Source organism: Flavihumibacter rivuli, from assembly GCF_018595685.2.
Taxonomy (GTDB): Bacteria; Bacteroidota; Bacteroidia; order Chitinophagales; family Chitinophagaceae; genus Flavihumibacter; species Flavihumibacter rivuli.
Genome location: NZ_CP092334.1, coordinates 3,492,619 through 3,550,289, shown reverse-complemented (window position 1 = coordinate 3,550,289; position 57,671 = coordinate 3,492,619). Strand labels below are relative to the sequence as shown.

Annotated in this window: 45 protein-coding genes (1 of these 45 running past the window's edge); 30 read left to right on the top strand and 15 right to left on the bottom strand. The window is 48.1% G+C overall.

The window, feature by feature from the left end; translation table 11 throughout:
- Window positions 1-47: 47 nt before the first annotated feature.
- Entirely contained in the window at window positions 48-404 is a 357-nt protein-coding gene (locus tag KJS94_RS15065) for a hypothetical protein (protein WP_214449546.1), read from the bottom strand.
- A gap of 428 nt (window positions 405-832) precedes the next feature.
- Between KJS94_RS15065 and KJS94_RS15060 the strand changes: the two genes are divergently transcribed.
- From KJS94_RS15060 to KJS94_RS15020, 9 genes are all read left to right on the top strand, one after another.
- Window positions 833-1,216: a DUF7674 family protein gene (locus KJS94_RS15060; RefSeq protein ID WP_214449545.1), complete on the top strand. Its 384-nt coding sequence runs from the start codon at window positions 833-835 to the stop codon at window positions 1,214-1,216.
- Window positions 1,217-1,393: 177 nt separating this feature from the next.
- The gene (locus KJS94_RS15055; protein WP_214449544.1) at window positions 1,394-1,888 is read left to right on the top strand and encodes a hypothetical protein; all 495 of its coding nucleotides are present in this window, start codon (window positions 1,394-1,396) and stop codon (window positions 1,886-1,888) included.
- A 189-nt stretch (window positions 1,889-2,077) separates the two neighbouring features.
- Window positions 2,078-2,602 (top strand): hypothetical protein, encoded by a 525-nt coding sequence (locus tag KJS94_RS15050; RefSeq protein ID WP_214449543.1) that lies wholly within the window; start codon window positions 2,078-2,080, stop codon window positions 2,600-2,602.
- Window positions 2,603-2,828: 226 nt separating this feature from the next.
- Window positions 2,829-3,341 (top strand): hypothetical protein, encoded by a 513-nt coding sequence (locus KJS94_RS15045; protein WP_214449542.1) that lies wholly within the window; start codon window positions 2,829-2,831, stop codon window positions 3,339-3,341.
- A gap of 291 nt (window positions 3,342-3,632) precedes the next feature.
- On the top strand, window positions 3,633-4,067 hold the full coding sequence (locus tag KJS94_RS15040; protein WP_214449541.1) for a hypothetical protein: 435 nt from the start codon (window positions 3,633-3,635) through the stop codon (window positions 4,065-4,067).
- 315 nt (window positions 4,068-4,382) lie between these two features.
- A complete protein-coding gene (locus tag KJS94_RS15035; protein ID WP_214449540.1) occupies window positions 4,383-4,667 on the top strand; it encodes a hypothetical protein in 285 nt (94 codons plus the stop codon).
- Window positions 4,668-4,938: 271 nt separating this feature from the next.
- Window positions 4,939-5,409 (top strand): hypothetical protein, encoded by a 471-nt coding sequence (locus tag KJS94_RS15030; RefSeq protein WP_214449539.1) that lies wholly within the window; start codon window positions 4,939-4,941, stop codon window positions 5,407-5,409.
- 135 nt (window positions 5,410-5,544) lie between these two features.
- Entirely contained in the window at window positions 5,545-5,880 is a 336-nt protein-coding gene (locus KJS94_RS15025) for a hypothetical protein (RefSeq protein ID WP_214449538.1), read from the top strand.
- A 469-nt stretch (window positions 5,881-6,349) separates the two neighbouring features.
- Complete coding sequence (locus KJS94_RS15020) at window positions 6,350-7,552, top strand: NHL repeat-containing protein (protein WP_214449537.1); 1,203 nt, start codon at window positions 6,350-6,352, stop codon at window positions 7,550-7,552.
- A 142-nt stretch (window positions 7,553-7,694) separates the two neighbouring features.
- Here the strand turns inward: KJS94_RS15020 and KJS94_RS15015 are convergent, their stop codons facing one another.
- The 8 genes from KJS94_RS15015 to KJS94_RS14980 form a co-directional block, all read right to left on the bottom strand.
- Window positions 7,695-10,175: a mechanosensitive ion channel family protein gene (locus tag KJS94_RS15015; RefSeq protein ID WP_214449536.1), complete on the bottom strand. Its 2,481-nt coding sequence runs from the start codon at window positions 10,173-10,175 to the stop codon at window positions 7,695-7,697.
- Window positions 10,176-10,312: 137 nt separating this feature from the next.
- Entirely contained in the window at window positions 10,313-11,173 is an 861-nt protein-coding gene (locus tag KJS94_RS15010) for a sterol desaturase family protein (RefSeq protein WP_214449535.1), read from the bottom strand.
- A gap of 718 nt (window positions 11,174-11,891) precedes the next feature.
- A complete protein-coding gene (locus tag KJS94_RS15005; protein ID WP_239804181.1) occupies window positions 11,892-13,037 on the bottom strand; it encodes a PQQ-dependent sugar dehydrogenase in 1,146 nt (381 codons plus the stop codon).
- A gap of 141 nt (window positions 13,038-13,178) precedes the next feature.
- Window positions 13,179-13,964, bottom strand: a complete 786-nt coding sequence (locus tag KJS94_RS15000) for an MIP/aquaporin family protein (protein ID WP_214449533.1) — start codon at window positions 13,962-13,964, stop codon at window positions 13,179-13,181.
- A 54-nt stretch (window positions 13,965-14,018) separates the two neighbouring features.
- Window positions 14,019-15,068 (bottom strand): glucose 1-dehydrogenase, encoded by a 1,050-nt coding sequence (locus KJS94_RS14995; RefSeq protein WP_214449532.1) that lies wholly within the window; start codon window positions 15,066-15,068, stop codon window positions 14,019-14,021.
- A 73-nt stretch (window positions 15,069-15,141) separates the two neighbouring features.
- Window positions 15,142-16,638, bottom strand: a complete 1,497-nt coding sequence (locus tag KJS94_RS14990) for an alpha-amylase family glycosyl hydrolase (protein WP_214449531.1) — start codon at window positions 16,636-16,638, stop codon at window positions 15,142-15,144.
- 63 nt (window positions 16,639-16,701) lie between these two features.
- Window positions 16,702-19,446, bottom strand: a complete 2,745-nt coding sequence (locus tag KJS94_RS14985) for an MGH1-like glycoside hydrolase domain-containing protein (protein WP_214449530.1) — start codon at window positions 19,444-19,446, stop codon at window positions 16,702-16,704.
- A 378-nt stretch (window positions 19,447-19,824) separates the two neighbouring features.
- Window positions 19,825-20,481, bottom strand: coding sequence for an ROK family protein (locus KJS94_RS14980; RefSeq protein WP_214449529.1), 657 nt, complete (start codon window positions 20,479-20,481; stop codon window positions 19,825-19,827).
- Between the two features lie 370 nt (window positions 20,482-20,851).
- Between KJS94_RS14980 and KJS94_RS14975 the strand changes: the two genes are divergently transcribed.
- The 13 genes from KJS94_RS14975 to KJS94_RS14915 all read left to right on the top strand — a co-directional run bounded on the left by KJS94_RS14975 (window position 20,852) and on the right by KJS94_RS14915 (window position 37,445).
- Window positions 20,852-21,769, top strand: coding sequence for a sugar phosphate isomerase/epimerase family protein (locus KJS94_RS14975; protein ID WP_214449528.1), 918 nt, complete (start codon window positions 20,852-20,854; stop codon window positions 21,767-21,769).
- 21 nt (window positions 21,770-21,790) lie between these two features.
- The gene (locus KJS94_RS14970; protein ID WP_214449527.1) at window positions 21,791-23,491 is read left to right on the top strand and encodes a GMC oxidoreductase; all 1,701 of its coding nucleotides are present in this window, start codon (window positions 21,791-21,793) and stop codon (window positions 23,489-23,491) included.
- Between the two features lie 196 nt (window positions 23,492-23,687).
- Entirely contained in the window at window positions 23,688-24,335 is a 648-nt protein-coding gene (locus tag KJS94_RS14965; protein ID WP_214449526.1) for an outer membrane beta-barrel protein, read from the top strand.
- 106 nt (window positions 24,336-24,441) lie between these two features.
- Window positions 24,442-25,713, top strand: a complete 1,272-nt coding sequence (locus KJS94_RS14960; protein WP_214449525.1) for a hypothetical protein — start codon at window positions 24,442-24,444, stop codon at window positions 25,711-25,713.
- Between the two features lie 282 nt (window positions 25,714-25,995).
- Window positions 25,996-28,407, top strand: coding sequence for a TonB-dependent receptor (locus KJS94_RS14955; RefSeq protein WP_214449524.1), 2,412 nt, complete (start codon window positions 25,996-25,998; stop codon window positions 28,405-28,407).
- 359 nt (window positions 28,408-28,766) lie between these two features.
- A complete protein-coding gene (locus KJS94_RS14950) occupies window positions 28,767-29,615 on the top strand; it encodes a hypothetical protein (RefSeq protein WP_214449523.1) in 849 nt (282 codons plus the stop codon).
- 67 nt (window positions 29,616-29,682) lie between these two features.
- The gene (locus KJS94_RS14945; protein WP_214449522.1) at window positions 29,683-30,774 is read left to right on the top strand and encodes a sensor histidine kinase; all 1,092 of its coding nucleotides are present in this window, start codon (window positions 29,683-29,685) and stop codon (window positions 30,772-30,774) included.
- The gene (locus tag KJS94_RS14940; RefSeq protein WP_214449521.1) at window positions 30,771-31,541 is read left to right on the top strand and encodes a LytR/AlgR family response regulator transcription factor; all 771 of its coding nucleotides are present in this window, start codon (window positions 30,771-30,773) and stop codon (window positions 31,539-31,541) included. The genes KJS94_RS14945 and KJS94_RS14940 overlap by 4 nt, the downstream gene beginning before the upstream one ends.
- A 129-nt stretch (window positions 31,542-31,670) precedes the next feature.
- Entirely contained in the window at window positions 31,671-32,186 is a 516-nt protein-coding gene (locus KJS94_RS14935; RefSeq protein ID WP_214449520.1) for a hypothetical protein, read from the top strand.
- A 102-nt stretch (window positions 32,187-32,288) separates the two neighbouring features.
- Entirely contained in the window at window positions 32,289-34,703 is a 2,415-nt protein-coding gene (locus KJS94_RS14930; protein WP_214449519.1) for a TonB-dependent receptor, read from the top strand.
- Window positions 34,704-34,749: 46 nt separating this feature from the next.
- Entirely contained in the window at window positions 34,750-35,637 is an 888-nt protein-coding gene (locus KJS94_RS14925; RefSeq protein WP_214449518.1) for a heme/hemin ABC transporter substrate-binding protein, read from the top strand.
- Window positions 35,627-36,676, top strand: a complete 1,050-nt coding sequence (locus KJS94_RS14920) for a FecCD family ABC transporter permease (RefSeq protein ID WP_214449517.1) — start codon at window positions 35,627-35,629, stop codon at window positions 36,674-36,676. The genes KJS94_RS14925 and KJS94_RS14920 overlap by 11 nt, the downstream gene beginning before the upstream one ends.
- Window positions 36,669-37,445: a heme ABC transporter ATP-binding protein gene (locus tag KJS94_RS14915; protein WP_214449516.1), complete on the top strand. Its 777-nt coding sequence runs from the start codon at window positions 36,669-36,671 to the stop codon at window positions 37,443-37,445. The genes KJS94_RS14920 and KJS94_RS14915 overlap by 8 nt, the downstream gene beginning before the upstream one ends.
- A gap of 48 nt (window positions 37,446-37,493) precedes the next feature.
- On the opposite strand, the gene KJS94_RS14910 is transcribed toward KJS94_RS14915, so the two are convergent.
- Complete coding sequence (locus tag KJS94_RS14910) at window positions 37,494-37,883, bottom strand: VOC family protein (protein WP_214449515.1); 390 nt, start codon at window positions 37,881-37,883, stop codon at window positions 37,494-37,496.
- Between the two features lie 107 nt (window positions 37,884-37,990).
- Between KJS94_RS14910 and KJS94_RS14905 the strand changes: the two genes are divergently transcribed.
- Window positions 37,991-39,115, top strand: coding sequence for an acyl-CoA dehydrogenase family protein (locus tag KJS94_RS14905; protein ID WP_214449514.1), 1,125 nt, complete (start codon window positions 37,991-37,993; stop codon window positions 39,113-39,115).
- A gap of 53 nt (window positions 39,116-39,168) precedes the next feature.
- Here the strand turns inward: KJS94_RS14905 and KJS94_RS14900 are convergent, their stop codons facing one another.
- Complete coding sequence (locus KJS94_RS14900; protein ID WP_214449513.1) at window positions 39,169-39,969, bottom strand: M57 family metalloprotease; 801 nt, start codon at window positions 39,967-39,969, stop codon at window positions 39,169-39,171.
- 183 nt (window positions 39,970-40,152) lie between these two features.
- Between KJS94_RS14900 and KJS94_RS14895 the strand changes: the two genes are divergently transcribed.
- A complete protein-coding gene (locus tag KJS94_RS14895; protein ID WP_239804371.1) occupies window positions 40,153-43,005 on the top strand; it encodes a S8 family peptidase in 2,853 nt (950 codons plus the stop codon).
- 23 nt (window positions 43,006-43,028) lie between these two features.
- Here KJS94_RS14895 and KJS94_RS14890 read toward each other — a convergent pair whose 3' ends face one another.
- From KJS94_RS14890 to KJS94_RS14880, 3 genes are all read right to left on the bottom strand, one after another.
- A complete protein-coding gene (locus KJS94_RS14890; RefSeq protein ID WP_214449511.1) occupies window positions 43,029-43,502 on the bottom strand; it encodes a hypothetical protein in 474 nt (157 codons plus the stop codon).
- A gap of 99 nt (window positions 43,503-43,601) precedes the next feature.
- Window positions 43,602-44,099 carry a DinB family protein gene (locus KJS94_RS14885; protein ID WP_214449510.1) on the bottom strand — a complete coding sequence of 166 codons (498 nt, stop codon included), beginning with the start codon at window positions 44,097-44,099 and terminating at the stop codon, window positions 43,602-43,604.
- A 224-nt stretch (window positions 44,100-44,323) separates the two neighbouring features.
- Entirely contained in the window at window positions 44,324-45,013 is a 690-nt protein-coding gene (locus tag KJS94_RS14880) for a helix-turn-helix transcriptional regulator (protein WP_214449509.1), read from the bottom strand.
- Between the two features lie 192 nt (window positions 45,014-45,205).
- Here KJS94_RS14880 and KJS94_RS14875 point away from each other — a divergent pair, with 192 nt between their 5' ends.
- From KJS94_RS14875 to KJS94_RS14855, 5 genes are all read left to right on the top strand, one after another.
- On the top strand, window positions 45,206-45,772 hold the full coding sequence (locus KJS94_RS14875; protein ID WP_214449508.1) for an outer membrane beta-barrel protein: 567 nt from the start codon (window positions 45,206-45,208) through the stop codon (window positions 45,770-45,772).
- 10 nt (window positions 45,773-45,782) lie between these two features.
- Window positions 45,783-46,628 carry an alpha/beta fold hydrolase gene (locus KJS94_RS14870; protein WP_214449507.1) on the top strand — a complete coding sequence of 282 codons (846 nt, stop codon included), beginning with the start codon at window positions 45,783-45,785 and terminating at the stop codon, window positions 46,626-46,628.
- A 52-nt stretch (window positions 46,629-46,680) separates the two neighbouring features.
- Window positions 46,681-47,718 carry a sensor histidine kinase gene (locus KJS94_RS14865; protein ID WP_214449506.1) on the top strand — a complete coding sequence of 346 codons (1,038 nt, stop codon included), beginning with the start codon at window positions 46,681-46,683 and terminating at the stop codon, window positions 47,716-47,718.
- A gap of 28 nt (window positions 47,719-47,746) precedes the next feature.
- On the top strand, window positions 47,747-48,505 hold the full coding sequence (locus KJS94_RS14860; RefSeq protein ID WP_214449505.1) for a LytR/AlgR family response regulator transcription factor: 759 nt from the start codon (window positions 47,747-47,749) through the stop codon (window positions 48,503-48,505).
- 1,616 nt (window positions 48,506-50,121) lie between these two features.
- On the top strand, window positions 50,122-51,441 hold the full coding sequence (locus KJS94_RS14855) for a DEAD/DEAH box helicase (RefSeq protein WP_214448271.1): 1,320 nt from the start codon (window positions 50,122-50,124) through the stop codon (window positions 51,439-51,441).
- A 116-nt stretch (window positions 51,442-51,557) separates the two neighbouring features.
- Here the strand turns inward: KJS94_RS14855 and pbpC are convergent, their stop codons facing one another.
- A complete protein-coding gene (gene pbpC / locus KJS94_RS14850; protein WP_214448270.1) occupies window positions 51,558-53,906 on the bottom strand; it encodes a penicillin-binding protein 1C in 2,349 nt (782 codons plus the stop codon).
- A 194-nt stretch (window positions 53,907-54,100) separates the two neighbouring features.
- Here pbpC and KJS94_RS14845 point away from each other — a divergent pair, with 194 nt between their 5' ends.
- Window positions 54,101-57,671 carry the 5' portion of an alpha-2-macroglobulin family protein gene (locus tag KJS94_RS14845; RefSeq protein WP_214448269.1) on the top strand. The gene runs 1,820 nt beyond the window's last position, so the window shows 3,571 of its 5,391 coding nt (coding positions 1-3,571); it begins with the start codon at window positions 54,101-54,103; its stop codon lies off the right edge, out of view.

Sequence of the window (57,671 nt, the reverse complement as noted above, 5' to 3'; positions counted from 1 at the left end):
TAGGCAGAACGTCCTTGATAGTACTGCAATAAAAAACAGCTGGAAAATTAAACCGTAAGCGTGTTAGGGCCAATGAGAAAGCCAAATACTGACAAATTATATCCCTTAAGAGTATGGGTACTAGATATATTTCTTATTGCACCGTTGGTAATTTTGATAGGCGCAACAATAATGGATAAAAATTTCTTTCGTGAAGGTGACAATTGGTTCCTCCTTATTCTATTTGTGGTTTTTGGGATGTATTTTTCATTGCCGACATTAGCTGTGACATATTTTGCATTTAACTTATTTACCAAATATGAATATTCCAAGGTAGCAGTAAGAGTATTGTGCTGCGCAATTTCAATTATTGGAATTGTTGTGACTTTTTTTCTAATTAATGGTTCTGAGATGTATAAGCTCATATTTGTTTATTCTGTTTCGACAATTGCATCATTTGCAATTCAAAAACTGGAGCATTGCTGAATGTACTGCATACAACATGGGAATTAGAAAAAGCGGGCTGCCAACACCCAAGCGAAATTCATATTTATAATGCGCTCGCCTTCGCCAATACCTCACCGTTGATGATATTGGTACGACAGACCTCACACAAAAATGAAAACCTTAACACCTAAAATACTAACTTCTTTTCTGCCAATTGTGACAACAATATTTGGTTGGACATTCTATAGTCGTTTAACAATGGACTATAATTCCGAAGGGTTATATATATAAAATCAGCTTTTGTTTATCATGTACAATCTGTATTTATTTATGATGCCAATACTTTTGTACTTTTCTGTTTGAAATTATTGAAAATTTTAAAAATGAAAAACAAGATAAGACAAGTATGAGCGTTTGGAGAAAAAAAGCGATAGAATGTGCACCTGAATTAAGAGCAGTATTTCAAGCCTCAGATCTAACACCTTATACTGTTTTTATGGAGCTTTTGCCTATAACACGCCAAGCACATTTAGACAACGACAATGATAAGCTGACTAAAATTTACTCATTTGCTGAATGGTGTCACCGACAAAAGGATGAAAAACTATGGAACTCAGTCGGAGTTTGTTTTTATGAACATTTGGTTGACACAGACGAAACATATTTACAGTTTACAAATTGGATATCGAAAAAAATTTATTTTGACATAAGAGATCTATTAAACCACAGAGCGGACGAAAATCAAATGAAACGACTTGATCAATACTATGGATATAAGACAAAGAAATAAAACCACTACCACCAACATAGTATTGGTACTAGTGGGGCTGACAGTTGCAAACTCAACACTTATATTTTTTTTGACCATTTGTGCAATTATTGGGCTGACGTTTTTTAAATGTACCACCATCGCCAATACGTAAAACGTAAGCGGATACTATGAAAACCCGACAAGCAATTTTCAAATATGAAAATAGAAATGAAACCATTGAGAATCTTGTTGCGATTCGCCGTATTTATTACAGTTGCTTTTTTTGTGTTTAATTATTTTTTTTCAACTCTAAATAAGGTTGAGGAAGAAAACGAAATTTATTTAAATAATGATGTTCAATTTGGCGGTATTGTTAAAAGTTTAAAGGTTTCCAATAACCATCGTTTCGGAATAATAACTCTCAGCGTCGTAGAAAATCAATCGACTATTTTTAATCAAAACTCGTCCGATGATAGAAGTATGTTATTCCCATACAGTTTAGAAAATGATTTCGCTGAAATTTATGAATATGTTCCCTCAGGATTGTCTGTAGGTGACAGTATATATTTAAATTCGAAAGAAAGGTTAATCAAATATTTTTATACAAAAGAAAATAAACAATTCAAAGGGCGATTGAAAATGATAACAGATGGCTTTGACATTGATTTTGTTAATCAAAACTCACAGCTCAAATTACTTATCAAAAAGTAAAAAACATTTCAGCCGCCAACAAAGGCATAGGCGACAAGCGGGCGGGACGGCCATGCCATCAACATTATTTATAAATCAGCTGTGGAATAGTGCTGCGGTAGGAAAGAAATTCGCCGCAACCAGGCGGATGGTATACTAAATCCGCCTGACCGACTATTCCCGTCCGTTGTGAACAACTAACCATATTGTATGAGTAAAGAAAACGTGGATCCTCAACTTAAGCATATTGAAGAATTGAGAGAATTGTTCGATAAACTTCAAAAGCATTTCAACGTTCAAGAATCTGAAATCTTAGATGCTTTGTATTTGAGGCTGGATCATAAATATAATTTTGAGTGGGCGGGCGACATATGGAATTTAAATCTTTCGTTTGACGATGCGAAACATATTCTCGAAGATTTCGACTTTGCCATCCTACGCGACGTGATTGAGACGGACATTTCCCTACTACCATCAGACTTGAGAATCAATCGTAAAGCCAGAGTCAAATTTAAAGGGGACATTTGGGTAATACATAAGTATGACCAAGATCCATTTCCGTCATGTCCACATGCACACAATATCTACAACGGTATCAAGTTGGATCTAAGTAATGGGAAATGTTATCGAGTCAGAAAGCATATCTATACTCTAAATCGAAAAGACTTTCTAGAATTTCGTAAGAATGCTGTCCAAGTTTTTAAAGGTGTTTTGCCTACGCTTACTTTAGAGTAACCCACTGCACACAACATTCAGTTTGGCAATATGGCAGGACGACGTACCTATATTCAGCATTTTGTTCGCTATTCAGCTTCGGCTTAAGTAGACGAATAACGCCAAACAACAGATTAAACAATAAAATTTCAGTTATAGACTTAGCTGCGCTAATGGAAAAATATCATTACACTCCGCCACATTGCCAAACCGTGTCCGTTGTGTTATACTGAATACGACCCTCTCAATGGCATTACTACTAATGATTGCAGTGCTTTTACTTTCCTTGTGGACATGGATTTGTTACCTCTTAATAAAATTCATAGCAGGAATTATAGGCAACCTCCTAAATCCAAACTTAACAGTAAATAATACTGCTGTATTTGCTGTTTCGTTTTTTGTTGCAGGAATTTCTTTATACTTTATACTCTTTTCGACTCCAGCAAAAAATTATAAGACAGCATATATTGAGAATCAACAAGGAGTGCTTAAAGTGACAGTTAAAGGCAAAAGAGTTTTAATGGCTCATGACCCTATTTCAGCATTCCTTCGACAGACTTATGAAGACAGTCTTACCTTCTTATTACCAAGAAATAAAGGGGTTATTCAAAGCAATGAAATCAAAGAATTGCAGGGCCGATACAAGCCGACAGGAACCATCTCGATAGACAAGGATGAAATGTCCATCAAATTATATTATGACAACGAACAGACAGACCCTTATAGCTGGAACGGAAAATACAATTTACAATTCAGGTGATATTTTCTTTACGACGAAAAGCAGCACCCAACAAAGGGTTTGGCGGCAGTCGGGGGAACACAGAACAGGATATTGGCCAGTAGTCGGTTATTCAGCGGTGGCTTCAAAGGGACGCTCATCGCTCAAATTTTGCAGCTGAGCCTTAAACTAATTATCTCTATCGGGCAGTGGTATGGTAGGCAGACACAGCTATGAATGTCCTCCCGACCGACAAGTGCTGAACGTAATATGCCATTTTGAAACCTGATTGCCAGTGGAAATATGCCTAAACATAAATTAGCGTAAACTTTTATGGTCTTATCAAAACCCAAGGCTTATTTACTATTAATTAGTGCTTTCATTGCACTTGCCCTATTCTATCAAACTGTTTGGCTATTTAGCAGTACGGTCAATGGTAAAATTGTTCAATATTCCAGGGGAGTTGGAAAATCAAAGAGCCTATCATTTGTAGAGGCCAATTATGAAGTAAACAATGAGCTATTCAATAGTGTCTATCTAAGGAATGGATATCTAAATAATGATGGCAATATACCAATTAGATATCTCATATTTTGCCCTGGTGTATCGAGAATGGATACCGTTAGTGGAAATTGGGGGTTAGTATTTTCCACTGGACTTTCATACTTCCTAATTACAACTATCTGTTTTTTGCATAGAGATATAATTCCGAAGGATAAAAAAGTGAAAATTCAAGTTAAACCACCTTTCATTTCGGTTTATCCGTAAAATTAATCTTGAGTTTGTATTTTGAATTTTTGTGTAAACACTAAACAACCCGCATATAAGAAGAGCATTTGGCTTACCAGGGCGGGTCGTTGGAACTTCAACGATAAATCATTGATGTATACAGGCTAAGGATTGTCCGGTTTCATTTTGTCTTTTGAATATAAACAAAGACTTTCGCAAATAACAAATCAGCAGACCCCTTCGGGACGTTAGTAATGGTCCTGTCGAACCAAATCCCTAGACGTTGTGCGCAATCGTAAATTGAAAACCTGCGATTAACTATTAACCTCCAAGCAGGAGATTTAATCTCAAAAAATGAAAATACTTGACTGGCTTTATATTTTTTTCTTATTAGCCTTTATAACAATTTTCATAGCCAAAATCATCATTCAAATTATTTTAGATAGAAGAAACGGCTACCCAATTGTATATGGCAGTGCGTGGGGACATGTAAGCTTTCTTCCCTATAATAAAGAAGTAGCAGAAGAAGATAAAAAATTAAAGACTATATGTAATAAGTTGCAAAAGCTGACTATATTCTCGTTGTCAATATTCTTATTTGTATTTTCTATTAGAATTCTCTCATCTAAAGGCCAATAGATACCTGCGCATAACAAAAGTAATTGCAAAGGTATGGCTGGTGAAAACCGTTCTGCATCATTCTCATTCTACCTGGCAGTGGTTATTTGAATGTCCTGCTTAGACCGACAATCAAGGATTACCAACATCATCCAACAACTTATATTTTAATTTCTAAAACTTCAGGATCAAAAATCCAACAAATCGAAAATACCCGGCTGCTGCTTGATACATATTACCCCCCTGAATTCCATTTAAAACACCTTTAAACATTTTTTGACAAGCCAAATACATGATTGAACGGGACTTTCAAGAAACAGAGAACACGGGATTGAAAACCCATCTCGACTGCCTCCACCAATACTTCAATTTCCTACTAACCGACTACGGGTTCCATTTAAAAAGCAATGGATTCCATGGTAGAGAGTTTTGGACCATTTATACAAACATGATAATCGACATTAAAATCATGTTTGAAAGCAGTTCCGAACTACCCTGGGTCTATATAGAGCAATGCAATAAACAGGATAACTATCTGGTCATTTCAGCATATAGCAACATAATGAAATCCATCCTTCAAACCCAAAAAGACCGGATCGAGCCGCTTTTATCAAAGTATCTAAGCAACAACTACGATTCTACTGAACTCGAAAAGGATTACATAAGCTTCGGGCAATACGAGCACAGGGAGTACATGAAAGAGGCTGCAATAACCCTAAAAGATATCCTTGAAAATAAAAGCACAGCTATTAAATTACTATAGATTTCAGTTCACTATATTGTCGGAGGAGCAAACAAACCCTCTGTTATTGAAAATAGGGGGAAACCAAAAAATTGACAAATATTAAAGGCCCTAATCCTGATCATCATATCATTTTCATTGAAAGCAGCCCAACACATGAAAAACAAAAGACTGGTTGTGATCATCACCAACCTCATCATAGCTGGTCATTTTATTGTCGGCGCCGATGGGGCTAGTGACAACATCCATCGCTTCTTTAAGAGTTACTTTGCCGACATTGTTATCCCATTTAGCTTTTATTTCCTCCTGGTGCTAGTAGAGGACAAATATGAGCCTTTCCGCAAATGGTATATAAAAGCGATGGCCATCTTTGCACTATGCTCCCTAGCTGAGACTTTGCAGTATGTCGGCATTTACGCCCTGGCAACTGTATTTGACCCGGTGGATTATATGATGTATGCATTGGGGGGTGCTTCTGGCATCAATTGCTGATAGGATGATTTTTAAAAGATAATTCGCCTTCTGGGAATAAAAAGACTGAAAGTTACTTCTGCTCGCAGACTATCCTTAACAACCTCCATAATACAGCCTCCAGGCCTAAAAACTACCCAAATAAATAAAATTATAACCGCCAAAATTCAATGATAAACGCTCAAGTCTACTAGGAGTTTTGTACAAAATTTTCCATTTTTGTTCATCTATGAAGCACCCTTTTATCCTATTAATGACAATACTTACCCTATTTGGTTGCAAAAAGTCAACACCCGAACCAGAGGAGATCAAGCCAACCCTATAAGCACCAATAAACTTCTCCGCTAGTGATGGTGAATTTGTAGACCGGATTGCTTTATCCTGGAGCCCTGCACCTAATGCAAGAAATTATCTGATCTACAGGTATGATAGCGCTTCTTCGTCATATAAGCTTCTGGCAACAACAGAAAAAACCCTGTTTGAGGACACCTTGAACATATCACCAGGTAAAATCCAATATTACAAGGTGAGGGTTGAGAATACGGCTGAGGAGTTTAGCGATTTTACGCCCTACAATGACGGATATGCCGATTTCTTCAGAGCCCCCACCAACTTACATGCTACTGATGGAACAGAGGATAACCAGGTTGTTGTTAATTGGAAGGGTACAAAAGGGGCATTAGAGTATGTAGTATACAGGGGAACAACTGAATCAGGAAGCTTTAATGAAGTACACAGAACTACTGATAGTATATATAGAGACACATCAGTGACTAATGAACTGCGCTACTATTACAAGGTCAAAGCTTTCAACAACCGACTGGGACTAAGCGCATATTCAAATATTGACAGCGGATACAAACAAGGCTCTTATAAACTTGTGAAAATAATTGGAAGTCCCGGTAGTTTACCCGGACAATTCAATCGGCCATATGGATTAGCATTCAATAATAATAATGGATTATTGTATGTGTCTGATTATGGCAACAATAGAATCCAGGTACTTAGCCCAGAAGGGGTATTTCAACGTCAATTTGGCAATGAATTATATTACCCTAGGGGTATTGCATTTGACAATAATGGCAATCTATTTATTGCCAATTCGGCAGTAAACAATATTCAGAAGTACTCACCAAATGAAATACTTATATCAAGTTGGGGAACGACGGGAACCGGACCTGGGCAATTCAATTACATGAGGGCAATAGCATGTGATCGCAACGGCAATGTATATGTAGTAGACCATAATAACCATCGCGTTCAGAAGTTCACCAATGATGGCAATTTCCTTTTGACATGGGGAGGCGGACCCAGTACAAATCCCGGCAGTTTTGAATACCCTTTCGGTCTTGTGATCAACAATAGTGGAAATGTTCTTGTAACTGATGCTACTGAAAGCGTTAACAGGAGAATTCAAACCTTCTCGCCTTCAGGAAACCTCCTGAGTTCTTATCCCTTAAGCCTTTTCCAGGGATCATTTGTTGGTCTTGGCATTGCAAAAGACGCCGAAGACAATCTCTATGTTTCAATACAAACAGAGGTAGTCAAGTTAGGGCCCGATGGAAGCGTAAAAGCCAGATTTGGCAAAGGCATGTTATCTCTTGCCACCGGAATAACCGTAGATGGACAAGGAAACGTTTATGTAGCTGACGACAACGATGAGCGCATCCTAAAGTTTTCAAAAGGCAAATAATTTTCCTAAACAGAAAAATACAAAGACCCCATAAAATTCTACTAACGAAGCAATAAACAGCATACCCAGGAAGAATAATCTACTAATGATCCCATAAAAGAAAAGGGTAAGGGCAAGTCAAATTTATCTAACTAGTGTAAAATTATGAATCCCCCTTCCCTTCCTCTCCCTTCAATCCATGCACAATAACCTCTTGCTGGGGAAAGGGAATCACAATTCCCGCATTGGCAAAGGCCTTATCGATCCCACTGATCACCTGGCTCCTCGCCTGGGCCGCATCCTTCAGGTGCCGTACCCAGAAATGCAGTTCCAGGTCAATGGAACTGCTGGCGAAATCCTTGACCACTACCTGCGGTGGCGGGTGATGGATCACCAGTTCTTCTTCCGCTAACACCTGCTCCACCAATTGCCTGGCTTGTGCAAGGTCGGTGCCATAAGCAAGCCCCACCAAAAGGGTCTGCCTTTTCATGTTCTTGCCCAGGGTCCAGTTGGTCAGGTGGTTGTTCAGGAGGTCGCCATTCGGCATCACCACATGAGCGCCATCTGCCATGGCAATGACACTGCTCCTGAAGCCGATGGATTTCATCACGCCGGTCTTGCCATTCAACTCAATGATATCCCCCACATTTACCGGCTTCTCAAAGGCAATGATCAGGCCGCTCACGAGGTTGCTCACCAGGCCCTGCAAGCCCAGGCCAATACCCACACTCAGCGCCCCCAATACTATCGTTACCTTATCAAGCGGGAAGCCCGAAGCGGCAAAGGCCAGGAAGAGTCCCAGGCTGATGATCATGATCCTCACCAGCAATATCCAGCTGCCCAATCCCACCTTATGCCTGTTCGTTGTACCATGAGCGTTATCATTGGCATCTGAGGCAAAGAAGGAAACGATCCTAGAGGTCAGCAAGGCGCCGGCGAATACGAGCAGGAATAGGAGCACCTTATTTATGCTGAAGGAATAATCGCCGATGGACCATTCTTCATTCAGGAAAGCATTGAACGGCGCGGCCATCTGGCGGAAGCTGTAAAAATTCCGGCCTACCAGTATACACCAGCCGATCACCAGCAATACATAAAAGATAGATGGGACCTTTTCCCCGATCCGGGCAAAATCAATATATAAGAGCTTCTTGTCGGGTTGCCGGTAGATCATGGAAATCAGCCGCAGGGTCTCATTGATCAAGCGCACTGTCCAAAGGAAAAGGATGGCGATGATCAACCCGCTATACCCTGTCACCATTAAGATCTTACCCAGGTTATACCGACCCATCACATTCAATAAAACAGATGCCGCCTCCATGATGGTCATGAAAGCAATGAAGTAGAGGATACCCCTCTCCTTTAATTCATGCTTGTGCTTTCCCCACAACAGGGAAGCCCCATAAACAAGTCCAATGATGGCAAGGAACAACATGAACCATCGCTCCGTACGAGAAGCCTGGAGTACCATATTATCGAGGCCGGCCAATACAAATAAGCCAATGAACACCCACCAGAATCTTTTCCAATAGGGCGTGATGAAGTTCCTGAAAAGCAAACCAAGGCTAACGGCAGCCACCAGCCAACCCAGCCAGGCAAAGACAAAGGGTGGTTCCCAAAAGATGAACTGCAGCAAACTGGGCACGATCACTAAGGAAGTCAGCAAAGGAGCATGCAAGACCAGTTGACTTCGGCTATTGGTCTCCAGCCTTCCTTCCCCTTCCATTCTTTCCCTGATGGTCCGGTAGAGATAGTAACTGGCCAGCATTGCCAGCAAGAGCATCAACAACTTGAACTTATTATCGGCCAGGTAAAAATTCAATGCCATCCTTTCCTTGGCCCTGGAAAAATTGATGATCTCCCCCAGTGGGCGGTCATAGGTAGAAGGCTCCCAGATATTGACAAAATCACGGTCCGCCAGGTGATCCGCCAGTTCATTCTCGTAGAGGTCAATATCCACGAGGGTTGACCGCAACTCATAGACCAAAAGGTCTACCTCGGTCTGCAGGTCACGAACACTATTGAAGGATTTGTCGAGTGCGGTATCTATTGGCGCGATCTCCTTAACCACCACACCCATTCGCTTCACCAGTTTCAGGATCTGCGCAGAATCGGAGGGGAAAGCATATAATGAAGGATCGCTATTGAGCGAATCGATCCTGTCCTTGAAACGGACCAGGTCTTCCACATGCTCATCTACACGTTCTTTGTCCTGGACCGTAAGGGAGATCAGGTCCTTCAGCACACTCGATGATACGGCCAGGTTCCGCTGGGTTTGGGCCGAACCCTTATTGACGAATATGCCATCCCTGACCACTGCCAGTGCATTCCGCACAAAGTCCATTTCCTGCTTCACCCTCGCGGTATCGATACCTTTCTTGAGGTAAGCCTGCACCTGTTGCTCTGTCCGCTTGATCTCATTCATCACTTGCTGCTGGCGGATGGCTACCCTGCCGGCATTGTAACGCTCTACACTCCTGGCCTTTTCCTGCTCGGCAAGTTCCTGGACTTTACCAACGAAATTGGTCTTCACCTTGTCTTTTGGCAATGGGGTAGCAGAACTATCCTGTTGGGACAAAGCTTTATAACTGCCGCAAAGGAGGAGCAAGAGCAGGAATGTCTTGGCGAGGAAATGATGATGCATGCATTAGGGGGTTAGAATGGAGGGCACTTCACCTTCAAAATTTACATAATATATTGCTGATCCCGCGAAAAATCCCAAATAACCTGATGCCATCTGGCGCTTCAATTGATCACCGCTTACCTGCAAAGGGAGAAATTTTACACGGCTTCCATCACCTCCTGTCCTATGGTAGCCCCTGCAGTTTCCGGCTTCGGGGAAGTTCCCGGTGGACTGAATAGATAGCTCAGTTTGTCCCTCCATCCCTTTACCTGTTTCAATTCACGGAATAGCGCCTTGTACTCATGTAACAATATCTCGCGTGGGTCATGGGTATGGATATTCTTCGTGATGCCATAGTCCACCTTGCCGGTTTCAGGCACGTAGGTACCGAAGAGATGATCATAAATTATGAGAATACCACCCAGGTTCTTGTCGATGTATTCAGGATTACTGGCATGGTGCACGCGGTGATTGGAGAGCGTGTTGAAGATCCAATCGAGCGGGCCAAGCTTACCCACCCGCTCGGTATGGATAAAGACATTCCACATAGCGGTGGCCGATTCAAAGAAGAGGATCATCCAGGGCGGTATACCCAACCAACAGAGGGGCGACCAAAACAGGAAGCGATAGAAAGAATGGATACAATTGACCCTCAAGCCAACAGAGAGATTGAAATGCAGGGAAGAATGGTGCGTGACATGCGCGGCCCAGAACAACCTTGTTTGATGCCCCAACCGATGGTACCAGTACAGGACCAGGTCGCAGGAAAGCAAGCCGGCCACCCAAAGTCCCGCGGAAAGTGCAGGTTGGAAGAGCGCTTTGGAATAGATGGTGGAGTATAACGCAAATGCCACCCCCTTCATCAGCAGGCCGGTCACCAGCACACCCAGACCCAGGGCAAAATTCGCCAGCATATCCTTGGGCAGGTCTTCGTTCATGCCTGACCGTAAGGCAATGACATATTCCACCAGGAAGGCGATGATAATGATCGGGGCCCCTATGCTGTCGATGGAAAACAAGGCGATCTGGTTTGTTAGCCGTGGAATGTGTTAAGGCTACGATAAGTTAGCGATTTTTCGGCAAGAAACGGGGCCTTTATCTCTTGTATTAAGCTGTGGTTGGCATTTGGAGACCCAGAGGGTCTCCTTATTTGTAGCATGATGGCGGATCTGATAAGGCTCCCCGAGCCCCGTAGGGTCTGGGTAGCATCACCAACCCGATGTTTATGCCTCAGCGGGGTCTCCCGAAGGGGACCCCGATGTACAAAAGGCGAAATATTTATGCATCCAACTGATAATCTCATCTTCCAACTACCCGTTGGTCATCAAACACAACGGGGGCGACGGGGGTAATCTTTTCAGGCCATAGTGGTACGCTTCAAGAGGCCCGTTGAATATCTATCCTACTATTCATCAGGGTCCCCTGCGGGAGACCCTGCTGGGGTAGAAATATTTATGCATCCAACTGATAATCTCATCTTCCAACTACCCGTTGGTCATCAAACACAACGGGGGCGTCGGGGGTAATCTTTTCAGGCCATAGTGGTACGCTTCAAGAGGCCCGTTGAATATCTATCCTACTATTCATCAGGGTCCCCTGCGGGAGACCCTGCTGAGGTGAAGATGTGGATACATGGCAGCCCCTTCGGGAGACCCTGATGAGGTGAAGATGTGGGAACACGGCAGCCCCTTCGGGAGCCCCTGATGGGGTAGAGAGAGGCCCTGCTGAATATCTATCCTACTTCACGGTGATGGCAAGGATCCTGCCCGGACCTTCCATGGATACATAGATCGATCCATCGGGTGCCTGCACCACATTGCGGGTCCTGCCTTTGATGCCCGGCATCTCATGAACAGATTCCACCTGGTTGCCCTTCAGCTTTACCCGGTAGAGCTTGCCGCTGGCGAGACCGCTTACCAAGAGGTCGCCTTTCCAATCCTTGAAACTGGCGCTGGTGATGAAGGCCATGCCACAGGTACCTACAGAAGGCGTCCAGGTATGGATGGGCGGGGTAATGCCCGGTGCATCGTGACCGGAAGAAATGGTGGTGCCATCATAATTGACACCTATCGAGTAATTGGGCCAGCCGTAATTGGCAGCCTTGTTGATGATATTGATCTCATCACCGCCCCTGGGGCCATGCTCGGTTTCCCAGAGTTCACCGGTGGTGGGATGGATGGCCAGTCCCTGAGGGTTCCTTACCCCGTAAGCATACAAGGTGGAAGGGGCAGTCGCTCCTGGCATCACCGGGTTATCTGTTGGCACTTTACCATCATCGGTCATCCGGTGGATCTTGCCCCAGGGCGAAGCCAGATCCTGCGCATTGCGGTTGCGAGCCTGCGGACCGGCATAACTGGTGGTGCCGCCTTCGCCCACACTTAGGAAAAGGTGGCCCTTCCCATCGAAAGCGATCCTGCTGCCCCAGTGGTTGGCCCAGGTATTGCCCCCATTGGTAGAGAATAACTGCTGCACCTCCTGGATGGCATTACCATTCAACTTGAAACGGACCAATCGCAGTTCGCCGCTGCCATTGGCGGCATTGGCGGAATAGCTCGCATAGATCCAGCCATTCTGGGCATAGTTGGGATGCACCCTGATATCCAAGAGTCCACCCTGTCCACCTGTACGTACTGCAGGGAAGCCGGTCAGTTCCGTAACCTGGCCATTGCTTCTCCTGTAGAGCTTTCCCCTTTTCTCCGTAAAGAGAAGGTCGCCATTGGGCAGGAAGTCCATTCCCCAGATGACCTCATAGCCGGTTACGACCACATTTGTCTCGGTCTCCGGCTCACCGGCAACCGGAACTTCCGGGGTGGCAGTATCGGAGCTGCCCCCACAGGAAGAAAACAAAAACGCGAATAGCATTAAACGAATCGGTATAAGCATGGAGCAGGCTAACATATTGCAGGATTTCACGACGATGAACAATAAGAAACTACCGGCTTGAACCACCTTCACTTAGGTGAATGGTGGCCTCAACCCCTCATCGTAAAGATACAAATCCCTATGCGGTAAATAGTGTAATGTTCAGGCCGATTCCTTGTTGCCCATTCTACGGAACAATCCATCGCGGTCACTGTCGAAATGATAGAGTTTGGCCACGGTAATTTTCCTGGCAAGAAAACTGGTGAGCAGTGCTGCCAACAATGCACCTATCAGCGGGCCTGCCAGGTAGATCCACCAGCTTTGCCACACCCCTGAGATCACGGCAGGACCTAAGCTGCGTGCAGGATTGGTACTGGTACCGGATATGGCCGCTTCAAGGGGAACCATGATCGAATATAAGACTGGGAAAATAGCAGGGGTATAAGGACGGGTACTCCTGAATCCCAGGAATACGGCAAGCAAAGCGACCATGATGAAGGTGGTCAGGACCTCACCGGCCAGGGCATTCATTTCAGTATAGCCCTCGCCCGGGTAAGTAGCGCCAAATGCAATGCTTCTGCCCATCTTTCCCCAGAGCAACAATAAAGGCAGGCAGCCAACTATTGCGCCTATCAATTGGGCGATCACATAGATGCCGACGGTGCGGTGATCGATCTTCCGGAACAACCAGAAGACCATGGTTACAACTGGATTGATATGTGCACCGCTTTCCTTGCCGATGGCCGATAAGGCGATCAATGCCCCTGTGCCGCCAAACAGGAACCCGGTAATGGTCCTGCGGATCCACACCTCAGGAATAAGCGCAGCCATGGGACTGCCTTCGCCAAACATGAAGATAACCAGCGATAGGCCTATTAATAACAACAGGGCTGTTCCCAACAACTCCGACCAGAATAATCGCCAGGGGAAAATTGACTTCTTCTTCAATGCTGATAATTTATAACAAGGAAATAATCATTCCATCAATAAGACTACACCCTATCAAAGTGCGGAAAATTGAATGACCACCTTGATATCATCCGGCTGCCGTTGCAATGCGCTAAGGAAATCCTGTGGAGCCACTACCCGTGTGATGAGTTTGGATAACCATGACCTGTCCGCACGGGCAAGGTGTTGTCCTGCCTTGAACCAGTGGCGCTTGTTGGCATTGACGCTGCCCACGATAACGTTATTCCTTAAAACCGCGGCGGATGCCAGGTCGGTCATCTCCGCCATCCTGGCGGTACTGCCATGACCAATGCCCGCCAGGCAGAGAATCCCATTGGCGCCGAGCTGATGGATGGAGTCAGCGATCACCTGGCCAACACCGGTACATTCCATGATCAGGTCCGGCTCAAACCCAATATCGGTCACTTTGCCTGAATGATAGGTAGCACCGAGTGCCCGCACCAGGTTCACCTTAGGGCCCGATACCATCCTGTCCAGTACATGCACCTTCAATCCATGCATACTGGCGATCAGCGCCGCCAGCAAGCCAATCGGTCCAGCGCCTGTAATCAGCACATTTTCTGGTTCCCAGTAGGACCTCCGGCCAATATAGGCGATATGCTCCCATGCTTTTGCCACTACAGTAGTCGGCTCGAGCAGCACCCCGAGCAAACCCAATGAAGGATCTACCTTTATGGCGTATTCCGGTTCGATCCGCCAACGCTCCGACATGAACCCATGGATCTCCTTGATGCCCCGTTCTGTATACAATCCGTTGCGGCACATGTCCCATTCCCCCACGGCACAATTCGGACAAGGAACTGGATCCGGCCTTCGCACAATACCCACTACCAGGTCGCCTTTTTTAAAACCGCCGGAAGGACCTGGATCGATCACCCGGCCAAGGGATTCATGGCCCAGAACAAGATGATCATCTCCTTTTGGTGCCCAGCCATACTTGCCTTCCACTATCTCTACATCGGTACCACAGACACCAACAGCAACTGCTTCAACAAGTAATGTGCCCTGGCTGGCATCAGGCTCCGGCACCTCACCCAGCCTGGCCGTTCCGGGCTTTCCTGGTTCTACAATGATGGCTTTCATTGAATCCCTCCTTTTGTTTTAATGCGCTATAGAACTGTTCGTAGGGCCTCATCAACTATCCTGGCAAAACAAGTCAGCTGGTCTTCTCTGCTGTTACGACCGAAACATCAAACAAGTGATAGCCCCAGGCCGGAAGCGACAGGAAGATCCCTTTTGATGCCACTTCATTGCCATCCCAGTCATAAGAGGCCTGTCCCATCTTTTCCGTTAGCCGGACGGTCTGGTTTTCAAAGCCAGCATAAGGTAACTTAACGGTACATTGGCCTTCGTACGGGGCATAGTTAACCGCCACCAGTGCCTTCCTGCCATCATTACCTTCCCAACCAAATGCAATAAAATTATCCCAGCTGTCATTGCCTTCCCATGCCGGTACACATTCCAGCAAGCGCCATTGCCCTTCCCGAAACAGGGCTTGCTTCAGCACCTCCAACAATGAAGCATAAAACTGTTGGACAGCAGTATCCAAAGGCTCCAAAGGCCCCCTCACCAAATGCGGGGAAATCCGCAATCGCTTTCCTTCGAACTGCCCCTGGTGGAAGAACCGTAATCCTGGAGAAAGGAAGGTCAGGACAGCAGCTGCCATATGTTTTTCTGTTGCAAAGGTGGCGGCAGCCCTCGGCTCATCATGATTCTCCAGGAACCTGGCCAGCTTATCCTGGTAACCCGGACTGGCGTAAAAATGCTCCCTTACCGGCCTGACGTGGCCTTCCACCAACCGGTCGTATAAACGCTTATCGTAGGCATAATCGAAACCATTCTGCTGCATCTCCCATTCCATGTCCCAGTACACTTCCGCCATGAATAAAAAGCCGGGGACCTTCTCCCTGACCAGCTTTGTAACAATGGGCCAGAAGGGCTGGGCCTTTTTTCCCCATGTCCGTTCAAAGACATCGGGCAGGACCAGCATGGACATATCGCACCTTACCCCATCACATTGCCCGGCGATCCGCAGCAACTCCTGGGTCATGGCCTCCACTGTTGCAGGATTACTGTAATCCAGCTGCACTGTATCCGGCCAGCCGGTGAAATAGGGATCGCGTCCGAAAGCCATGATCCTTTCCCCACCATTTCGTTTAACGAGGTGATAATTCTGTGGTTGCTGTTCAAGGTCCTGGGCAGTACCCGCGACAAAATACTCCGGATGGTGTTCGACCCATGGATGATCAGGCCCCATATGATTGGGGACAAAATCGAGCATCAGGCGCAGGCCCCGCTGGCGCAGCCTTTCACGAAGCCGCTTCAGGGCTTCATCGCCACCGATCCCGGGACTCACCCGGTAGTCGGCAATGGCGAAACCTGAACCTCCAATGTCCTCCTCTTTCAAATCGGGAAGGGTAGCTTCGAAATCGCGGCGAAAATCAGGATTCTCCCGCGATACTTTTTGTGCACGCTCACCGGTGGTCCAGACACTGAGGAACCAGATCCAGTCAAAGCCGAGCTCCACGAATCGATCCAGTTCGGCATCCGGGATATCATCAAGTGTTGCTTTCCTGCCAAGTTCCACTGACAATTGGGTCAGCCATACCCTGGTATTGACCTGGTATAAGGAGGGATATTTGAGTGGTTGCATATTCTCATCAGCAGGATATACCCGCCATTCGTTATTGATTATTAGGTTAGAAGGCCTACCAGATCAGCGCTTACCGGGGTTTTGCTGAAGATGGCCGGGGTCTTTGGCAAATGCTGCTTCTTTACCCACATTAAGCAATTCTTTCGGATCAAGTATTCCATACAACTGGATCATTTTGGCTACCAGGCCGGTCCATCCTGTCTGGTGACTAGCACCCAGTCCGGCGCCATTATCACCATGGAAATACTCGTAGAAAAGGACATAGTCCTTCCAGTGCGGATCTGTCTGGAATTTCTCTGAACCCCCAAATACCGGACGTCTTCCATGCTCATCCCTGGTAAAGATACTGGTCAGTCGCCTGGCCAGCTCCTGGCTTACTTCAAACAGGTTCATCTTATTCCCTGATCCTGTAGGGCATTCAATGGTAAAACTGTCCCCATAAAACAAAAAGTACTGCTGCAGGGCCCTGATCAGCAAGGCATTCACCGGCATCCATACCGGGCCCCGCCAATTAGAATTTCCCCCAAACATCCCGGAATCCGATTCAGCAGGCAGGTAGTCCACCCTGAATTCCTTTCCATCCACCTGCAGTACATAGGGATGATGCTCGTGGTATTTCGAGATCGAACGGATACCGTGCGGACCCAGGAATTCATTTTCATCCAGCATCCTGGTAAGTATCCTCCTCAGCCTGTCGGGATTAAGCAGCGAAAGAATTCCCCTTTCAGCTACACCGTAATGGCCCGGACCAGCAGGGTGGATAGCTTCCAGTAAATCGGGCATCCTGCGTCGGCGTTCCACCAACTGCGCAAAACCGCGAGGAATTCGGTCACGCTGCTCCTTTTCTACCACCGTTACTGCGCACAAAGGCAGAAGGCCAACCAGTGATCTTACTTTCAATCTTTCGCCACGGCCATCAGGAAGCCTGAGCAGGTCATAATAGAACCCATCTTCTTCATCCCACATTCCATCGGTACCAGGTTTGTTCATGGCAGCAGCAATGAAGTGGAAGTGTTCAATGAACTTAACGACCATATCTTCATAGATCGGGTCCCAGGCGGCCAGTTCGCTGGCTATCTCCACCATATTCTGGCTGAAAAGCGCCATCCATGCGGTTCCGTCGGCCTGCTCCAGGCTACCGCCAGTTGGCAACGGGGCACTTCTGTCGAAGATGCCGATATTATCCAGGCCAAGGAAACCGCCTTCAAAGATGTTCTTGCCAAAACGGTCCTTTCGGTTCACCCACCAGGTGAAGTTCAACAACAACTTATGGAAGGTAGCTTTAAGGAAATTCAGGTCTGCCTTGCCTTTTAAAGCGTGTTCAGTCCTGTACAGGAACAATGTCGCCCATGCGTGGACCGGGGGATTCACATCACTGAAGTTCCATTCATAGGCTGGCAACTGTCCGTTTGGATGGATATAAAGCCCCCTGAGCATCAGCACCATTTGCTCCTTGGCAAAATCAGGATCAACGATGGATAGGGGAAGGGTATGAAAGGCCAGGTCCCAGGCGGCATACCAAGGGTACTCCCATTTATCGGGCATTGAAATGATGTCCTCATTCAGCATATGGTACCAATCGGAATTCCTGGCATTCTTATACCCTCTGTGAAGGGGGTTGGAATTGTGTTCATCCAACCAGTTGTACCCATCAAAGAAAAAGAACTGCTTGCTCCATAACATACCGGCGATGGCCTGGCGCATGACCATGGCCTCGTCCTCACTGATGGATGGAGGCGTTACAGATTGATAAAATTCATCGGCCTCTTTCAGCCGGTCAAGAAATACCTGATCGAACCCCTTGCCAAAAGGTTCCTTGTAGATGTCAAGGTCCTTCCTGGCCAGTCTGAGCCGGATGGTGGAGGACTGGCCCGCACCGATGGTCAGCGTGTAATGGGCCGAAGTCTTGGTTCCCTTTTGTTCCGGGTTCACTTTACCCTGGACGCCATTCACCACGAAATCATTGATCCCATCCTTGACAAAGGGAAATTCATTTGGCGTTCCGGGGAATAATTTTTCATGGTTGGTAACATTCTCGGTGAATAACAAAGGCACTTCCCCTTCACAACATAATACCATTTCACCCAAACGCTCATGATCAGCAAGAACAGCCCTGAAACCCTTACCCGCTTCAAAGCTAGCTATTCCGGGCTTTTTCTTTGCACGGTTCGATGCTGCTATCCACTCTGACCAGTCATTCCGGAACCATAAGGTCGGCAACAAATGCAGGTCGGCTGCCTCAGGTCCCCGGTTAAAGGCGGTGACCTTGATCAGAATATCTTCAGGACCGGCTTTGGCATATTCAATAAAGACATCGAAATAGCGGTCCTCCTGAAATACACCGGTATCCAGTAATTCATACTCCATATCCTTGCGGGTACGTTGCTTGTTTTGTTGGATAAGGTCCCCATAGGGGAAAGCAGCCTGTGGATACTTATACAGATACTTCATATAGGAATGGGTAGGCGTATTATCCAGGTAGAAGTAATACTCCTTCACATCCTCGCCATGGTTGCCTTCGGTATTGGTAAGTCCAAAAAGCCTTTCCTTCAGGATAGCATCCTTGCCATTCCATAAAGCCAGGGCAAAGCATAGATGCTGCTTATTATCCGAAATGCCCGCAATGCCATCTTCCCCCCAGCGGTAAGCGCGCGAACGGGCGTGGTCATGGGTAAAAAAATTCCAGGCATCGCCGTTTTCGCTGTAATCCTCCCGAACGGTTCCCCACTGCCGTTCACTCAGGTAAGGCCCCCATTTTTTCCAGGGTATTTGCTGTTCCCTGGCTTCGCTAAGTCTTTTTGTCTCCATTGAAAAGGCTATTATGTAAGTTGTATTGAAATGGAAAGATCCAGGATGACCTTTCTGTAATGGATGGTTAGAATAGATAATGGAGCTGTAAACCTTCAAAGGGTAAATGGCACCCGGATCAATGAATACCTAACGGGACTAACAAGGCAATAAAAATAATCCATCACCAACAGCGCTTCATTGACAGTCCTCAAGGGATGAAATGACATATGTCATCCGGAAGGCTTCGATGGACAGTGTCACCGACTGGCTTTACCCATTACAAATCGATACCAGGGTGGGCATCTTACTAAAGGATACGTCTAAAAAACAGCTGGATGGGCCTTGTGTATTGCAGCCTTAGTTGCAGGTATTTACTGCCGTTCAACCGACAATCCTTTACAAGCCCTGTTGGTTCCACAACCGGAAGCCTCCTTCAAAAGCAAATTTGTTACTGCCCAGGCGGCAACCCTCAGGCAGGCTGGAAACTATCTTTGAGTTACCACCTCCCAGGACAATGTCATCAGGATGGAAGCCATGACGTAATATTTCCACACAGGCATGCAGGTGCTTTTCCCACTTCTTCTGCCCCAGTTTTTTTAATCCCCGCTCACCCAGGTAATCTTCGAATGTGCCTTTCCGGTAGGGCATATGGGCTATCTCGGTAGGCAGCACCACCCCATCGATCACCATTGCTGCTCCCAGTCCGGTGCCCAGTCCCAGGAACAACATCACCCCTGCCTTATAGCTTCCCAGGGCCTGCATGGCTGCATCATTGATCAGTTTTACGGGACAACCAAATGCCTCCTCGAAATCGAAATCTGTCCAGCCTGGCCCAAGGTTATGCGGCTCCACCACCACCCTGTTATGCTTTACCACACCAGGGTAACCGATCGATACTGCATCGTATTCCCAATCCTTTGTCAGTTGCTTCACTTCTTCTACCATATCCTCCGGTATCAGTTCACTGCCCGAAGGGAACTTCCTGACTTTTTCTGCGCCGGTAACCAGCATCTTCACATTATTACCTCCAATATCCAGTACAAGGACCTTCATAATATTGTTTTTGACTTTGATGCAATAAGCGCCTTGAAAGCACCTGGCAACAGCAGGGGTTGGATCAATGCCATCCGGCCAGCCAATTCCTGGTAACAAACTAAGTTATTTTGATGAATACTCCTGCAGCAAATTCATCCTATACCCTGTTTAGCGGTTAATCGGAGAAGCCCCGGTTTTACGGCAACCACTATTTACAGCAAGAGTGTTCGCCTTTTAACCTGATAGCTGACCATCCTATATCCCCTTTACTGTTATTCTTAGCGGCCTATATAATTCTCCAGAAGAGGTAAAGAATGGCAATGGCTGGCCGATCAAATGCCTGAAATTTAATTTCCATTTTTACCAAATCAAATTTAGCTTGCTGATTATGCATTCCTATTCCCGCAAAGAGTTCCTGTTCACCACAGCCTTGTTGCTCGGGGGAGCAGCAAGCTTCGGCAAATTGCCCTTTGGGAAGAAGCCACCCAAACTGGCTTTCTCCACGCTGGGCTGCCCCGACTGGCCACTGGAAAAGATCACCGGCTTTGCCAGGGAACATGGCTATACCGGCATTGAGGTCAGGGGTATCCAAAGGGAACTTGACCTGACCAAGAGTCCCTATTTTAATTCCCCTGCAGCCATTTCGGCTACCCTTGACCGCATGAAAGCCAATGGCCTGCAATTCGTTGGGCTGGGCTCTTCTTCCACCCTGCATTTTGCAGACCCGTTAAAAAGGCAGCAGCAACTGGATGACGGGCGTCGCTTCATTGACCTCGCTGCCAAACTCAATTGTCCCTATGTGAGGGTCTTCCCCAACAATTTCCCGAAGGACCAGGAGAAGGAACAGACCATGGACCTGATCACCAGGGGCTTGCTGGAACTGGCCGATCACGCCAAGGGATCGAAGGTTACGGTATTGATGGAAACCCATGGCGACCTGGTGTACAAAGCCGACCTGCTGCGCATCATGAAGGCAGCGGAACACCGGCATACCGGACTGGTTTGGGACCTTACCAATATGTGGTCCATCACCAGGGAAGCGCCTGCGGAAGTGTACAAGGACCTCAAGCCTTATATCCGCCATACCCATATCAAGGATGCCAAACTCAAAGATGGCAAGCTGGAATATTGCCTGCTCGGAAAAGGGGATATCCCCATCATGGAAGCCATCAGCCTGTTGGCAAAGGACAACTACAAAGGCTTCTACAGTTTCGAATGGGAAAAACTCTGGCATCCCGAGATCGCTGAACCCGAGATCGCTTTTGCCGATTTCCCGAAGGTCATGAAAGCTCACCTTGATCAATAACCGAAAAACTGCCCTATATCCATGCCCGGAGATTCGCTTTACCTCAATACCAAGGCCAGACAACAACACACCTACGACGCTATTGTAGTGGGCTCAGGCATCAGTGGCGGCTGGGCCGCTAAGGAACTTGCCGAGAAGGGACTGAAGGTGCTGATGCTGGAAAGGGGACGTCCGGTAGAACATCCCAACTACCCGACGGCCAATAAGGACCCATGGGAGTTCCCGCATCGCGGCAGGCTCACCAGGGCCGACAAGGAAAAATATTATGTGCAGTCGAGGCATTATTCCATCGCGGAAGACAACAAGCATTTCTATATCAACGACCAGGAAAATCCCTACACCGAAACAAAAAGGTTTGACTGGATCAGGGGTGATGTTGTCGGGGGCAGGTCATTGCTCTGGGCAAGGGCCTGTTACCGCTGGAGCGATCTTGATTTCGAAGCCAACCTGAAAGATGGCCATGGGGTGGATTGGCCGATCCGCTATAAGGACCTGGCTCCCTGGTATGATTATGTAGAATCATTCATTGGCGTGAACGGGAATCGCGACGGCATCGCTGTAGTGCCGGATGGAGAATTCCTGCCGCCTTTTGAAATGAATTTGGTGGAAAAGCATTTCCGCGACCAGGTCGCAGCCAAATATGCCGACCGCAGGGTGATCATCGGCAGGAGTGCCAATCTCACCCAACCGGTAAAGGGAAGGGGGCAATGCCAGGCCAGGAACCTTTGTCACCGTGGCTGCCCCTTTGGTGCTTATTTCAGCACCAATGCCAGCACCTTACCTGCAGCGCACGCCACCGGCAACCTGGAATTGAAACCCCATTCCTTGGTGAACCGTGTATTATATGACGAGCAGCAACAGCGGGCCATAGGGGTCGAAGTGATCGATACCGAAACAAGGCAGGTGAGGGAATATTATGCCCGGATCATTTTCATCAATGCTGCCACGGTAGCTACTACAGCCATCCTGCTGAACTCTACTTCCCGTCGATTCCCCAACGGCATGGGCAATGGCAGTGACCAATTGGGCCGCAACCTCATGGACCATCACAAAGGCCTCTCCATTGTAGCAGATGTGGAAGGATTCGAGGACAGCTATTATTCAGGAAGAAGGCCTACCAATATTTATGTTCCCCGCTTCGCCAATGTCAATGAGCAAAACGGGAAATTCTTACGCGGCTATCATTTTGGCGGCGGGGCATCCCGTCCACAGAACAGCCTGCCCGAAGGAATAGGGGATGCTTTCAAGGAAGCCCTTACCGTTCCCGGCCCCTGGAGGATCAGCCTTTATGCTTTCGGTGAATGCTTACCCTATGCCGACAACCGCATTACCCTTGACCACAACAACAAGGACCAATGGGGAAGGCCCATGATCGCTATCGATTGCTCCTTCAGGGAGAATGAAAAGAAGATGCATGCGGACATTGCAGTGGAAGGAAAGGCCATGCTCGAAGCAGCAGGATACAAGAACGTAAAGGTCAATGGCAGTATATCCTTTCCCGGCAATGCCAACCATGAAATGGGTACGGCCAGGATGGGCCGCGATCCCAAAACATCGGTGCTCAATGCCTTTAACCAGCTGCATGAAGTACCCAATGTATTTGTTACGGATGGCAGCTGCATGACATCAGGCTCTTGTGTCAATCCTTCCATCACCTATATGGCATTAACGGCAAGGGCCTGTGATCACGCGATGAAGGAACTGAAGAAAGGGAATCTTTGATTGCCCGAGGTTACTTGATAAGAAACTTACCTGCAATGCTTCCTGCAGCAAGGCATGCTAGCGGAAAAGATTGGACGAAATTATCAAGTTTCCCTCCATTCATGGACTGCTATCAACATTTCAACAGCCATTACTGCCAATTGGACAAAACCGAACTCCATAACCTTTGCCCCTGCAGTAGCTTGCCGGAAAAAAGATGAGACTTTTCTACAACCTTTTCCTTTTCAGCTTACTAGTAATTAGTTCTTTAACCACTGTTGCCCAGGAATCCGACCGATCCTTTGGCCGCCGGATCGGCATTATCGGTGGTTATAATTTTGTCGGCATTACCAAGGCTGACCAACTGAATACCAGCAATACCAATGGTTTCCTGGTGGGCGGTTTCCTTGCCCCCGGTGGCAGGGGCTCAATTGGTTACCGTACGGAAGTATTGTTCTCCCGCCAGGGGTATAATTACACATCCGGTGCAACGGATGGCAAGGTTCAACTGGATTACCTTATCCTTCCCCAATTCATGAATATCAGGATCACCAAATTCCTTAACCTGCAGGTGGGTACCCAGGTGAACTTCCTGCTCAGCAGCAAGGCAAATGATTCAACGAAAACCACTGGTGTAGATGGCGTGGTCAATAAAGTAAACGAATACTACAACAAGTACGGGATCTCCATGGCTGGCGGTGTGGAGGTGTACCCATTCAAGGGGCTGATCATCGGTGGAAGGTTCACTGCGAACATCACCCCGATCAATGCATCTTCCTTTACCGGCACGATCCCTGACTTCATCCCTTCCTCAGAAAAGCTGAAAAACAACCTGGTACAGCTTTACGCCGGTTACAGGTTCTAAACTTACCATCAAGAACACCCAATTTCCCGGCATGATGGGTCTTCCTGACCCACACTGAGACCAACCCTCAGGAAGGTATCCTATTCATTAAACTGCAATGACACCAATGCAAACAAAGCAACTATTAAACCTTGTCCTTTCCTTCTCCCTGCTCGTAATGACTCTTGGCAGTTGTTCAAAAGACAATGGCACAGCAACAGAGCAACCCGTTCCCCACCAGCCCGCACCCAAACCTGTTGGTATGCCATCCGGCGCTTTACAAACCTTTACCATTGGTGCCGGAGGCGGACAATTCGGCTCAACGGACGGCAGGATTACTGTAATTATTCCGGCGGGTGCGGTAGCCCAGAACACGAGTTTCCAGTTACAGCCCATCAACAGCACCTGTGATGCTGGTGTTGGCAATGGCTACAGGCTGCTGCCACATGGACAACAATTCAATAAGCCAGTCACCATCAGGTTTCACTACGAATCACTCACTGATTCCATTGCTGCTGAAGATGCGTTGGCTGTGGCTTACCAGGACCAGCAGGGAGTTTGGCAGATGATCCAAAAGCCGGTCATTGATAAAGCAAACAAAAAGCTATCTGTAACCACTGATCATTTTAGTGACTGGATCCTGATCACCTGGCTCAAGATAAACCCTGGTACTGCCGTGCTGGGAGCCAATGAAAGCAAGACCCTCCAGGTGGTCAACTTCCACCCCTATGCCGATGACCTGCTGGCTCCCCTTTCCCCGTCAGACAATACCACACTTCCATTAGGCGCGGGGGTTCCTGTACCGGCTAACTTAATCAAAAAATGGACACTTAACGGCAAAGGCAATCTCACTAACCAAGGCAGTAAAACCACCTACAAAGCACCGGCATCCATTACCAATAATGGCGGAGCGACAGTTGTTGCGGAGATCGCCAGCAATCAACACCAATTGTTGCTACTGGCCCATATCAAATTCCTGCAAGATGGCGTCACCTTCAGTATCGATGGCGGGGAATGGAAAACCTGGCCAGGCAATGTTGCCCGGATAAGTGAATCATTGTGCATGATCGCGGGCGTTTCCGGCGATACGGCACTCTCCATTGGCTGGCCGGGAGGAGCAGGTAGTTTTAATTGGCGTGCAGATGCGGAAGAACAGAATACTGAATTGACCCTGGCCAATATCCCCTTTAACTATAATTTCAATTCCTATTATGAAGACGCGAACGAACAGATCCAAAATAGTGGTGGTTCAGTGACGATCGATAAATGGGTAAATATCGGCGAATGGATTACCGGCAGTTTCTATTGTTCCCCAGCCGCCACCTTTTCCCCAACAACAGGCAAACAGATCAAGACCTCTACTATTGAAGGCAAATTCAGGTTAAGAAGGACCAATTGATCCCTATATCCCATCGTGATAATGACTAATATAATCCAGGAGAGGCATTAGCATAAAAATGGCACAAAAAGCCCGGTCGTTTTGAGCGTCCGGGCTTTTTAAATTTTGGCAACCATGCTATACCCGGCAATGCCAAGGGCTATTTGCTGCACTATAGCCACTGATCAGGAGCCAGATGCCTTTAAATTGCTTTAATTTGCTATAGTCCAAATCAAGGTGCGCGGATTAAATTGTAAGGACAACCTTCAAAATGCCAACAAACTTTTAAACAGATCGTTCCTGATGTCAAAACAAAAAAAGCTGTTGTTAGCCTGGCTCTTGTTGGTACAGTCAATCACATTCGCACAATACTCCCTTATCACCCTTTCCGGACTTGTCAGGGATAAGTCTTCCAAAACAAACCTACCCTATGTGAATGTGTTACTAAAAACCAGCAAGGACAGTATATTTATTACAGGAACCATTACCAATGATAAGGGGAGGTTTTCCTTTCCAAATATCCAACCTGGCAAATACCTTTTAGAATTCTCTTATAGCGGTTACAGCACCATCCTGCAACCGGTCTTCATTGGTAATCTGTCCCCATACCTCGACCTTGCAGCTATTGAACTCGAACCCGTCAGGCTGTTGCTGGGTGAAGTAGTAGTGACCGGAAAGCAGGAAGGAGTAGCTGCCAGAATGGACAAGAAGACATTTACCCTGGACAATAATATTACCCAGGGAGGCGGCTCTGTACTTCAGGCCATGCAAAACTTACCAGGGGTAACGGTGCAGGAAGGCAAGGTGCAATTAAGGGGTAGTGACAAAGTAGCTGTATTGGTGGATGGAAAGCAAACTGCGCTCACAGGATTCGACAACCAAGCCAGTCTTGACAATATTCCCGCATCAGCCATAGAGCGAATCGAGATCATCAATAACCCTTCGGCAAAATATGACGCTAACGGAAATGCAGGGATCATCAATATTATTTTCAGGAAAAACAAGAAGGAAGGATTCAACGGGAGGGCAGGAATAGCACTGGGTCTCGGCGCATTATGGGAAAAGCAGGAAAACCTTCCTGGCATCAGGCCGCAATTTCAGGGAACCCCAAAGGTCAACCCTTCACTTGCCCTGAACAACCGAAAGAAAAATATCAATACCTTTTTCCAGGGTGACCTGTTCTACAACCCGACACTGAACAAGAACGAATTTGTAACCCGTACCTACGAAAATGGTGACACTATCCTCCAACAAACCAAACGGAACAGGGAAACCACCATCAGCACGGTCAAAGCAGGAATGGACTGGACCATCAATAACAACAACCAGCTTTCTTTTTCCGGACTCTTCAGCAGTGAAAAAATCATTGATAACGGCGATGAGCCATTTTACAACAAGGACCTGACTGAATTAAAGCGACTCTGGCAATTCCTGGAAGATGAGGTCAAAACGACTGTTACTGCTGCAACCGCTTACCAGCATAAGTTCAGTCAACCAGGGCATCTGTTGAACATCGGACTCAACTATACCTTCCACCGGGAAGATGAGAAATACTTCTTTACCAATCAAATGCCCGATTACACAGGTTATGATGCATTTAAATTGCTGTCCGATGAACATGTTACGGATTTCAGCCTGGATTATACCCGTCCGCTGAAGCATGGCAGGCTGGAAACAGGGATCAAATACAGGTGGCGAAATATCCCTACTGAAATGATCTTTTATCCCGGGCTTAACTCCCCAATTGACAGCACTGCCGGCGGATGGGCAGTTTACAAAGAACATATCCCCGCGCTATACGGCAATTATGTATTTGAAAATGACCGTTATGAACTGGAGGCGGGGCTACGGATGGAATATGTTAGCGTCAACTACGATGTCGACCCCAATCACAATACCTATAAAAGCGATGGCTATTCCTACACCAAACCCTTCCCCAATCTTCGATTGGCCTATAAGTTCAATGAACGCAACAAACTGAGTTTTTTCTTTAATCGCAGGGTAGACAGGCCCGCAGAGCTCGATATCAGGGTATTTCCCAAATATGATGATGCCGAGATCATAAAGGTTGGTAACCCTGCACTACAACCACAATACACCAACACCTACGAATTGGGCTATAAAACGGGCTGGTCAGGAGGATCGCTTTATTCGGCCCTCTACCACAAGGCATCAGAAGGAACCATCACCAGGATCGGCAGTATTCAACCAGGCAGTACGATCATTTACAACATCATGCAGAATGCAGGAAAAAGCAGGGCGACAGGCGTGGAAATGCTATTATCAGGAGATGTTTCCAAAAGCTTTTCCTTTAACCTCAACCTTAATCTTTACCGAAACCAGATCGACTCATTCACGGTTGAAAACCTCTACCCTTCACCAAATACTTTCAGCGCACCTACTAGCAGGATCAACTCAGGGAACATCAAGTTGAATGCCTTCATTCACCTCCCCAAACAGCTTGACCTGCAGCTAACCGCGATCTACCTGGCGCCAGATATTATTCCCCAGGGCAGGATCGACGGACGCTTTACCCTGGATGCAGGCATCAAAAAACAAATCCAGAAAGGCAAAGGGGAACTTTACCTGAATGCGACGGACCTGTTCAATACCATGGTAATAAGGAAAGAGATCAAAGGGGATGGATTTAGTTATACCAGCAGTGATTATTATGAAACCCAGGTGATCAGGCTGGGCTATCATTTCAAGTTCTGAACCCGGTTTTCATAAGCCTTTTCATCAACCTTGCTGCATTCATTTCTTCCCGGCGGACCACAGCAGTAACAATCGCAGGAAACAAAGGGATTCCTATACTTCTTTACCCATCCTGCCACAGACCTCAGGTGCCATTCACCCTGGTAGTATTACAGTCATCACCAGACCGGGCTAGAGTAAAGGCCAGTTCAAACAACTGCCCCTTAATAATCCGGGACCTTCCCTCCGCACTTAAATCAACATAAACAGCAATTGGATACCCGGGCCGGATGGACGGACAATTTTCAAATCTAGCTTTGGGTAAAATCTTTTCCTGTCGGACGGCTATATCTGTCTGACCCAAACAAAATAACCATACCGTGGCAAGCATATTTTCATTCCCCAACCATTGCCTGAAGGAAATGATGTTGATGGCAAGCCTCCTGCTGGGCGGCATCGCTTCTGCACAACATGATGAGGTAGCGAGGGCAGAACAGGCTTTTGCCAATAAGGCCATCGAGCAAGGAATGAAAAGGGCCTTCCTGGAAAACCTTCACCCCAAAGGGGTCATCTTTGATGAAGGCAGGATCCTGAACGGCATCAGCATTTGGGAGAAGACACCCGAAAGCAATGCCAAACTCTATTGGAAACCCTGGTACACCGGCCTATCCAAATCCGGCGACCTGGGATTTTCAACTGGACCCTATGAGATCAGGATCCCCGGGAGGGATAGCGCTGTTGCTGCCGGGAGTTATAATTCCATCTGGGTAAGGGATGGGGAAAAGGAATGGAAAGTGATGGTGGACCTGGGCATAAGATATTCACCTTCCTTGTTTGGCACCAGCCTGGAAAACAAGGATTGGCCAAAAGGCCCCTTACTTACCGGCAAGACAGGCCAGCATGATGGTTGGCAGGAAGCGGAAAAAGCATTCCTGGATGCTTATGTGTCACAGGGCAGTAAGGGGATCGGGCAATTTATTGGCCAACAGACCTGGTTCTGCATAGATGGTCGCCATCCGGCCTTGGGGGCTGAACAATCAAGGGCCGTTCTCCCAACCATTCCTGATCAACTGGATTTTGAACCGGTAGATGGAGGCATGGCCCAGGCTGGTGACCTCTGCTACGTTTATGGTAATGTCCACTATAATGGCAGGACCAATAATTTCCTGAAGGTCTGGCAATACGGGGATAAAGGCTGGGTCCTGGTCTTATTGGTCCTGCAATGGTAGGGCTTAACCAAACCCTGAATATTCACCACTAAAATGTAACTTGATACCAGTCTCTAACACCCTCCTCATGAATGAAAGAAAGATCAGGACCTGGCTACCATTGATACTGCTGGTTTTTATCCTGCTTTTCTTTTATGGCATCTATATCCGGGACCTCAAGTCAGGTATCCAGATCATTGCATTGAGTTTTTTCTATTCCCTCGCTTCCTGCGAAACGGCCCGTTGGCTGGCCCTGACCTCACGCCTGAAACACCCGGGGCTTGCCCTGACCCGGAAAAGGCTCAGGTATATGGCACTGATCAGCATTCCTTTCCTGGTACTTGTACCCATGCTTGATGAAGCAGTCACTTTCCTGGTAGGGTTCTTCACTGTTGACAACCTCAAATGGGGGCTCCTGTTCCGGGATTACCTTACCATGGTGGGCTTGAACCTGCTTTGCACGGTAATAGTGGTTGCCGTGTATGAGGGTATCTACTATATTGAGAACTGGAAAAAATTATATGATGAATCGGAACAGCTGAAAAAGATCACGCTCAACAGCCAGTTCCAATTCCTGAAAGAACAGATCAAACCACATTTCCTGTTCAATAGCCTCAATACCCTTACCTCCCTGATCGGCACAGATCCGGAAAGGGCTGAACAATTCGCAGTGGAAATGTCTTCCGTATATCGTTACCTGCTTACCAACCAGGATAAGGAACTCTCAACGGTGAAGGAAGAACTGGATTTCCTTCATTCCTATATACATTTATTGAAGACCAGGTTTGCAGACTCCCTGCAAGTAAACATCAGGATCCCGGAAAGGGAATACCAAATGCTGATCCCTCCCTTGGTATTGCAATTGCTGGTAGAGAATGCCGTCAAGCATAATATCGTTTCCAGGGACAGACCCCTTTTTGTTTCCATTGAAACAGACGGGGAACACAGCCTGATCGTGACCAATAATATCCAGCGAAAGGCCAACCCGGAACCTTCGGAAAAGACCGGGTTGAACAACCTTATTACCCGTTACCAGTTATTGAAGATGGACAACCAACTCTCCATCACCGATAATGACCAGATCTTTAAAGTGGTGTTGCCTTTGATTGAAAGCAGTATTTACCAATCACTGGGGCTTCCCAAAAAGGACCCGGCTAATTTCCCAAACCAAGCATCATGAAACCTTTGAATATTGTAATCGTTGAAGATGAAGCGCCGGCCGCAGAGCGCCTGATCAAAATGCTGAAGGAATATGACCCGGCCATGCAGGTACAGGCCAGGCTGGATACAGTTCAATCGGCAGTGGACTGGTTCTCGCAACATGGGTCTCCCGACCTGGTATTCCTGGATATTGAACTGGGGGATGGAAGGAGTTTTGAGATCTTCTCCCGTATCCAAATCAACAGTTATATCATTTTTGTAACCGCATTCAATGAATATGCCATCCAGGCATTCAAGTATAACAGTGTCGACTACCTGCTCAAACCCCTGAAGAAGAACGAACTGCATTACGCCCTGGACAAGTTCAGGAACATGTCGGGGGCCAGCCAGCCAACAGTTGACCTGGCCGCCTTACTGGACAACCTGCAACCCAAGGGGAACAAGGTGTACAAGAACCGCTTCCTGGTAAAGAAAGGGACAAGGTACTTCTCTATAGAAGCCAAAGAAGTGGCGCATGTGTATACCAGGGATAGGGTTCATTTTATCAAGACCAAGGATGGGACAGACTATATCATCGACAACAACCTCGATGAACTGGAAGAGCAATTGTCACCTGACCATTTCTTTCGGGTCAACCGGCAGTTTATCGTCAACTACGATACCATCCAGGAAGTGCATGCCTGGTTTGATGGCAAGCTCAAGATCATGGTCAAACCCACCCCTTTTGAGGATATCGTGATCAGTAGGTTAAAGGCGGGCGATTTCAAGGAATGGCTGAATAAATAATAAGGCTGGCACATATTGAATCTATTTGCCATTCTAATTCCCCATTCATCCATTAATCTTCAGGAACCCAACCAGGAAACCTCAATAATCAATCGACGGGCGGAATAAATCCCTATTTTAGATTCCGCTTTGAAAAAGGCCATAACCATAATTGTACTGCTAACCATGCTGGTGGAGGTCACCGGCTATAAGCTGTTTTTCTCCTTCTGGCACTGGCAGGTCAAAAGATCGGTAAAGCAAAGCCTTCGCAATCCACGCAACCATCGCAACGCCGAATACCTGGTCTTTGAGGAACAGGAATGGCTTGGCCTGGAAAAGCACAAGGACGAGTTCTCCTACAGGAACAGCATGTATGATGTGCTGGAAATGAAAAGGGAGAACGGCAAGGTCATTGTGAAATGTATCAACGATAAAAAGGAAAATGAACTGATCGCCCGCACAAAAGCGTTCAACTCGGATTTCTTTGCCAAGGGTGGAAAGAAGAAGGCTGTACAATTGCTGAATGCGATCAGTGCGCCCTTCCTTTTACCGGAAACCATCAGTATTCCACCATACTTCGTTCACATCAACACCTTCTTCTTCAACGACTGCTGGGAGCCCGGTCCCACGCTTGATATCCCCACCCCACCTCCCCTGTTCGGGTGACCCTTCCCATTTTTAATACTATCATTCCAACAATCAAAACATGTATTCCGGCAGGAAGGGAATCCACCTGCCCATAACTATTCCATCCAGTTAACACAGTATATGAGAACATTATTTAGTGCCTTGCTGGCGCTGGGGACAAGCATTGCCTTTGCCCAGGAACAGCAGGGAAAAGTATTTGACATACAAAGCCAGCAACCGCTCTCAGGTGCTACCATCAGGATGCAGGGAAGCAAGGCCAGGACAAGCGACAAGAACGGGTCCTTCAACTTTAACTGCGGTACTGCCAAGAGCCTTACCGTATCCTTTGTCGGCTATGAAACCATTACCGTTACGATAAAGGATTGTAATACGCCATTAGCCATCGGGATGACACCCAGAAGCCAGCAGCTCGACGAAGTGGAGATCTCCGCAATTTCCAACCAGAACAGGCAATTGCTTTACCAGCCTGTTTCATTGACCAAATTGTCCGAAACGGAACTGAAACGTTCAGTGGGCCTCTACCTCGATGATGCCATCAACACCAATGTCCCAGGGGTAACCATGAACAGGAGAACGGTATCAGCAGGCCAGCAATTCAATATCAGGGGTTACGGCAATGGTGCCAGGGGAACCAGGGGCATCAGCAGCAATTTCGATGGCCAGGGTTATAAAGTATACCTGAATGGCATCCCCCTTACCGATGCCGAGGGCATTACCGTGATGGATGATATTGACTTCAGTTCTATTGGTAATGTGGAAGTCACCAAAGGACCGGCAGGAACCCTATATGGATTGGCCATCGCCGGTGCCGTGAACCTGAATACTATCAAACCGGGTAAAGGCAGCAGCCTGAGCCAGGAACTCATGTTTGGCAACTATGGCCTTCGCCGTTACACTACGCAGTTCCAGTCGGGCAGCGACCGTTCTTCTATCCTGCTGAACTACGGCAACCAGCAATCCGATGGCTATAGTATCCATAACAAGTCCAGCAAGGACTTCGTGAACTTTGCAGGTAATTTCCAGCCCAATGAGAAACAAAGCATCAATGCCTTTGTGGGTTATGCCAACAGCTACGATGAAAGGTTTGGGGAACTGACCATTGACCAATGGAACAATGGGGATTATTCCGGCAACCCTGAATACATCAAGCGTGACGCACACAGCAATGTGATCACCATTCGTGCAGGCATCGGTCATACTTACCAGTTCTCCAAGCAGTTCTCCAACACCACCTCCATCTACGGAACCGGACTGAACAGTAATGCCAGCAGTGCCGGCGGTTGGACGGACAAGACCTCCATCAATTACGGCCTGCGCTCCACCTTTAATACCAGGTTCGCGCTGAACAGCGGTACCAGCCTTAACGGTATTACCGGCGTGGAAGCCCAGCGCCAGGATGCACAGGTCATTGGTTACAATATGAAACAGGATCCCAATGATACGGGCAACAACTGGGTGTATGGCCAAAGTCCCTATTGGGTGATCAACGCCACTACCTCCAATGTGTCCACCATCAGTAAGACCAGTACGGTCTTTACAGAATGGACCCTCGCCCTTCCCAAGGACCTTTCCATTACCGGAGGCATCAGCCTGAGCCAGATGGACCTGGAGTTGAACGATCGCTTCAATGCAGCCTTGCCAACCAGGCCAACCCGTTACCAACGGAATTATAGTGGCATGTTGTCCCCGCACCTGGCCATCAATAAAGTGATCAATAAGAATGTTTCCCTTTATGCGTCCTACAGCAAGGGCTACAAGGCCCCGGTCAGTTCCTACTTCTATATCACCACACCTGCCGTGACCAACCCGGCCACACCACCGACCGGCAGGGTGAATGAAGACCTGAAACCTGAGATCGGCAACCAGTTCGAGATCGGCAGTAAAGGGCAATTAGTGGACAAAAGGCTCCAGTATGAATTCAGCCTGTTCCATGCAGTCTTTGCAGATAAAATGACTGCAGTTGCCGTTCAATCACCCGCATCCCCCAATACTACCCTCTATTCCTATATGGTGAACGGGGGCAAGCAGATCCACAAGGGTCTGGAAGCATCGGTACACTATATGGTATGGCAATCCAAGGAGCAGTTCGTCCGTAGCATCCGTCCATTTGCCAACCTGACCTTTTCGGATTTCAAATATGGCGATGGATTCACCATCCAGAAATCAGTTAGTGTGAAAGAGGATTATAGCAACAAGGAAGTGGCGGCTGTGGCCAGGGTGGTGGCCAACCTGGGCGTTGACCTGCAATTCGGTCATGGCATCTATGCCAACCTGGTGTACAATTACCGCGACAGGATGCCCATCACTTCATTGAATGACTTTTACGCCAGCAGCTATAACCTGCTGAACGGCAAGATCGGTATCCAGCAAATGCTGGGCAGGCATTTTAACGTCCATGCCTATGCGGGAATCAGCAATATGACCAATACCAGGTATTATATCATGGTATTCGCGAACCAATTGCCCGATGCTTATGTGCCGGCAGCGAGGAACGCACTGGTCTTTGGGGGCGTCAACCTGGCTTACCATTTTTAACCACAAGGGCGATGGCAGGTCCATCGCCCCTTTCAACTGTTTACCAATGAAAAAAATACTTGTGATCATTTTGGCCATCGGGACATTGACAGCCTGTGGCCGTTTTGGAAAGAAGGAAAAAGATGGTGCAGGCATGCGGATCGTCAGTCTATCGAAGCACCTTACTGAATTCATCTTTGCCTTGGGTAAAGGGCATGAGCTGGTGGCAGTAGACCTTAGCAGTACCTATCCCGACAGCGCCAAACAATTACCAACCGTGGGCTATCACCGTGCCCTGAACCCGGAAGGCATCATTGCCGCGAACCCCGGATTGGTAGTCCACAGTAATGATATCGGACCTGACAATGTACTGCCACAGATCACCAAAGCCGGTCTAAGCGTCAAAAGCTTTGGTGGGGCGAACACCATCGACAGCACCAGGATGCTGATCCGTGAACTGGGACAGTTCTTCCATGAAGAAAAAATGGCCAACTCACTGGTGGCCAAAATGGATAGCGATTTACAAAAGGCGGAGGCATTCCTTCAATCAAGGGCCATTACAGACACGCCATCAGTAATGATCATTCATTTTGGCCGGGCCATGAATATCTATTTTGTCATGAGTGGCAGGAAAGGTCCTGGCGATAAGATGATCGAGCTGGCGGGCGGGAAAGTGGCAGGATACGATGGCAAGGGGGCACGCCAGTTAAGTGCGGAGGCGGTTGCTGCTGCCGATCCTGATATCATCATAGCAACAGACTATGGCTATGACCAGATGGGCAGCATGGACAAGTTCATCAGTACCGTGCCAGGTGTTGCCCTGACCAAGGCCGGTAAAAACAAACGCATCATCCGTTTTGAGGAGCATGACCTGGTTTACTTTGGTCCAAGGACCGGCGAGAATATCATTCAATTGATCCAGCAGATCCACCCAAATGGCAGCAATGAAAAATAAGCGTCAAGTTATCCCTGCACTTGCCGTGATCCTTGTGGTCACAACAGTGGCAGCCATAGCAGAAGGGGCGGTGCAGATCCCCGTTACAGCAATGGTCTCGGGAATACAGCATTGGTTAAGTGGCGAGGAGCTCATTGGCCTGCAGGAGAATGTCTTCATTGAACTTCGCCTGCCGAGGGTCTTGCTTTGTTGCCTGGTTGGTTCCATCCTGGCCGTCAGCGGTGTGCTGATGCAGGGGCTATTTCGAAATCCCATTGTTGAACCGGGATTGGTTGGCACCAGCTCCGGCGCTGCATGCGGGGCCGCCCTGGTATTTGTGCTCGCAGCAGGGATAGATCCCGGCTTGAAGGCCAACCTGGGTGCATGGCTGGCCCCACTATTTGCATTTGGTGGGGCAATGCTGGCCACCCTTCTGGTGTATACATTGGCCGGTGAAGGAAAAGGCTCATCGGTTGTATCCCTCTTACTCGCAGGCATTGCAGTCAATGCGATCGGCCTGAGTGGAACCGGCTTCCTGGCTTATATAGCCCGTGACCCCCAGGCCAGGAGCATCACCTTCTGGAGCCTGGGAACCTTTTCAGGCGCCAGCTGGTGGCAGGTAGTGATCGTTGGCACTACAGGAATTTCAGGCTGCCTGCTTGCTTTCCGTTATGCCAAACAACTGAATACATTATTGCTGGGCGAGGAAGATGCGAATTACCTTGGCGTTGATACGGTGATGCTTAAGCGAAAGATCATGATCCTGAATACCGCCATGGTAGCCATTGCCACTGCATTCGTTGGCGTGATCAGTTTTGTCGGCCTGATCGTTCCACACATCCTGCGCCTGCTCATGGGTAGTGATAACCGGAAACTGTTGCCAGCTGCAGCATTGGCCGGGGCTATCCTGCTCAACCTGGCCGATATGGCCGCCAGGCTTCTATTGGCGCCAGCAGAGATCCCGATCGGGATCATCACCTCTTTGGTTGGCGCACCAATATTCATCATCCTGCTAAAGAGATCGCAACTGGCGGTCACGAAAGGAGAGCATCATGGTTAAACTGGAACAGGTTGAATACAGCTCAGGAAAAAAAAGGATCATCCAAAAACTGGATGTTTGCCTCGAAGCCGGCAAGCTGCATGTGATCATTGGACCGAATGGCTCCGGCAAATCCACTACACTTAAACTCATAGCCGGTGAGTTGAACCCAACCAGCGGAAAGGTCTTTCTCAATGGCATCGACCTGAAGAACATCGGGAAAGCTGAACTGGCCAGGTTCCGTGCAGTAATGAGCCAACATGCCCAGCTCAGTTTTCCCCTACCTGTTGGCGAGGTAGTAATGATGGGCAGGTACCCCTTCTTTGATATCAGGCCATCCGCCGCTGACGAAAGTATTGTGGAAACGGCCATGCAAAGAACAGGCGTACGGCACCTGGCGGGGCGCGACTACTTAACCCTTTCAGGAGGAGAGAAACAAAGGGTCCAATTTGCCAGGGTCTTGGCCCAGCTGGAATCAGATGGAGAACCCTCCAACAAGTTATTATTGTTGGATGAAGCCGTTGCCAGCCTGGACATTAAATTCCAGCACCAGGTTTTGAAAGAAGCAAAAGCTTTGGTCAACCAAGGGGTCACTGTTGTTTGCATCCTTCATGACCTCAACCTGGGGTTGCAATATGGAGATTCCTTATTGATGATGAAGGAAGGGTCCATGGTGTATCGATTGGATCAACCCCATAACCTTACCCCGGCCATGATCCGCGATGTTTTTGATGTAGAGGCAAGCATCATTCAGCCTCATGCAGCCAACAGGCCGGTAATTGTATATTGATCAATAACATAAATGGAGCCATCAGGAAAAGGATGGCTCCTTAATTTTTTATCTCGGCTCGATCAGGTCCCAGAGGTTCCCGTACAGGTCTTCAAAAACAGATACCTTACCAAAGTCCTCAACGGCCGGCTCCCGGATGAATTTCACGCCCGCGTCGCGATAGCGCTCATAATCACGGTCAAAATCATCGGTATGCAGGAAAAGGAATACGCGCCCACCTGTCTGGCGACCGACAACGCTCTCCTGTTCAGGATTAGCGGCCTTGGCCAATAGCACATTGGCACCTCCGCTCCCCTTTGGCCTAACCACCACCCAGCGCTTGGTGGGACTCATTACAGAATCTTCCACCAGTTCAAAACCAAGTGTATGCACATAAAATTGGATGGCTTCATCGTAATCCCTTACAACAATGGCTATCTGGACAAGTCTTTGGTTCATATCAACTGAATAGTGAGGGCAAAACTAAAGGTTCCGGTCCATCCATGGGAAAAACAGTAGTGTTCACCGCCAACCTATAGCTTTGTAGCCAATCAAAAAAACGCATTATGGGCCAGTCATTGGCATTGGAACAGGTCATCCCTGCAGCGATCATGGAAAGGATACGCCGGTATTCAGCAAGCGCCGAACAAATGCGGCAACTGCACCCGGAACAAGTGGCCATTCTTCACCAGGAGGGCTGGTTGAGAATGATGGTGCCAAAGGCCTACGGAGGATTGGAGCTGGGCTTTCCTGAAGTGATCAGGTTGGAAGAAGCCCTGGCATGGGTGGATGGAAGCATAGGATGGACCGTCACCTTGTGCAGTGGCGCCAATTGGTTCATTGGATTCCTTCCCGATGAAACAGCAAAGGAGTTCTTTGGCGATTCGCATGTTTGTCTCGCCGGCAGCGGTGCACCCACTGGTACGGCCCAAATCACAGGGAATGGGTATATCATTAATGGACGGTGGAAATACGCTACAGGCAGTCCGATCGCTACTGCCTTCACCGCCAACTGCCTGCTGGAGAAAGATGGGCAACCCATACTGGATGCAAATGGACAGCAGGCAATAAGGGCATTTGTATTCAAACAGGAAGAAGTGATCATCAACGATGACTGGTCAACCATTGGCATGATCGCTACTGCCAGTAACAGTTACGAAGTAGAAGAACTGGAAGTTCCTGAAACAAGGAGTTTTGTCATAACACCCGACGCCGCGCGGCTCGATGGACTGATCTTCCGGGTTCCATTTTTGCCATTTGCCACCGCTACCCTCACTGCCAATCTATCGGGAATGGCCATACGATTCCTGGAATTGGCCGGGCAGCTCAATGAAGAGCGGCTCGCCAAAGGCCAGGTAGACGAAGCATTTGGCAGGATGGTGAAGGGATCCATCAGTGAATCCAACCGACAAATCACCGCGTTACGAAAGCTTTGGTACGATCTCATTGAGGATTACTGGAAATTCGGCAACACCTTTGGGATATTCCAGGAAGAACTTTCAGATCTGTTGGCAATAAGCAGCAGGGGACTTGCCAATAGTTCAAGGCATTATGTAGATGAGATCTATCCGCTCCTTGGACTCGCCGCTGCCAACACGGCTACCGAGATCAACCGGGTTTGGCGCAACCTGCATACGGCCAGTCAGCATGCCTTGTTCGCCTCCATTCAAGACCACGATCAGGCACAATAGAAAAAGGACTGCATTTGCAGTCCCTTTTCTACTATTTCAAACTAGTGAATGAATTAATACAGGTAAGAGAGGGCAGTCTTGTCGTTCGCATTGAACGGACGGTTCTGGCCGCTACCGATACAAGCCAGCATCCAGGAGTTTGGATCAGGACCGGCAGGGGTACCTGGGATCAGGATAGCTCCTACAGTGGAAGCACCTTCATTGGCAGTTGAACCACCACAGCTATAACTGCGATCCATGTAGTCGGTATGACGGAAACCAATGCAATGACCGATCTCGTGGGCCAGGATAGTGGCCACTGTACTCTGGGGCTGGCTGCCGATTGCACGGGTGTTAACCAGGACCTGGTTATGGGGATTGCCTTGCGCAGTAGGGAAACCGGCAGAAGCCAGGTACTGGGCATTCCTTGGAGCCTGGGTAATCGCGATATTAGCACCAGAACTTACCCTTTGGAAAGTCAGCTGGAGGTTCTCCGCATTGAAACGGGCAATCGCTTCATCGGTTGCGGCAACATAGGAAGAAGCCAGCCTTGAATCAACACTAATGGTGATCACGCGGGGAAGACCTGTCACCAGGTTAGTGGTGCGGTACTGCTCTGACTGGCCAACACGCAGGATAGCGCCTTGCATGTTGCGGCCAAGGTCATTCCTGGAGATGAAAATATCACCTTCCACAATGTAACCACCATCGGTGGCCTGGATGCCAGTGGTAGTGAAACCCATGGCCTTGATGCCATCCACCACTTCCTGGGTTACAGCATTTGGCTCTTCAGCCACTGTAGCAGCCTTCTTACATGAAGCACCTGCGATAAGCAAAGCCAGCGCTAAGGCTGACAAACGGAATTTGTTTTGCATGTGTGTTAGTTTGTTTGGTGTTTGAAATAGAATACGAATTATTGTTTGGCTTATTAAAATACTATTTTCCCGGTAATTTCAACATTAATGCCGGGTGTTTTTAAAAGATTACCGAAAAACCCCGGTTTGTTTAAGCTTACCGCATGCATCCCGCTTTTACCTAAATTTAGTCCTTTGAAAACTATGCGAATCACCCTGTTCCTTGCCCTTTGCGCCTTCAGTTCAGTGAGTTCCCTGGCCCAGGGACTGACCGATAGGGACAGTTCCCTCTCCTTATTGCGGAGGGGGATAACCGAAAACAAAGTGGGAACAACAATCAGGGAACCATTCAATCCTTCCCAAAAGGCCTACGCCATTCCGGGCCAAACTTTACCGAAAGGCATCCGCGTGTTACGCAGCTTCAACAAGGACTATGTGATTGTGGCCATCCCAACGGAGCAGGAATGGAATTCACTTATCCGGCAGGGCATTCAACCCATTGCGGTCAACGACTATTGGAAACTATCCCCTGAGCTGGCAGAAACTGTCCTTGCAGCAAAGCAGGATGACCAGCAACAATCCTATTTAGTGGAACTGAGTGACCCAAAGGCATTCACTGATCATTACATAGGGAATCGCAACATAAGCTTCAGCAAGGTTTCCGGGCAACACAACATAGCGATCATCCGGACAAGTTTCCATTGGCTGGAAAAGCATATCCTGCAGGACACAATGGTACGCTTCATTGCCCGCCAACGCCAGCCTGTTGTGGAAAGGGAGCTGACCGGTTTCGACCTGAGCGCCAATGCCGTAAATGCCGCCCATCGTCTATGGCCTGACATTGATGGCCGTGGTCTTACCGTATCCATCAAGGAAGAAATAATGGATACGGTCGATATTGATTTCAAAGGCCGTTATAAGTCTTCCCCCGATGCCGCAAAACTGATGCAGGCACATGCCACCACCATGACCACTATTATAGCCGGTGGCGGCAATACCTATTTTACCGGGACAGGGGTGGCCAGGGGCAGCCAGTTCAGCTCCTCCGATTTTGCCAACCTGCTTCCTGATAATGATGCCAACCTAACCGGGACAGGCATTTCGGTCCAGAACCATTCCTATGGCACCGGCATCGAGAACTTCTATGGTGCAGACGCCCGGGCCTATGACCAGCAGGTCAACGCCCTCCCTTACCTGGTCCATGTGTTTTCTGCAGGTAATTCCGGCAGCCTCACCAGCACCAGTGGTCCTTATGCCGGCATTGAAAAAATGGCCAACCTGACCGGGAGTTTCAAGATGGCCAAGAACGTGATCCTGGTGGCCGCAATGGATTCAATTGGTAATATTCCGGCTGCCATTTCCAGGGGTCCGGCCTATGATGGCCGCCTCAAACCCGAACTGGTAGCATTCGGGGAAGATGGTAGTTCCGGTGCAGCTGCCCTGGTATCCGGCTTCTCCCTTCTGATCCAGCAGTCTTACCGCGACAAACATGGCCAATTGCCTTCAGCGGCACTGGTAAAATCCATCCTGGCCAGCACGGCAACGGATATAGGTGCGAGAGGCATCGACTTCGCCTCCGGCTATGGGGCAGTCAATGCTGTCAGGGCGATCGCCCTGGTAAAGAAAGGACAATACCATAATGGCATGATCAATACCGGACAGCAGGATAGCTACCGGTTAACCATACCCGAAAATATCGGTCAAGCGAGGATTGTCCTCTCCTGGCTGGATCCCGCAGCCCTTACCAACAGCAATACGGCGCTGGTCAATGACCTCGACCTGGAGCTGGTCAACGAATTGACCGGGGAAATATGGCAACCCTGGGTGCTCAACAGCACCCCATCGCTTGATGCATTGACCCAATTGGCCACCAGGAAAAGGGATAGCCTGAACAATACGGAAATGATCAGCCTTGATATACCGGCAGCGGGCAATTACCTGGTGAAGATCCGCGCTAACAACCTAGCCACTAACCTGCAGGCCTATGCGCTAAGCTGGCATTTTGATACCCTCAATACTTTCCAGTTCACCTTCCCTGTAAAAGGGGATAACCTCCTTCCCGGCAAACGCAACACCCTCAGGTGGCAATCCGGTTATAATGGAACTGGCCAACTGGAATACCAGCTTAACAATAGTGGCAGTTGGCAGTCGATGGATCCCAATGTTGACCTGTCTACACCTCATTATAAGTGGCAGGCTCCTGACCAGTTTGCCAGCATCACCTTCAGGATGACCATTGGCGCCAACACCTACCATTCTGATACCGTCAGCATCTCCAATAACTTATTGATCAGGACAGGATTCAATTGTGTAGACTCCTTCCTGATTTATTGGCAGAAAGCCCCAACAGCTGTACAGGGCTACAGGTTGTACCGGCTTGGTGATCGCTACCTCGAACCCTTTACCGAACTAACAGATACTGCATTGGTACAATATGCCAGCAACAATCCCTATGAATATTTTACTGTCGCCCCCATATTAGCAAACGGCGTTGAAGCTGAGAAAGCCTACACCTTCAATTACAAAACGCAGCAGACCGGCTGTTATATCAGGAACTTCCTGGCAGATGCAGGTCAACCCAATGAAGCAAGGTTAACACTGGAATTGGGCACCACTTATAGCGTAAAAAAGATCGGCTTTGAGCAACTGACCAAAAATGGCTTTATTGAGTTATCAGCGGTTAGCCCTGTTGTGACCTTCCAAAACATCACTACCACATTTGCTTCAAACGGCTTAAATATTTTCAGGGCCTATGTTGAACTCGAGAATGGCACCAGGCTATATACCCCCAATGAATCCGTATACCAATTCAATGAGAATCCTTACTATGTCTTTCCCAATCCGGTCAACAAAGGACAGTCGCTTAGAGTAATGGTGGAAGACCCGGAAGGAACTTCCTTTGTATTGTATGATATCAATGGCCGCCTCCTCTTCCAGCAGCGCCTGAGCAACACCATCCAATCCATCGACCTATCCAGGTTGCAGGCAGGTATCTATATCTATACCATCATCAAGGACGGACAAAGGCAACTCACCAAAAAACTGGTGATCCAATAAAACGGGAAGGCTAACAGCAAAGACTAACCGAGCTTCTTTAATTCTCGGCGGTATTCGAACTGCAGGTCTTCATGCAGGGAATCAATGACCTTGCTGATCTTCTTCAATTGGGCTTGGTATAGGTTCAATAAGGCCGGGCTCTTTTCAAATTCAATGCCCGAGGCTTTCAATTCCTGGCAATAGTGGATCAGCCATTCCACTTCTGCCTGTTTGGAACCGGTATATCGGCAGTACTTATTGATGGTTCGGAGGATCTTGCGTAAGGTCTTCTTGGCAAAATATAAACTGGACCGGTTGATCCCACCAAAGTCCGCACTGATGGACTCCTTCACCAAACGGATATAGCCCTCTTCATCCTGCGCTTCAAACAAGAGGTAGGTAAGCAGTTCCTTGTTCTCCTTCTTGAACCTGGCCAGCCTTAAACACAATTCCACCAATTCCTGGGCTGGCAATTGCTGCAATTCCTGTTTGATCTCATGTACAGTAGCGGACTTCATTCCCTTTATCGATTTGGATCAAATATCCGCAATAAAAAACCACTAAGGCCAGCTTGTGAAGATTAAAGCGAAGGCCTTAGTGGCAGTAGATCACATGGATCAGAATGTATTCTCATCCGCGCTGGGTCCGTAGCTGCCGGGGATAGGTACGTCCAGCAGTCTCAGGTATACCCCCAATTGGGCGCGATGGTGTACGATCTGGCAATAGGTCATGCGCATCACTTCAGGCCTGGGAGATACGTCATGGATCTTCGCCCCACTGCGAAGGGTCCAGTCGCCTTCCAGCATCCCGTCATTCCCTTCGGCCAGGGCCTTCTTGCCTTCTGCCAGCGATTGCTCGAAAAAGGCCAGTAGTTCCGCACGGGATTTGATAACAGGGAGTTTATGGTCCATCACTTCGAAATCAAGTTCATTGGTATGGAGGATCATCGGCACCCAGGAAGGCAGTTCTGCCAGGTGGGTGGACAGCATACGCAGGTCCATACTCTTGGGATGGGGCTTCCAGTCGAACTTGTCTTCAGGGATCCTTTCCAGCATTTTCCTGGTCGTCACTGACTCCTGCTCCAGCTCACGGAGCAAATTGGCTAAGATTGTCATAGGTTCATGTTTTAATTGAACCACAAAGCAAATACTGGTCACTGACAACCCTATGGCAGTCTGTTTGAGAGGGGTAAAAATTTATTGATAAGGGGTGATGGTTAGGGGCCACGAAGTCACTAAGACTCGAAGGAGCACGAAGACGTCTTCGTGCTCCTTCGTGCCTTTGAGCCTTTGTGGCAAGTACTCCGTAAATCCTATAGTGGACGATGGGGTGAAAAAGTTTATTGATCTATCGGGCAAAGCTTGACATAATCATTCAGGTCCATCAGGCTTTCATTCAGGAAAGGCAGGTCGGTGCTGACCATGGACTTGATCCTGGACACCCTGAAATCACGGTAATCCTTGCGGTGATGGCACCAGCCGATCAGGTGCCAGGCAAAGGCATAAAAGACCAGGCCGATGGGCTCTACCCTTCTCCTGCTGGCAATCCCCTCCTTATTCTCATAAGCGATCTCCAGGATGGTCCTACCGGCAATAGCAGCCTGGATCTTCGAGAGATAGGCATAATCGGGCATGAAGCATTCCGGCAAATGGAACTTGATATTGCGGTCAAGGAATTCCAGCTTCTCTTTCTGTTGATGCCTCAGAACTGTTTTCACCTTACCGAGGGCGGAAGAATAATGCTTCTTGATCGACAGGTCGGCAAAACCACCCACCATGGCTTCCATCAACAGGAGCGCATTGGCCTCTTCCGTCGTAAAGGAGACCGGGGGCAGGAAGTATCCCTGCATCACATAGTATCCTTTGCCCTGTTCAAAGCCCAGCGGAACACCTTGCTCACCAATGGCCTTGATATCACGGTATACGGTCCGGATGCTGATCCCGAATTTCTCCGCGATCTTTTCAGCCGGCACATATTTCTTCGACTGCAACATGGTGAGTATCCCAAAAAGGCGATCGATCCGATTCATAAGAAGGCGAAATTAAAAAGAAGCCATGGCAAGCTAGCCCCACCCATGTAATTCAGGCAAACCCCGGGCCATAACCATTGGTCCCGACCGGCAAAAAAGGGCATTTATCCGCCCACATGGGGCATCGGTTCAGTAGTTAGCCGTTAGGTCGGCTGCACCTTTTGAAATTTGCACACAATTAAAAAGAGAATCATGAAAAAACTTATCCTCACAGGGATGCTGGCCTTTTCCCTGTCTTACGTATCAGCGCAATCAGGCGAGCGCAACCATATCGGCGGTTATGGCGCCGCGGTAACCGAGATCACTGCGATTGATGGCAATGCTGCCCTTAGCGTAGGCGGCCATGGCGGTGTATTACTGAACCATAATTGGCTGGTGGGTATCAGTGGCTATACCACCTTCTTCTCTAAGCAAATGGAGCAGGGAAAAGCCAAACTGAGGTTCAATCATTTCGGCCTCTATGGTGCACGCCATTTCCAGCCTTCCAAACCCGTTAACCTATCTGTTGGACTGATGGTCGGAGCTGGAACAGTAGAACTCAATAACCAGAGTGAATTAGAAAAAGGCAACAAGCGTGATGGCGACTGGACCTATGTGATCCAGCCAGACATCAACCTGAACGTTCGCATCTTCCGCTACATGAAAGTGCAGGCAAGGGCAGGCTACCGCTTTACCGGTGATACCAATGGTGCGATCTATACCCGTTCTAACCTGAATGGCGCCACCGCCGGGATCGGGTTACTGTTTGGTTCATTCTAAACCCAACCATATGAAATACCTTTTTCTATTCAGCATTGGTCTTTCGTCACTGCTCTTTGCCTGTGAGAAAAAATCCGACAGCCTGCCCTCTTTAAAAAGGGAATTGGTCACCGTTGAAGGCAGCAAAGTGGAAATAGCCAGGAAGAAAGGCCAGTCACCCACCATCGTACTGATCGGTGGTTTTGGAAGCGAGCTATCCACCTGGAACGCAATTAATGAAAGGATCGACAAATCTTCTGGTGTATTCACCTATAATCGCCCTGGCATTGGAAAATCTGAAAATGTTGCCGGCACCAGGGATGCCCTGACCATTGCATTGGAGCTGGACAAGGTGCTCCAGGCATCAGGGCAAAAGCCACCTTATGTGCTGGTGGCGCATTCCATGGGAGGCATATATGCCAGGATGTACTATCACCTGTTCCCAAATAAGGTTAAGGGGCTTTGCCTGGTTGACGCTACCCATGAACGCCAGCTGGACAGCCTCCTGAGCATGGTTCCTGAAACGGAAAGGCAGAATATTATTACCTACCTGGAACAACAACAGGAAGAACTATTGAGCAAAATGCCGCAAGGCGCTTTGAAAGAAGAACTGAGGAGCAATTTCAGGACAAACTATGAGCAGATCAAGGCTAAGCCGCCCATCAGCAACATACCGGTCTATGTCATTACCAGTATCAAGCCTACCAATGAAGAACCGGCTGAGACCAAGAAGATCATTGCTGCCCTCCACGAGGAATGGGCCAGGGCAGCAGGGAATAAGGGCAAATTTGTTACTACTGTGAACAGCGGCCATTATATCCAGGTAGAAGAACCGGACCTGGCAGCAGCAGGAATTGCCTGGCTATTACTTCAATGAATTGACATAATACTTTGATCCCTAATTTTAAGTACCTAAACAGCAACTGTCCATGAATAAATTGCCTACATACTTTTTAAACCTGGCAGTTGCTGTAATTCTGGGTACCCTGATCAGCATCACCCAACAGTTGGTACTATTTGGCCTTCCGATCAGGAAGGACCCAATACTCTTAGGGGAGATCGTTTATGCCACTATTTATATTTCCCTTTACCTGCTACTGGTCAGGATGCAGTTCAAGGTCTTTCCGCCCATAACCCGATCGGGTAAAGTTTCCAGCAGCAGGATAATGCTGGGATTTGGAACGATACAGGTCCTATCCTTCCTGCTACTTTTCCTGATTGGAATTCTACTGATATTGGTCACAAAGGGAACAACACAAATCAAGCTGAAGGATTTTGCTCAACTCCGGTTCATCTTTGTATACTATTTCTTTATCAATTTCATTTTCTATTGTATTGCCATTGGTATACATCTTTACAAGCTTTATGTGAAAGAAAAGGACCAGAAGCACCTTGCAGAGAAATCGTTCATGGAAGCACAATTACAAATGCTTCGCCAGCAGCTGAACCCGCATTTTCTTTTCAACAACCTGAACATCATTGCATCCACCATTAAAACAAACCCAACGGTGGCCTACGATTTCACAAAGAATATGGCCAACTTCTACAGGAAAGTGCTGGAATCGGAGAACACCGGCTGGATCACACTGGAAGAAGAATTAAAAACCATCAGGTATTACCTTCATCTATTGAGTGTGCGATTTGAAGACAAGCTGAAAACGGAGATCAACATTTCCAAAGAAGATGCCGGGCAGTACAGGATACCGGAATTTGTCCTCCAGCCCATTATTGAAAATATCATCAAGCACAATGAATGCAGCCGGTCCAAACCATTATTGATCATCATTGAAATAAAGCAGCCCAATATGCTCCTGGTGAAGAATAATTACCAACCGAAGATGAATAAGGAAGATGGACTGGGTGTAGGTTGGTTCAATATTGAATCGAGGTATAAGCACCTTGGAGCGGCATCACCCGTGAAATACCTGGATGGCGATTGGTTCTGCGTTGAAGTACCCCTAACCTGATCTTAATTGAAAAATACCAAGCGAGCTTATGTTTAAACTGGTCATCATTGAAGACGAAAAGTATGCAGCCAATTACCTGAAGGAACTGGTCAAAGACCTGGCTAAAGACATGGAGGTGGTTGAGGTCATGGAAAGTATCGCTGATGCAAAAAAGCGGTTACCTGCCATCAACCCCGACCTGGTCCTGGCGGACATCCACCTGGAAGACGGTCTTTCCTTTGAGATCTTCGAATCCCTGCAATGGAAAAAGCCGGTCATCTTTATTACTGCCTATGACGCCTATGCCATCCGTGCATTTAAAGTAAACGGCATTGACTACCTGCTCAAGCCCATTGATGAAGAAGAGCTGCAGGCTTCGTTGGATAAATTCAGGAACGCCTCCCTGAATACCAATCTTGAATCCCTGTACTCCAGGATATTGGAATTGCAGAAGGGTGGCAACCATTACAAGGAAAGATTTGCCATCAGCATTGGCAACAAACTGTTATCCATACCCGTAAAGGATATTGCCTATTTCTTCTTCCAGAACAAGACCTGCTTCATCCAGCTATTCGATGGGCAGAAATATCCTTATACGGAAAGCCTCGATCACCTGAGCGCTGTGCTGAACCCGGCTGATTTTATCCGGGTGAACAGGAACTACCTGATCAGTCATGCAGCCATTGATAAGACAGAAGTATATGCCGGCAGGAATATCAGCATCCAGTTGAATCCACCGGCGGCAGAAGGCAGCATCGTGGTCAGCAAGGACCGGATCACGGAATTCAAATGTTGGCTCGATCTATAATTTATGCATCAATGAAGGTTAAGGTTCTGATGCATTGATCTATCGAAGGTATCCCCAGGGATACCTCGATGGGTTGATTTTCCAAATTTCCATCTTCAGTAAGTTACCATCTTTTCACCTCATCAGGGTCCCCTGCAGACCCCGATGGGGTAAAATATATAGGTACACCGTTTCACCTCAGCAGGGTCTCCCGAAGGGGACCCTGATGAACAGTAGGATAGATATTTTTCACCTCAGCAGGGTCTCCCGCAGGGGACCCTGATGAATAGTAGGTTGAAAATTCATCGGGTCTCTTGAAGAATACCACTATGGGGTGAAAAGATTCACCCCCTTCGCCCCCGTTGTGTCTTATGACCAACGGGTAGTTGGAAGATGAGATTACCAGTTAGATGCATAAATATTTCGCCTTTTATACATCAGGGTCCCCTGCGGGAGACCCTGATGAGGTTAGATATTTCACATTATCAGCTAACATTGATGACTGTATACATGTATAGGAGCTGTTGGTGATAACACACAACAGCGGCGCAGAATATAGTTGCATCGCTACAATGAACGACGCTAATACCCTCTCTCCCCATCAGGGTCTCCCGCAGGGGACCCTGATGAACAGTAGGATAGATATTCATCGGGTCTCTTGAAGAATACCACTATGGGGTGAAAAGATTCACCCCCCTTCGCCCCCGTTGTGTCTTATGACCAACGGGTAGTTGGAAGATGAGATTACCAGTTAGATGCATAAATATTTCGCCTTTTATACATCGGGGTCCCCTGCGGGAGACCCTGATGAGGTTAGATATTTCACATTATCAGCTAACATTGATGACTGTATACGTATAGGAGCTGTTGGTGATAACACACAACAGCGGCGCAGAATATAGTTGCATCGCTACAATGAACGACGCTAATACCCTCTCTCCCCATCAGGGTCTCCCGCAGGGGACCCTGATGAACAGTAGGATAGATATTCATCGGGTCTCTTGAAGAATACCACTATGGGGTGAAAAGATTCACCCCCCTTCGCCCCCGTTGTGTCTTATGACCAACGGGTAGTTGGAAGATGAGATTACCAGTTAGATGCATAAATATTTCGCCTTTTATACATCAGGGTCCCCTGCGGGAGACCCTGATGAGGTTAGATATTTCACATTATCAGCTAACATTGATGACTGTATACGTATAGGAGCTGTTGGTGATAACACACAACAGCGGCGCAGAATATAGTTGCATCGCTACAATGAACGACGCTAATACCCTCTCTCCCCATCAGGGTCTCCCGCAGGGGACCCTGATGAACAGTAGGATAGATATTCATCGGGTCTCTTGAAGAATACCACTATGGGGTGAAAAGATTCACCCCCTTCGCCCCCGTTGTGTCTTATGACCAACGGGTAGTTGGAAGATGAGATTACCAGTTAGATGCATAAATATTTCGCCTTTTATACATCGGGGTCCCTTTCGGCCGCGCCCGCTGGGATTAAAAATTTTTCAAGGCTGGGTGTTCCGGTTATGTTGTTGAGGAAGGCTCATTGCAAAAAAGATCCCAACTGCTCCTTAGAAGTTCCCTGGCGGGAGCCTTGTAAAAAATACCGGCTGCTATCCTATACCTTTGCCAAATGCCAAGCCACTATAATCCCGAAGCCATCCTTAAAGCCCTGAACATAGCCGCTTTTAATGAGATGCAGGAAGCCTCTATAAAAGCCAACCGGGAACACCAGGACATTATCCTGCTTTCCGGGACAGGGTCAGGAAAAACCATTGCCTTTCTGTTGCCGCTATTGGAAAGGATCGATCCCGCGAAAAAGCATACCCAGGCGATGGTCATTGCACCATCCCGCGAACTCGCCCTTCAAATTGAACAGGTGTTCAAGAATATGGGCACGGGAATCTCGGTGACCTGTTGTTATGGCGGTCACCTGAGGGAAACAGAAGAAAATAACCTCAGGGAATCACCACTTTTGATCGTTGGAACACCTGGCAGGATCGCAGACCATATCCGCCGAGGAAATATCCGGCTAACCGGGATCGAAACCCTGGTACTTGATGAATTCGATAAATCGCTTGAACTGGGATTTGAAGAGGAGATGTCCTTCATTTTGAAAAGTCTTTCGAACCTCCATAAAAAGATGATGATATCAGCCACTGAAGCCTTGGAGATCCCGTCATTCGTCAGCATGAAGGATGTCTACAAATTGAATTTCCTGACGGGGGAACCTCCTGCAGCACTGGAGGTCAGGTGGGTGGCAAGTATTGATGAGGACAAGCTCGAAAGCCTTTTCAGGCTGATCTGCGAACTTGGCAACCGGTCAACGATCGTCTTCCTTAATTTTCGGGAGGCTGTGGAAAAGACCAGTCAATTCCTGAAGGACAAAGGGATCACCACTGTTTTCTACCATGGAGCCCTTGATCAGCAATCCCGGGACCTCGCGATTGCGAAATTCAGGAATGGCACTTCCAATGTATTGGTGACCACCGACCTTGCTGCCCGCGGACTCGACATACCAAATATCCGGTACATCATCCACTACCATTTGCCTGCTACAGAAGAAAGCTTTACCCATAGGAATGGACGAACCGCCAGAATGGATGCCAGTGGTTGCGCGATCCTGATAGTTGGCCCGGGTGAACACCTTCCTGAATTCATTGATCCCGCCGTTGCAGAGATGAAGTTGCCGGAAAAGGTAGAAATCCCGGAAAAGCCGAAATGGACCACCCTTTACATTTCTGCCGGCAAGAAGGACAAAGTGAACAAAGTTGATATTGTAGGTTTCCTGACCAATAAAGGCCAATTAAAGAAGGAGGATATCGGGCTGATCGAGGTAAAGGATTTCCTTTCCTTTGTGGCCATCCGGAAATCAAAAGCTACGCATACCCTTCAGCTGATCAAAAATGAGAAGCTTAAAAAAATAAAGGTGAAAATAGAAGTAGCCAAATAAGATAAAAGAGAATAGGATCCACCAGGGCAACTGGACGATGGAATGCCCTTATCCTGTAAATCAGGCAACCTTGGGCCACAACCATAGGTTCCGACTGCAAAAAAACTATCCTCGACCTAAAATGCTACCATCCGCACCCTGATCCAGAGGTTGGTATTCCTGCCTTTATCATCGGTACAGGAAATCTTTACCGGACCTTCTGATGGCATAAAGAAAATACTGCTGCCAGGGGAAGCTGATTTATAATACTGGTCATTGATGTACCAATACACCCGCGACACATCACTGCCCGTTCGGCAGGCCAGTTGAAGAGGTTCGGGATCCGATTGATCGATCAGGTATTCCTCATTGGCTGAAAGTGAAGTGATCCTTGGAGCCCCCTCCCTGAACACCATTTCGCAATCGGGATTATGCGGGGGGATCCGTTTGAAAACGATCTTTCGTTCTTCCATCCAGGACTGCATCTCAGGACCCAGGTTAGGATAGAGCAATTTCCTGTAGCCTGCTTCAGGCATACAGTTCCGGCAATACGATCTGGTCTCCTTTTCATCCACTGCCACTTCAATAAGGTGTTCGCAGGTCTCTGTTCCGGAAACAAGAGGGATAAAATGATCCGTCACCAGGTTGGTACAATGCTCCCCCGGTACCTTGCCCGATACTTCGCAAACGATGCGGCTGTCCAGGCCATTCGGCACTTCAAACCACTCCCCTTCATTATCGTAATCAACGGTATTGAATAACCGAAAAAGCAAGGGCGTCGCCACTTCCGCTCCACTGAGTCCGGGTACACCAACACCGGAAAAATTTCCTACCCACACCCCAATGGTATAATCCTTGTTATAACCGATACTCCAGGCATCCCTGCGACCGTAGGAGGTGCCGGTCTTCCAGGCGATCTTGGGCATCTTCTCCGTACTCTGCCAATTCAGTGGAAAATCTGGACGATTGACCTTGGAAAGCATCTCGCTCAATAAATAAGCTGATGCCTGGGAAACCAATTGCTTTTTCCTTGCCCGTCCCGGTTTCGCACTACTGTCCTGCTCCAGGTATTGCAGGGGATAATAATCGCCCCTGGTGGCAAAGGCTGCAAAGACTGCCGTCAACTCTTCCAAAGTAGCCCCGCAGCCGCCCAGGATCATGGACAGTCCCAGCTTGCGCTGGTCCTTCCGTACCTGTTCAAAACGGCAATCGAGCAGCTTAGCGATGAACCTGTCCTTGCCATACCAGCTAAGGGCCTTGACGGCCGGGATATTCAGGGAATGGTCCAGCGCATATTCCATGGTCACATTGCCATTGAACTCCTTATCATAATTCTCCGGCATATAACCATTATAATTAACCGAAACATCGCTGATCATTAACCTCGGTGTCATCAATCCTCCATCCATACATAACCCATAGAGCAGGGGCTTAAGGGTACTGCCCGGTTGCCGAACGGCTGCCGCACCGTTCACCTGCCCCGCATCTGTAGTATCATAAAAATCAGCCGACCCGATATAGGCGACCACCTTATGGCTGCGGTTATCAATGATCATTGCTGCCGCATTCCGGATTCCCTGCAGACGCTGGCCCCTGATATAATCAGCGACGATCTTCTCCGCCTTCAATTGGGTATTAAGCTCAATAGTACTATGACAGATCACCTGTCCACTCTGCTTCAGCTTATAGGCCAGGTGCGGCGCCAGTCGCGGCACTGCATGGCGTTCTGCCACCAATGGCTCTTCCAGGGCATCCCTGATATCCTGCCCGCTGAAATGCCCTTCCTCCCTGAACCTTCCCAACCACCGGTTGCGTTCGTCAACTATGGCCGGGTTATTCCTGCCAATGACCAGGCTGCCCGGGCGATTCGGGATGACTGCAAGTGCCATGATCTCGGCAAGGGAAAGATGGTCGGGATTCTTCCTGAAATAAATAACCGCGGCCGACTTCACCCCCTGGATATTGCCGCCATAGGGAAGCAGGTTGAGGTAGAGTTGCAGGATCTCCTGCTTCGAGTATTTCCATTCCAGTTGAAAGGCCCGGAAGACCTCCACCAATTTATTCAGGTAGGTCCTGCGTTTCGGCTCCAGCAATTTCGCCACCTGCATGGTGATGGTAGAAGCTCCTGATGTTCGCCTTCCTGTCGCAACATTATTAAAAACCGCCCTGCCAATGGCCAATGGGTTAACACCAGGATGGCGATAGAACCATTTGTCTTCTTTCGCCACAATGGCCTTCTGCAAAAGCGGCGAGATCTCTTCCAACTCTGTCTTCATACGCCATTGCTGGTCGGTACAGAGAAAGGCATGGATGACCTCCCCCTTCCTGTCCGTGATGATCGTTGAATACTCTACCCTGTCAGGCAAAGGGAAAACGATATTCAGCAGGATAAAAAGAAGGAAGGGAGAAAGGAAAACCAACAACCCCTTGAGCCAGGACCTTGCCCGGTTGGGTTGCGAAAAATAAGTTTGGAGTCGGGTGATCATGGCCGATATTCCTAAGCAAGGAACAATTAAAATTCCAACAAATCAACAGCAGCGAAAAAAGCGATTTCTTAAATGATTGATAAATCAACAAAGACTGCTCACCAACATTCTTGCCGGCAATTTTCTTTTGTAACTTACATCAACTTCCGCTGATAAACCGGCAGTCCACTCACCGACCATTAACCCTCATCTTTATGCGCAGCAAATTGGCCCTGGCCTTCGTTGTAATACTGTTTACAACGTTATCGGCCTGTAACCGCAAAACAGTAAGCCTTGAATTCACCAACGCTGAAAAAGAAGTCTCCCAACTCCAGAACCTGGTATTCCGTTTCAGTAAACCACTGGTCAGCGACTCGCTATTGAATCGCTGGGATGCAACGGAATACATCAGTTTCGAACCCAAGATCCCGGGAAAGTTCCGATGGGAAAGCCCGGATGAATTGGTCTTCTCCCCGGCCAATCCATTGGCGCCGGCCACCAATTATACCGCCACGATCAACAAAGCCGTCCTGCAACATTCGGCTTACGGCCAGATCGAACAACCCAAAAAGATCAGCTTCTACACACCAGCCCTCAAACTGGAAGGCTCTAACATTACCTGGGTCTTACAGGACGAGAACAGTACCTCGGCGATCCCGCAGGTGGAACTTAGTTTCAACTACCCCATCCAGCCGGCTCAGCTGAAGGAGAAACTCAGGCTGCAAGTGGATGGCAAATCTGTCAACTACTCACTGGTCAGCGCTTCCGCATCCAGGTTCATGGTCCTGCGGATCCTGGACCTCCGGGCGGAAGACAGGGATATGCCCATCTCTATCAGTCTCGACAAAGGACTACTGCCGGAAGGTGGAAGCAACCCCACTGCCGAGGCACAGCAAATGGATGGCAATGTACCTTCCCCTTTTGTGCTGACCATAAATGATATGGAAACTGAACACGATGGTTCAACGGGTAAACTCATCATCAGGACCAGCCAGCAACTCGCCAACAACGACCTTTCAGCCCTGGTAAAGATCAGTCCTGCTGTAAAATTCTCCACCGAACTGACCGAGAACGGACTGTTCATCAGCAGTGATGGCTTCAGCAACGAGAAAACCTATGAGCTGACCATCCTCAAAGGATTGAGGGGAAAGATCGGCGGGCAACTGAAGGAGGACTACACCAACAGCTTCGGGTTTGGTGAACTGGAACCTTCGGTCAACTTCACCAACCGGAAAGCGACCTACCTGTCCGGTGAAGGCTATAAGAATATTGAGGTCAGCATTGTCAATATCCCCAAGGTCAAGGTAGTGGTCTCCAAGATCTATGAGAACAACCTGCTGGCCGCTAAAAATTACGGCTATTCCCCGGAGGAAAAGGACGGCGAGCAGGGATACTATTATAATGAAGGCGGCGACCTGAGTTTCGGCGATGTGATCTATGAAAAAGAGATCGAGACCAGCACCCTTCCGAAAAATGGCGCGTCAAGGCTCTTTCATTTCTCGGTTGAGGACAAATTACCGGACTTCAAAGGCATCTACCATATCCGCATCAGGTCCAGTGATGATTACTGGGTAAGTGATAGCCGCTTCATCTCGCTGTCTGATATTGGATTGATCGCGAAGGAAGGCAAGGACGCGATCTGGGTCTTTGCCAATTCCATCAAAACCGCCAAGGCCATGAAGGATGTAACGGTCTCCGCTTACGGCGCCAATAACCAGCTCCTGGGGATGGGAACAACGGACGAGAACGGCGTGGCAACGATTGCGTATATGCGAAAAGAAATGGCAGGCTTCAAACCGGCGATGCTGGTAGCGAAGACAGCCGGCGATTTCAACTACCTGCCTTTTAGCAATACGGCCGTCAATACTTCCCGCTTTGAAGTAGGGGGCAAAAGGATCAATAGTACAGGCATCGATGCATTTGTATATGCGGAAAGGGATATTTACCGGCCCGGCGAGAAGATCAATTTTGCCCTGATCGCCCGCAATGCGAATTGGCAATCCCCCGGGGAAATGCCTTTGAAAATGAAGTTCCTCCTGCCAACGGGTAAGGAACTGAAGACCATCCGCAAGAACCTCAATGCCCAGGGTATGCTCGAAGGCAGTCTCGACATTGCAACTGCAGCCATTACGGGCAGCTACACCATGGAAGTCTATACCGGCAATGATGTCCTGCTCACCACCAAAAACTTCATGGTGGAAGAATTCGTACCAGATCGCATTAAAGTGAACACGAAGCTGGATAAAGCACAGCTCAAACCGGGCGAGAAGGCCAACCTGTCCATTACCGCCACCAATTTCTTCGGGCCACCTGCCGCCAACCGTAAATACGAAACAGAGATCCAGGTGAACCAACTGGCCTTCTCCCCCAAAAAATACCGCCAGTTCCAGTTCAACCTGGCCAACCAGAACAGTTTCTTCGACAAACAACTGAGGGAAGGCAATACCAATGAGCAGGGTAATGCCAGTGAAAGCTTTACCGTCCCGGATATGTACAAGAATATCGGGCTCCTGCAAACCAATTTCTATACTACTGTTTTCGATGAAACGGGCAGGCCGGTTAGCAGGAAGGCCAGTGCCGAGATCTATACCCAGGAAGTATTCTTCGGCATCGGTGATAACGGTTATGATTATTTCCCGCTGCAACAGCCTATCCGCTTCCCGGTGATCGCACTCGACAAGAATGAACGGCCACTTAATGGTGCTGTAGCTGCTGTACAGGTCATCAAACATGAATACCGGACCGTGCTCGCAAAGAGCGGGAATTATTTCCGGTATGAATCGCAACAGGAAGACAAGGTGGTCGCACAAGGCAATGCCACCATCAACGGGGAGAACACCTTCTACAGTTTCACCCCTCGCACGCCCGGCAATTATGAAATTCGGTTGTACATCCCCGGTGCATCGGCCTATGTCAGCCGCAGTTTCTATAGTTATGGCAGTTGGGGTGGCGACAACAATTCCTTTGATGTGAATACGGAAGGCGAGATCGATATTGAAACAGATAAGGCCAGCTACGCGGAAGGGGAATCTGTTAAACTGCTTTTCAAGACCCCTTTCAACGGGAAGATGCTGGTTACCATGGAGCAGGACAAGGTTCTGAGCCATCAATACGTTGATGTTTCCAAACGCAATGCCAGCCTGGACCTGCAACTAACCGCCGAGCACCTGCCCAATGTATACATCACTGCTACCCTATTCAAACCCCATGATGCCTCAGATATCCCGCTTACGGTAGCGCATGGTTTCAGGAGCGTGAAGGTGGAACAGGCATCGCGGAAAATGCGGGTGGATATCCAGGCCCAGTCGGCCGTTCGCTCCCGTACCCACCAGAAGGTAATGGTGAAAACCCAACCGGGAAGCCAGGTCACCCTCGCCGCAGTTGACAATGGCGTTTTGCAGGTTACCGACTTTGCTACCCCTGATCCCTATGCGCATTTCTATGCACAACGCGCCCTGGGGGTAAACGCCTTCGACCTCTACCCTTTGCTGTTCCCCGAGTTGAAAGCCAGGCTGAGCAGCACCGGTGGCGATGGGGCGCTGAGCATGAACCAGCGGGTAAACCCCATGCCCAATAAGCGCGTGAAGATCGTTTCCTACTGGAGTGGCATCAAGACCGCTAACAGCTCAGGGGAAGCCAGCTTTGAGTTTGATATCCCGCAATTCTCCGGTGAGGTCAGGTTGATGGCACTGGCTGTCAACAATAACCAATTTGGTTCAGGCGAAAAACTGATGACAGTGGCAGATCCTGTTGTCCTGAGTACAGCCATGCCAAGATTCCTGAGTC

Bases quoted from the DNA above. Each gene is read 5' to 3' on its own strand.
- KJS94_RS15065 (WP_214449546.1), bottom strand. From the start codon at position 404: ATGAGCTTATACATCTCAGAACCATTAATTAGAAAAAAAGTCACAACA.
- KJS94_RS15060 (WP_214449545.1), top strand. From the start codon at position 833: ATGAGCGTTTGGAGAAAAAAAGCGATAGAATGTGCACCTGAATTAAGA.
- KJS94_RS15055 (WP_214449544.1), top strand. From the start codon at position 1,394: ATGAAAATAGAAATGAAACCATTGAGAATCTTGTTGCGATTCGCCGTA.
- KJS94_RS15050 (WP_214449543.1), top strand. From the start codon at position 2,078: ATGAGTAAAGAAAACGTGGATCCTCAACTTAAGCATATTGAAGAATTG.
- KJS94_RS15045 (WP_214449542.1), top strand. From the start codon at position 2,829: ATGGCATTACTACTAATGATTGCAGTGCTTTTACTTTCCTTGTGGACA.
- KJS94_RS15040 (WP_214449541.1), top strand. From the start codon at position 3,633: ATGGTCTTATCAAAACCCAAGGCTTATTTACTATTAATTAGTGCTTTC.
- KJS94_RS15035 (WP_214449540.1), top strand. From the start codon at position 4,383: ATGAAAATACTTGACTGGCTTTATATTTTTTTCTTATTAGCCTTTATA.
- KJS94_RS15030 (WP_214449539.1), top strand. From the start codon at position 4,939: ATGATTGAACGGGACTTTCAAGAAACAGAGAACACGGGATTGAAAACC.
- KJS94_RS15025 (WP_214449538.1), top strand. From the start codon at position 5,545: ATGAAAAACAAAAGACTGGTTGTGATCATCACCAACCTCATCATAGCT.
- KJS94_RS15015 (WP_214449536.1), bottom strand. From the start codon at position 10,175: ATGCATCATCATTTCCTCGCCAAGACATTCCTGCTCTTGCTCCTCCTT.
- KJS94_RS15005 (WP_239804181.1), bottom strand. From the start codon at position 13,037: ATGCTTATACCGATTCGTTTAATGCTATTCGCGTTTTTGTTTTCTTCC.
- KJS94_RS14995 (WP_214449532.1), bottom strand. From the start codon at position 15,068: ATGAAAGCCATCATTGTAGAACCAGGAAAGCCCGGAACGGCCAGGCTG.
- KJS94_RS14990 (WP_214449531.1), bottom strand. From the start codon at position 16,638: ATGCAACCACTCAAATATCCCTCCTTATACCAGGTCAATACCAGGGTA.
- KJS94_RS14985 (WP_214449530.1), bottom strand. From the start codon at position 19,446: ATGGAGACAAAAAGACTTAGCGAAGCCAGGGAACAGCAAATACCCTGG.
- KJS94_RS14980 (WP_214449529.1), bottom strand. From the start codon at position 20,481: ATGAAGGTCCTTGTACTGGATATTGGAGGTAATAATGTGAAGATGCTG.
- KJS94_RS14975 (WP_214449528.1), top strand. From the start codon at position 20,852: ATGCATTCCTATTCCCGCAAAGAGTTCCTGTTCACCACAGCCTTGTTG.
- KJS94_RS14970 (WP_214449527.1), top strand. From the start codon at position 21,791: ATGCCCGGAGATTCGCTTTACCTCAATACCAAGGCCAGACAACAACAC.
- KJS94_RS14965 (WP_214449526.1), top strand. From the start codon at position 23,688: ATGAGACTTTTCTACAACCTTTTCCTTTTCAGCTTACTAGTAATTAGT.
- KJS94_RS14960 (WP_214449525.1), top strand. From the start codon at position 24,442: ATGCAAACAAAGCAACTATTAAACCTTGTCCTTTCCTTCTCCCTGCTC.
- KJS94_RS14955 (WP_214449524.1), top strand. From the start codon at position 25,996: ATGTCAAAACAAAAAAAGCTGTTGTTAGCCTGGCTCTTGTTGGTACAG.
- KJS94_RS14945 (WP_214449522.1), top strand. From the start codon at position 29,683: ATGAATGAAAGAAAGATCAGGACCTGGCTACCATTGATACTGCTGGTT.
- KJS94_RS14940 (WP_214449521.1), top strand. From the start codon at position 30,771: ATGAAACCTTTGAATATTGTAATCGTTGAAGATGAAGCGCCGGCCGCA.
- KJS94_RS14930 (WP_214449519.1), top strand. From the start codon at position 32,289: ATGAGAACATTATTTAGTGCCTTGCTGGCGCTGGGGACAAGCATTGCC.
- KJS94_RS14925 (WP_214449518.1), top strand. From the start codon at position 34,750: ATGAAAAAAATACTTGTGATCATTTTGGCCATCGGGACATTGACAGCC.
- KJS94_RS14920 (WP_214449517.1), top strand. From the start codon at position 35,627: ATGAAAAATAAGCGTCAAGTTATCCCTGCACTTGCCGTGATCCTTGTG.
- KJS94_RS14915 (WP_214449516.1), top strand. From the start codon at position 36,669: ATGGTTAAACTGGAACAGGTTGAATACAGCTCAGGAAAAAAAAGGATC.
- KJS94_RS14910 (WP_214449515.1), bottom strand. From the start codon at position 37,883: ATGAACCAAAGACTTGTCCAGATAGCCATTGTTGTAAGGGATTACGAT.
- KJS94_RS14905 (WP_214449514.1), top strand. From the start codon at position 37,991: ATGGGCCAGTCATTGGCATTGGAACAGGTCATCCCTGCAGCGATCATG.
- KJS94_RS14900 (WP_214449513.1), bottom strand. From the start codon at position 39,969: ATGCAAAACAAATTCCGTTTGTCAGCCTTAGCGCTGGCTTTGCTTATC.
- KJS94_RS14895 (WP_239804371.1), top strand. From the start codon at position 40,153: ATGCGAATCACCCTGTTCCTTGCCCTTTGCGCCTTCAGTTCAGTGAGT.
- KJS94_RS14890 (WP_214449511.1), bottom strand. From the start codon at position 43,502: ATGAAGTCCGCTACTGTACATGAGATCAAACAGGAATTGCAGCAATTG.
- KJS94_RS14885 (WP_214449510.1), bottom strand. From the start codon at position 44,099: ATGACAATCTTAGCCAATTTGCTCCGTGAGCTGGAGCAGGAGTCAGTG.
- KJS94_RS14880 (WP_214449509.1), bottom strand. From the start codon at position 45,013: ATGAATCGGATCGATCGCCTTTTTGGGATACTCACCATGTTGCAGTCG.
- KJS94_RS14875 (WP_214449508.1), top strand. From the start codon at position 45,206: ATGAAAAAACTTATCCTCACAGGGATGCTGGCCTTTTCCCTGTCTTAC.
- KJS94_RS14870 (WP_214449507.1), top strand. From the start codon at position 45,783: ATGAAATACCTTTTTCTATTCAGCATTGGTCTTTCGTCACTGCTCTTT.
- KJS94_RS14865 (WP_214449506.1), top strand. From the start codon at position 46,681: ATGAATAAATTGCCTACATACTTTTTAAACCTGGCAGTTGCTGTAATT.
- KJS94_RS14860 (WP_214449505.1), top strand. From the start codon at position 47,747: ATGTTTAAACTGGTCATCATTGAAGACGAAAAGTATGCAGCCAATTAC.
- KJS94_RS14855 (WP_214448271.1), top strand. From the start codon at position 50,122: ATGCCAAGCCACTATAATCCCGAAGCCATCCTTAAAGCCCTGAACATA.
- pbpC (WP_214448270.1), bottom strand. From the start codon at position 53,906: ATGATCACCCGACTCCAAACTTATTTTTCGCAACCCAACCGGGCAAGG.